Origin of the sequence: Sporolactobacillus shoreae, assembly GCF_004684935.1 — a bacterium.
In the GTDB taxonomy this organism is placed as follows: Bacteria; Bacillota; Bacilli; order Bacillales; family Sporolactobacillaceae; genus Sporolactobacillus; species Sporolactobacillus shoreae.
On record NZ_SRJD01000005.1, the window covers coordinates 1 to 57,671 of the forward strand.

Annotated in this window: 55 protein-coding genes and 1 riboswitch (1 of these 56 running past the window's edge); of the genes, 23 read left to right on the forward strand and 32 right to left on the reverse strand. The window is 44.9% G+C overall.

From position 1 onward, the window contains the following. Positions 1-354: 354 nt before the first annotated feature. Positions 355-1,566 carry an MFS transporter gene (locus tag E4665_RS05770; RefSeq protein WP_135347855.1) on the reverse strand — a complete coding sequence of 404 codons (1,212 nt, stop codon included), beginning with the start codon at positions 1,564-1,566 and terminating at the stop codon, positions 355-357. Positions 1,567-1,830: 264 nt separating this feature from the next. Here E4665_RS05770 and E4665_RS05775 point away from each other — a divergent pair, with 264 nt between their 5' ends. After that, positions 1,831-2,643, forward strand: coding sequence for an alpha/beta fold hydrolase (locus E4665_RS05775; protein ID WP_135347856.1), 813 nt, complete (start codon positions 1,831-1,833; stop codon positions 2,641-2,643). Positions 2,644-2,881: 238 nt separating this feature from the next. On the opposite strand, the gene E4665_RS05780 is transcribed toward E4665_RS05775, so the two are convergent. The 3 genes from E4665_RS05780 to E4665_RS05790 all read right to left on the reverse strand — a co-directional run bounded on the left by E4665_RS05780 (position 2,882) and on the right by E4665_RS05790 (position 5,714). Then, positions 2,882-3,727, reverse strand: coding sequence for an aldo/keto reductase (locus tag E4665_RS05780; RefSeq protein ID WP_135347857.1), 846 nt, complete (start codon positions 3,725-3,727; stop codon positions 2,882-2,884). A gap of 130 nt (positions 3,728-3,857) precedes the next feature. Continuing rightward, positions 3,858-4,283: a DUF1801 domain-containing protein gene (locus E4665_RS05785; protein ID WP_135347858.1), complete on the reverse strand. Its 426-nt coding sequence runs from the start codon at positions 4,281-4,283 to the stop codon at positions 3,858-3,860. Between the two features lie 270 nt (positions 4,284-4,553). Beyond that, positions 4,554-5,714: an RNA-guided endonuclease TnpB family protein gene (locus E4665_RS05790; protein WP_135347859.1), complete on the reverse strand. Its 1,161-nt coding sequence runs from the start codon at positions 5,712-5,714 to the stop codon at positions 4,554-4,556. Positions 5,715-5,975: 261 nt separating this feature from the next. Here E4665_RS05790 and E4665_RS05795 point away from each other — a divergent pair, with 261 nt between their 5' ends. After that, positions 5,976-8,906 (forward strand): insulinase family protein, encoded by a 2,931-nt coding sequence (locus E4665_RS05795; protein WP_135347860.1) that lies wholly within the window; start codon positions 5,976-5,978, stop codon positions 8,904-8,906. Between the two features lie 405 nt (positions 8,907-9,311). On the opposite strand, the gene E4665_RS05800 is transcribed toward E4665_RS05795, so the two are convergent. From E4665_RS05800 to E4665_RS05845, 10 genes are all read right to left on the reverse strand, one after another. After that, positions 9,312-14,030 (reverse strand): bifunctional glycosyltransferase/CDP-glycerol:glycerophosphate glycerophosphotransferase, encoded by a 4,719-nt coding sequence (locus E4665_RS05800; RefSeq protein ID WP_135347861.1) that lies wholly within the window; start codon positions 14,028-14,030, stop codon positions 9,312-9,314. A gap of 173 nt (positions 14,031-14,203) precedes the next feature. Then, positions 14,204-15,394 carry a D-alanyl-lipoteichoic acid biosynthesis protein DltD gene (dltD, locus tag E4665_RS05805; RefSeq protein ID WP_135347862.1) on the reverse strand — a complete coding sequence of 397 codons (1,191 nt, stop codon included), beginning with the start codon at positions 15,392-15,394 and terminating at the stop codon, positions 14,204-14,206. Next, positions 15,391-15,642 (reverse strand): D-alanine--poly(phosphoribitol) ligase subunit DltC, encoded by a 252-nt coding sequence (dltC, locus tag E4665_RS05810; RefSeq protein WP_135347863.1) that lies wholly within the window; start codon positions 15,640-15,642, stop codon positions 15,391-15,393. Before dltC ends, dltD begins: the two co-directional genes overlap by 4 nt. A 22-nt stretch (positions 15,643-15,664) precedes the next feature. Continuing rightward, positions 15,665-16,834: a D-alanyl-lipoteichoic acid biosynthesis protein DltB gene (gene dltB / locus E4665_RS05815; protein WP_135347864.1), complete on the reverse strand. Its 1,170-nt coding sequence runs from the start codon at positions 16,832-16,834 to the stop codon at positions 15,665-15,667. Beyond that, on the reverse strand, positions 16,831-18,345 hold the full coding sequence (gene dltA / locus E4665_RS05820; protein ID WP_135348056.1) for a D-alanine--poly(phosphoribitol) ligase subunit DltA: 1,515 nt from the start codon (positions 18,343-18,345) through the stop codon (positions 16,831-16,833). The genes dltB and dltA overlap by 4 nt, the downstream gene beginning before the upstream one ends. 14 nt (positions 18,346-18,359) lie before the next feature. Continuing rightward, a complete protein-coding gene (locus tag E4665_RS05825) occupies positions 18,360-18,506 on the reverse strand; it encodes a teichoic acid D-Ala incorporation-associated protein DltX (protein WP_135347865.1) in 147 nt (48 codons plus the stop codon). 41 nt (positions 18,507-18,547) lie between these two features. Continuing rightward, positions 18,548-19,732 (reverse strand): serine hydrolase domain-containing protein, encoded by a 1,185-nt coding sequence (locus E4665_RS05830; protein ID WP_135347866.1) that lies wholly within the window; start codon positions 19,730-19,732, stop codon positions 18,548-18,550. Positions 19,733-20,423: 691 nt separating this feature from the next. Beyond that, entirely contained in the window at positions 20,424-21,314 is an 891-nt protein-coding gene (gene htpX, locus E4665_RS05835) for a zinc metalloprotease HtpX (RefSeq protein WP_135347867.1), read from the reverse strand. Between the two features lie 12 nt (positions 21,315-21,326). Beyond that, entirely contained in the window at positions 21,327-21,872 is a 546-nt protein-coding gene (locus E4665_RS05840; RefSeq protein ID WP_135347868.1) for a LemA family protein, read from the reverse strand. Between the two features lie 184 nt (positions 21,873-22,056). Further along, positions 22,057-23,403, reverse strand: coding sequence for a DUF2252 domain-containing protein (locus E4665_RS05845; RefSeq protein ID WP_135347869.1), 1,347 nt, complete (start codon positions 23,401-23,403; stop codon positions 22,057-22,059). Positions 23,404-23,509: 106 nt separating this feature from the next. Here E4665_RS05845 and E4665_RS05850 point away from each other — a divergent pair, with 106 nt between their 5' ends. Then, entirely contained in the window at positions 23,510-24,361 is an 852-nt protein-coding gene (locus E4665_RS05850; protein ID WP_135347870.1) for a hypothetical protein, read from the forward strand. Positions 24,362-24,381: 20 nt separating this feature from the next. On the opposite strand, the gene E4665_RS05855 is transcribed toward E4665_RS05850, so the two are convergent. Further along, complete coding sequence (locus E4665_RS05855; protein ID WP_167815124.1) at positions 24,382-24,792, reverse strand: PIN domain-containing protein; 411 nt, start codon at positions 24,790-24,792, stop codon at positions 24,382-24,384. Continuing rightward, entirely contained in the window at positions 24,782-25,033 is a 252-nt protein-coding gene (locus E4665_RS05860) for a ribbon-helix-helix domain-containing protein (RefSeq protein ID WP_167815125.1), read from the reverse strand. Before E4665_RS05860 ends, E4665_RS05855 begins: the two co-directional genes overlap by 11 nt. Positions 25,034-25,194: 161 nt before the next feature. Between E4665_RS05860 and E4665_RS05865 the strand changes: the two genes are divergently transcribed. Continuing rightward, positions 25,195-26,583 carry an SGNH/GDSL hydrolase family protein gene (locus tag E4665_RS05865; RefSeq protein ID WP_167815126.1) on the forward strand — a complete coding sequence of 463 codons (1,389 nt, stop codon included), beginning with the start codon at positions 25,195-25,197 and terminating at the stop codon, positions 26,581-26,583. 50 nt (positions 26,584-26,633) lie between these two features. Here E4665_RS05865 and E4665_RS05870 read toward each other — a convergent pair whose 3' ends face one another. Continuing rightward, positions 26,634-27,410, reverse strand: coding sequence for a tyrosine-protein phosphatase (locus tag E4665_RS05870; protein WP_135347874.1), 777 nt, complete (start codon positions 27,408-27,410; stop codon positions 26,634-26,636). Between the two features lie 418 nt (positions 27,411-27,828). Here E4665_RS05870 and E4665_RS05875 point away from each other — a divergent pair, with 418 nt between their 5' ends. Continuing rightward, the gene (locus E4665_RS05875; RefSeq protein WP_135347875.1) at positions 27,829-28,524 is read left to right on the forward strand and encodes a tyrosine-protein phosphatase; all 696 of its coding nucleotides are present in this window, start codon (positions 27,829-27,831) and stop codon (positions 28,522-28,524) included. 35 nt (positions 28,525-28,559) lie between these two features. Then, positions 28,560-29,315, forward strand: a complete 756-nt coding sequence (locus E4665_RS05880) for a class I SAM-dependent methyltransferase (protein ID WP_135347876.1) — start codon at positions 28,560-28,562, stop codon at positions 29,313-29,315. A gap of 9 nt (positions 29,316-29,324) precedes the next feature. On the opposite strand, the gene E4665_RS05885 is transcribed toward E4665_RS05880, so the two are convergent. Both E4665_RS05885 and E4665_RS05890 read right to left on the reverse strand, forming a co-directional pair. After that, complete coding sequence (locus tag E4665_RS05885) at positions 29,325-30,572, reverse strand: MFS transporter (RefSeq protein ID WP_135347877.1); 1,248 nt, start codon at positions 30,570-30,572, stop codon at positions 29,325-29,327. 62 nt (positions 30,573-30,634) lie between these two features. Then, the gene (locus E4665_RS05890; protein WP_135347878.1) at positions 30,635-31,243 is read right to left on the reverse strand and encodes an ArsR/SmtB family transcription factor; all 609 of its coding nucleotides are present in this window, start codon (positions 31,241-31,243) and stop codon (positions 30,635-30,637) included. A gap of 752 nt (positions 31,244-31,995) precedes the next feature. On the opposite strand from E4665_RS05890, the gene E4665_RS05900 reads away from it, so the two are divergent. Then, positions 31,996-32,634: an alpha/beta hydrolase gene (locus E4665_RS05900; protein WP_135347880.1), complete on the forward strand. Its 639-nt coding sequence runs from the start codon at positions 31,996-31,998 to the stop codon at positions 32,632-32,634. An 83-nt stretch (positions 32,635-32,717) separates the two neighbouring features. On the opposite strand, the gene E4665_RS05905 is transcribed toward E4665_RS05900, so the two are convergent. The 3 genes from E4665_RS05905 to tnpA form a co-directional block, all read right to left on the reverse strand. Continuing rightward, positions 32,718-33,263, reverse strand: a complete 546-nt coding sequence (locus tag E4665_RS05905; RefSeq protein ID WP_135347881.1) for an SRPBCC family protein — start codon at positions 33,261-33,263, stop codon at positions 32,718-32,720. 243 nt (positions 33,264-33,506) lie between these two features. Continuing rightward, positions 33,507-34,292 (reverse strand): glucose-1-dehydrogenase, encoded by a 786-nt coding sequence (locus E4665_RS05910; protein ID WP_135347882.1) that lies wholly within the window; start codon positions 34,290-34,292, stop codon positions 33,507-33,509. Between the two features lie 170 nt (positions 34,293-34,462). Next, positions 34,463-34,936: an IS200/IS605 family transposase gene (gene tnpA / locus E4665_RS05915; protein ID WP_135347883.1), complete on the reverse strand. Its 474-nt coding sequence runs from the start codon at positions 34,934-34,936 to the stop codon at positions 34,463-34,465. Between the two features lie 101 nt (positions 34,937-35,037). Here tnpA and E4665_RS05920 point away from each other — a divergent pair, with 101 nt between their 5' ends. Next, complete coding sequence (locus E4665_RS05920; RefSeq protein ID WP_206663554.1) at positions 35,038-36,261, forward strand: RNA-guided endonuclease InsQ/TnpB family protein; 1,224 nt, start codon at positions 35,038-35,040, stop codon at positions 36,259-36,261. Between the two features lie 257 nt (positions 36,262-36,518). Here E4665_RS05920 and trpB read toward each other — a convergent pair whose 3' ends face one another. After that, the gene (gene trpB, locus E4665_RS05925; RefSeq protein WP_135347884.1) at positions 36,519-37,694 is read right to left on the reverse strand and encodes a tryptophan synthase subunit beta; all 1,176 of its coding nucleotides are present in this window, start codon (positions 37,692-37,694) and stop codon (positions 36,519-36,521) included. 265 nt (positions 37,695-37,959) lie between these two features. On the opposite strand from trpB, the gene E4665_RS05930 reads away from it, so the two are divergent. Together E4665_RS05930 and E4665_RS05935 are read left to right on the forward strand one after the other, a co-directional pair. After that, positions 37,960-38,280 carry a YbjQ family protein gene (locus E4665_RS05930; RefSeq protein ID WP_135347885.1) on the forward strand — a complete coding sequence of 107 codons (321 nt, stop codon included), beginning with the start codon at positions 37,960-37,962 and terminating at the stop codon, positions 38,278-38,280. A gap of 410 nt (positions 38,281-38,690) precedes the next feature. Beyond that, positions 38,691-39,536 (forward strand): oxidoreductase, encoded by an 846-nt coding sequence (locus E4665_RS05935; RefSeq protein ID WP_135347886.1) that lies wholly within the window; start codon positions 38,691-38,693, stop codon positions 39,534-39,536. A gap of 184 nt (positions 39,537-39,720) precedes the next feature. Here E4665_RS05935 and E4665_RS05940 read toward each other — a convergent pair whose 3' ends face one another. Then, entirely contained in the window at positions 39,721-40,278 is a 558-nt protein-coding gene (locus E4665_RS05940) for a sugar O-acetyltransferase (RefSeq protein ID WP_135347887.1), read from the reverse strand. A 107-nt stretch (positions 40,279-40,385) separates the two neighbouring features. Between E4665_RS05940 and E4665_RS05945 the strand changes: the two genes are divergently transcribed. Beyond that, complete coding sequence (locus E4665_RS05945; RefSeq protein WP_135347888.1) at positions 40,386-41,294, forward strand: DNA-3-methyladenine glycosylase family protein; 909 nt, start codon at positions 40,386-40,388, stop codon at positions 41,292-41,294. A gap of 533 nt (positions 41,295-41,827) precedes the next feature. Here E4665_RS05945 and E4665_RS05950 read toward each other — a convergent pair. From E4665_RS05950 to E4665_RS05960, 3 genes are all read right to left on the reverse strand, one after another. Further along, entirely contained in the window at positions 41,828-42,457 is a 630-nt protein-coding gene (locus E4665_RS05950; protein WP_135347889.1) for a DUF4811 domain-containing protein, read from the reverse strand. 52 nt (positions 42,458-42,509) lie between these two features. Further along, complete coding sequence (locus E4665_RS05955) at positions 42,510-43,982, reverse strand: MDR family MFS transporter (protein ID WP_135347890.1); 1,473 nt, start codon at positions 43,980-43,982, stop codon at positions 42,510-42,512. A 196-nt stretch (positions 43,983-44,178) separates the two neighbouring features. Then, complete coding sequence (locus E4665_RS05960) at positions 44,179-45,093, reverse strand: ketopantoate reductase family protein (RefSeq protein WP_135347891.1); 915 nt, start codon at positions 45,091-45,093, stop codon at positions 44,179-44,181. A gap of 196 nt (positions 45,094-45,289) precedes the next feature. On the opposite strand from E4665_RS05960, the gene E4665_RS05965 reads away from it, so the two are divergent. From E4665_RS05965 to hemH, 8 genes are all read left to right on the forward strand, one after another. Next, entirely contained in the window at positions 45,290-45,679 is a 390-nt protein-coding gene (locus E4665_RS05965; protein ID WP_135347892.1) for a GntR family transcriptional regulator, read from the forward strand. Then, entirely contained in the window at positions 45,676-46,722 is a 1,047-nt protein-coding gene (locus tag E4665_RS05970) for a DUF5808 domain-containing protein (RefSeq protein ID WP_135347893.1), read from the forward strand. The genes E4665_RS05965 and E4665_RS05970 overlap by 4 nt, the downstream gene beginning before the upstream one ends. 19 nt (positions 46,723-46,741) lie before the next feature. Next, a complete protein-coding gene (locus E4665_RS05975) occupies positions 46,742-46,942 on the forward strand; it encodes a PLDc N-terminal domain-containing protein (protein WP_135347894.1) in 201 nt (66 codons plus the stop codon). Next, entirely contained in the window at positions 46,942-47,859 is a 918-nt protein-coding gene (locus E4665_RS05980) for an ABC transporter ATP-binding protein (protein WP_135347895.1), read from the forward strand. The genes E4665_RS05975 and E4665_RS05980 overlap by 1 nt, the downstream gene beginning before the upstream one ends. Next, the gene (locus tag E4665_RS05985) at positions 47,856-48,620 is read left to right on the forward strand and encodes an ABC transporter permease (RefSeq protein ID WP_135347896.1); all 765 of its coding nucleotides are present in this window, start codon (positions 47,856-47,858) and stop codon (positions 48,618-48,620) included. Before E4665_RS05980 ends, E4665_RS05985 begins: the two co-directional genes overlap by 4 nt. Before the next feature lie 74 nt (positions 48,621-48,694). Next, a riboswitch (Fluoride riboswitch) is annotated at positions 48,695-48,761 on the forward strand. 57 nt (positions 48,762-48,818) lie between these two features. Then, the gene (locus E4665_RS05990) at positions 48,819-49,214 is read left to right on the forward strand and encodes a fluoride efflux transporter FluC (RefSeq protein ID WP_174845457.1); all 396 of its coding nucleotides are present in this window, start codon (positions 48,819-48,821) and stop codon (positions 49,212-49,214) included. Next, on the forward strand, positions 49,204-49,566 hold the full coding sequence (locus tag E4665_RS05995; protein WP_135347898.1) for a fluoride efflux transporter FluC: 363 nt from the start codon (positions 49,204-49,206) through the stop codon (positions 49,564-49,566). Before E4665_RS05990 ends, E4665_RS05995 begins: the two co-directional genes overlap by 11 nt. 157 nt (positions 49,567-49,723) lie before the next feature. Next, the gene (gene hemH, locus E4665_RS06000) at positions 49,724-50,728 is read left to right on the forward strand and encodes a ferrochelatase (protein ID WP_135347899.1); all 1,005 of its coding nucleotides are present in this window, start codon (positions 49,724-49,726) and stop codon (positions 50,726-50,728) included. 140 nt (positions 50,729-50,868) lie between these two features. Here hemH and E4665_RS06005 read toward each other — a convergent pair whose 3' ends face one another. Beyond that, the gene (locus E4665_RS06005) at positions 50,869-51,969 is read right to left on the reverse strand and encodes a TIGR04053 family radical SAM/SPASM domain-containing protein (RefSeq protein WP_135347900.1); all 1,101 of its coding nucleotides are present in this window, start codon (positions 51,967-51,969) and stop codon (positions 50,869-50,871) included. 334 nt (positions 51,970-52,303) lie between these two features. Here E4665_RS06005 and E4665_RS06010 point away from each other — a divergent pair, with 334 nt between their 5' ends. Next, the gene (locus tag E4665_RS06010; protein ID WP_135347901.1) at positions 52,304-53,194 is read left to right on the forward strand and encodes a DMT family transporter; all 891 of its coding nucleotides are present in this window, start codon (positions 52,304-52,306) and stop codon (positions 53,192-53,194) included. A gap of 40 nt (positions 53,195-53,234) precedes the next feature. On the opposite strand, the gene E4665_RS06015 is transcribed toward E4665_RS06010, so the two are convergent. Beyond that, a complete protein-coding gene (locus E4665_RS06015; protein WP_135347902.1) occupies positions 53,235-53,807 on the reverse strand; it encodes an LOG family protein in 573 nt (190 codons plus the stop codon). Positions 53,808-54,022: 215 nt separating this feature from the next. Between E4665_RS06015 and E4665_RS06020 the strand changes: the two genes are divergently transcribed. Next, entirely contained in the window at positions 54,023-54,640 is a 618-nt protein-coding gene (locus E4665_RS06020) for a TetR/AcrR family transcriptional regulator (protein WP_206663555.1), read from the forward strand. Continuing rightward, a complete protein-coding gene (locus E4665_RS06025; RefSeq protein ID WP_135347904.1) occupies positions 54,621-55,088 on the forward strand; it encodes a hypothetical protein in 468 nt (155 codons plus the stop codon). Before E4665_RS06020 ends, E4665_RS06025 begins: the two co-directional genes overlap by 20 nt. Before the next feature lie 71 nt (positions 55,089-55,159). Here the strand turns inward: E4665_RS06025 and E4665_RS06030 are convergent, their stop codons facing one another. Further along, positions 55,160-55,552 (reverse strand): winged helix-turn-helix transcriptional regulator, encoded by a 393-nt coding sequence (locus E4665_RS06030; RefSeq protein ID WP_135347905.1) that lies wholly within the window; start codon positions 55,550-55,552, stop codon positions 55,160-55,162. 128 nt (positions 55,553-55,680) lie between these two features. Between E4665_RS06030 and E4665_RS06035 the strand changes: the two genes are divergently transcribed. Then, on the forward strand, positions 55,681-56,703 hold the full coding sequence (locus E4665_RS06035) for a zinc-binding alcohol dehydrogenase family protein (RefSeq protein ID WP_135347906.1): 1,023 nt from the start codon (positions 55,681-55,683) through the stop codon (positions 56,701-56,703). Between the two features lie 190 nt (positions 56,704-56,893). Here the strand turns inward: E4665_RS06035 and E4665_RS18090 are convergent, their stop codons facing one another. Together E4665_RS18090 and E4665_RS06040 are read right to left on the reverse strand one after the other, a co-directional pair. Beyond that, entirely contained in the window at positions 56,894-57,070 is a 177-nt protein-coding gene (locus E4665_RS18090; protein WP_167815127.1) for a hypothetical protein, read from the reverse strand. A gap of 202 nt (positions 57,071-57,272) precedes the next feature. Further along, positions 57,273-57,671, reverse strand: the 3' portion of a protein-coding gene (locus E4665_RS06040) for an ABC transporter permease (RefSeq protein WP_167815128.1). 300 nt of this gene lie beyond the right edge of the window; only the last 399 of its 699 coding nucleotides appear in the window; the start codon falls outside the window, past its right edge; the stop codon is at positions 57,273-57,275.

The following is a 57,671-nucleotide window of genomic DNA, read 5'->3' on the forward strand; positions in this document are numbered from 1 at the left end:
GAAGACTATTTTGACTGGAAGGCCAAACAGCCCAAAACGACTCCTTCTAGTAAAGTGACAGCTATTTATCCAAGCTAATCACTCTATCCTTCCTGAGATGAATTTACACACAAAAAAGGACTTGACCGAACTGCGCTTTCTTGTTTTTCTGCTCGTAATGAGATTGTTAGAAAGATAGGCCATAGGACAGGCATGATACAAATAATTAATTGGAAAGATTTACATAGGTTTTAAATCAAAAAACTGCCCAAAGTGCTCAATGTGTGAGCTCTTCAGGCAGATAAAAGACCAGACAACGATTTTTCTCATGTCGATAACCAAAACTTCACCAAGTACCCGGCCAAAAACCGCCTTTCAACCATTTAAACGTTCATCGCGATGAATCTTAAGCGGCCGGATCGGAAGCAGTACTCCCGCCAATACAATAAAAGCACCTCCGAGAAAAATCACATGCAACGAATTGCCGGATGCCACGAGCGACAGAATCAGAAAAACGAAAAGATCACAACAGGAATCCACTATCGACAGAAGCGATATCGTCGTCGCCCGCACAGATGAAGGAATATAATCGTTGCTGATCTTCGAGTAGATCGGATATCGGATCACTTGGACAATACGCAGCAGGAAAAAGATGCCTACGGCCGCCCAGATCTCTGACTGGATCAATGCCGCCAGAACCAGTCCTGAAACCGACAGAAATCCCGTCGCGTACATCAGTGCGATTCTTGAAAAGCGATGTGTCAGCCAGCCAATTGAATGGGAGGCACCAAACCCCAAAACTGCAGCAGCTGCATAAAGAACGCCGATAGATGCAACCGGTACCCCGGCATGCGTCAGATAGGGCTGGTCGAAATTCTTGAAAACCGCGCCAACCGGAATGAATACCAAGGTAACATTCAGAAACATAATAAGCAGCCGCGGTTCACGCCGAATCACCTTGAAACCCTCCTTCACCTGTCGGAAGGGATTATTTACCTGACGGACCGTGTCGGATACCGGCTTTCTCAGGAAAAAGATGAGCATGAGTTCAACCAACTGAAAAGCGATGGTCAGCACAATCAGTACCAGAAATTGCTGATTGGACAGATCCCGCGCCAGAAAAGCGCCGATCAGGACGGAAACAATCATTGCAATAAAATCGGCCGACTGAATGTGTCCCATTGCCTGATCCATTTTGTTTTCCTCATGGCTTTCTTTCAGCGATTCATAAATAAACGCCTCGTCCGCACCCGAGTAGAAGGTTACGGAAAATCCGTTCAGAAAGCTGTACAGATAAAACATCCACGGTCCGGAAGCGAAAAAAAGCAATGAAAAACTGACCAGTCTCAGCATGCAACCGGTGATAAAAGAGACCTTGGGTCCGAAGCGGTCTGCATAGACACCTGTTGGAATCTCGCCGATCAGCACCGCCAGGCTCCAGCAGAACAACACCATAAAGATATCACGCGTGTCCAGTCCGCGCTGCAGATAGAAAAGCGTCAGAACCGGCTGCAGAAAATTCATCGTTCCGAAAATTCCCGACCAGAAGAGCAACCGGATGTTATGTGAAGCAATCGTATTATTCATATTTGTATTTCCTGCTTTCCCTTTAAAATGTAAATTCCGATCAGAGGAAGCAGGGAAACCTACAAGTGGTTAGCGCGTGCAGCCTCCCGCTTCCCGGCATATAAAGAACAGTAGTTGTTTTTGCACGATGATGAGTCCTCCCTATTTTTATTGATTTTAGTATATCACAGGCACTGCTCAGCAGTTTCCGTTTCTCTTTCACACATAAACCCGCGATTTTCTTCATATAAAAGACGAAGAGTGATGATTTATGGAGGTCGGACGATGTATGTAGAAGTTGAGAACGGCGTTCCTATTTATGTCCACGACATCAATCCCGGAACGGGCAGCGGAACGATTGTTTTTATCCACGGATGGCCGCTGAACCATAAAATGTTCGAATACCAGTTCAATGTGCTGCCTCAGCACGGGTTCCGCTGTATCGGCATTGATCTTCGCGGCTTTGGACAATCGGGTAAACCCTGGGGCAGTTATGCGTATGATCGCCTGGCGGATGACCTTTTTGCCGTGCTGCAAGCGCTCCAACTGGAGAACGTCATCCTCCTTGGATTTTCAGTCGGAGGTGCCGTTTCGATCCGTTATATGGCCCGCTATAATGGCCGCCATGTCGCAAAACTTGTCCTCGTTGACGCGGCTTCACCCTCTTTGTCCAGGCAGGCGGATTCGCCCTATGGAACACCAATTGAGCAGGTAAACGCAATGCTCGGCCAGCTTTATGTCAACCGTCCGAGATTTCTGCACGATCTCTCGCTGATGTTTTTTAACCGCAATCTAGGGCCTGACATGCTTGATTGGTTTGTGTCACTGTCCCTTGAAGCCGCTCCATATGCCACAATCAAGATTCTGGAGGAACTGGGCAAAGAGAACGTCACAAAAGATCTGAGTACAATCAAGGTTCCAACCGCTGTTTTTCATGGCATCCACGATCAGGTCATCCCTTTTAAAAGCGGCGGGCTGACTCAGCAGCAAATTGCCGGATCGACACTCTATCCGCTTAACAACAGCGGTCACGGATCACCAATCGAGCAGGCTGATGAGTTCAATCACGCACTGATTCAATTTCTTTCCCAAAGCTGAAAATCTGCCGCACTATGTCATTATCTTCCCCAAGCAATAGAAAAACCGGCCCAGTGGGACCGGCTTTTCTTACACTATAGGAAAGTATAAATTTGGCCAATAAAACAGGGCCTTGGATGAGATTCAAAGCGGAGGTGCGAGACGCCTGCGGCAAGCGAAGAGCCGAAGCAGCGATCCAACCCCTCAATAACGCAGGGTCAATATTAGGGACAGGGCTTGCCCGGTTTTTCTTATAACCTCAGAAATCAAAGTTGTCCGGATCAGGGCCGGTGCGGTGATCCTGATTCAGCGCTTGAATTGCATTCATCTCATCTTCCGACAACTCAAAATCAAAAAGATTGCCGTTTTCAATAATTCGGTGTTCCTTCGTCGATTTAGGAATCGACACGACACCATCCTGAATGTGCCAACGCAAAATAATCTGCGCCGGTGTTTTCTGATGTTTTTCAGCGATCCGGACAATCGTTTCATTTTCGAAAAGCCCACCGACCATCAATGGCGCCCAGGCTTCCAGGCGGATACCGTGACTTTCGCTGAAAATCTTCAGCGGCTGCTGCGTCAGGCGCGGATGGCGTTCCACCTGATTGATGACCGGAGTCACCTCAGCATCCTTAAGCAGATCTTCAAGATGATGGATTTGAAAGTTGCTGACACCAATGGCACGGATTTTTCCTTCATTATATAAATGTTCCATGGCTTTCCAGGAGTCTTTATATTTGCCTTTCACCGGCCAGTGAATGAGATAGAGATCCAGATAGTCCAGGCCCAGTTTATCCAAACTTGTCTGGTAAGCCTTCAAAGCGGAATCATAGCCCTGGTCTGCATTCCACAATTTGGAGGTGATAAAGAGATCCTCCCGCTTCAAACCGGTTTCTTTCAGAGCTTCTCTAATCCCCTGGCCGACACCCTCTTCATTCTGATAAATCGCCGCCGTGTCAATGCTTCGGTAGCCCGCCTTAATCGCGGCCTTGACCGAATTTGCCGCTTCGATCTGATCCTCAACTCTGAATACACCAAGTCCGAGCCAGGGCATTTTCACACCATTATTTAACGTTACTGTATCTGCGATGCTTGTGAGTGTCATGTCATGTCCTCCCTTTTCTTTGATTGAGCCGTATGCAGTCTAAGTGTAAGGGATGGACTACTTTTTCGGAAGTACGCACATTTAAGTGCAATAGGCACAAAAATGTTCCTGTGATCACATGTTCTGATGATTATTTGTCAGGATACGTCTCCCGAAGAAATTGGACGGATTGGATGATGAGCTTCTTTAAAATGTCCGGATCAATATCGGACAGCTGATTGATATACACACAGGCTTTACCGGCGCTGTGCTTACCGAATTGTTCCAGCAATGCCGCACGTTTAGGATCGCCTGTCGCAAAATACAGGCTGAATTTTGCCTTGCGTGGTGAGAACCCGACAAGCGGCGCGTCACCCTCGTGCCCGGACGCATACTTATAATGATAGGAACCAAACCCGATGATACCTGGCCCCCACATTCGGGCAGGATAGCCCGTCGTCTCTGAAAAAATATCGAGCAACCGGAAAGTGTCCTCGCGCTTTTTAGGATTCTCCAGAGTATCAATGAATTTAATAACACTGTGATCGTTTTCTTTTGTTTTCAAAACATAACCCATCCGGTCACACCTCCGTATACCGTTTGTCTGCTGACACACCCTGCTCTTATTATTCCCTTAATTCCATTAAATCTTATTCACCCGCGAAATACCAGCTTCAGCCGTACACCCCGTTTTTTCGGAATGGTCCTGGCTCATTCTGCACATTTTGTGAACTACTCAGCTATGAATAGCCGAGCTTCTGGGAACACAGCTCACTTGCTTCGAAAATGCTGAAGTAGAGGCGACTGCTTTTTACCAGGGCTCGTCCCGAACCCGCCGGCTCTCTGCTTAACGGCCAAAAGCGAGCTGCTTGATATTGATCGCTGCGTTGACGTCCCGGTCGTGGTGTGTACCACATTGCGGGCACGTCCATTCCCGGATAGCCAGGGCTTTCTTTCCATCGTCATGCCCGCACGTGGAACAGAGCTGTGACGTTTTGTACGGATTCACAAGCTTGAGTTCTTTGCCGTACCACGCACACTTATAGGTGAGCAGCCGTCGGAGCTCGCCCCACGCCTGGTTGGCGATCGCCCGGGCGAGGGTATGATTTCGAAGCAGATTTTTGGTTTTTAAGTTCTCTAGGGCGATTCGGTCATACGTCTTCACGAGTTGGGTCGTCAGTTTATGGAGCTTGTCCGCCCGCTGGTTCGCTATTTTTTCATGAATCAAAGCCACTTGAAGGCGGGCTTTGGCTACGTTTTTAAAGTCCGCCAAGGTGCGGGGTACGGGCAGCTTTTGGTGGTGGTCCCAGGCAATAGCCTTTTTCGCCAGCCGTTGCCGCCGGGCTAATGTTCGCTGCCACAGGCGGAGCTTACGGGCTAAGCCCTGATCAAAACGAGTGGTGGGCCATCGGAGATCCTCCACGGAACCCACGAGCAGGTCTTTTACACCTAAATCATAGCCGATGGTTTTGCCGGTTTTTGGGAAGGCTTGGTTTTCGCCTTCCACGGTTAAGACGGCAAAGTATTTCCCTGTCGGCGTGCGGCTCAGGGAGACTTGTTTGATCGTTTCCGGGATCCGTTGTCCGGCTTTAAAGCGAAGGATCCCCAGTTTCGGCAGGCGAATCCCATGACGGCCGACGGGTTGGATGTTGCCATTCACGCACTTGGAGGTATAACTCTGCCGAAAGAATCGTTTGGTTTTGAACTTAGGATGCTTCTTCTCCGTCTTAAAGAAAGCAATAAAAGCATCCGCTAAATATTTGTTGACCATCTGGAGACTGGTACTCTCCGCGTCTTTTAGAAACGGGTGCTCTTTTTTCAGTTGAGGGAGCAAGTTGTTCAGCTCATAGACATGTAAAAAAGAAGCCTTGGGATTATTTTCTTGTCGCTCATTGAGCATCGCCAGCATCTGATTCCAGACAAAGCGGGTGCAGCCAAAGTTTTGAGCCAATTGCTGGCGTTGCTGTTGGTTGGGATAGATTCTCAATTTTAAGCCCTTCGTGACCATGGGATTCACCTCCTTCTGAGATGATTATAGCACAAATGTTCGTATTTTAACTTGAGGAAGTACGGTGATCTTATCTCTATGGGGTTGCCCAAGATGCAGATGCATCTCGTCATTAAAATGGACGAGTTTTCTCCGCTGGTAACCCATAAATAAAATGTCACGGTTTGCAATGGTCAATAAAAGCATGATTTGCCAGTATTGCTGTATAATAATCGTTAATGGCTCTAATCGTGTAAACGCTATGACTGGGAGGTCGTATGGATGGAAAACTATCAGCTAAACAGCATTTATCATGGATTCAGGTTGATACATACGGAGGAAGTGGCAGACGTTGGTTCCACAGCCTTCCTCTATGAGCATGTAAAAAGCGGCGCGCGGCTTCTATTCCTCAAAAACGAGGACGATAACAAAGTCTTCTCGATCAGTTTCAGGACACCGCCTGAAGACAATACAGGGGTTTTTCATATTCTTGAACACTCGGTGCTTTGCGGTTCCGATAAGTATCCGGTCAAAGAACCTTTTGTTGAGCTTCTTAAAGGATCACTGAGTACTTTTCTCAATGCGTTCACGTTCAGCGACAAGACGATGTATCCGCTTGCCAGTAAAAATGACAAGGATTTTCAGAATCTGATCGACGTCTATCTCGATGCAGTTTTTCATCCGAATATCTACAAACACAAAGAAATTCTTGAGCAGGAAGGCTGGCACTTTGAGCTGAATGACACCAAGGATGAGATCAATCTTAAAGGGGTCGTCTATAACGAAATGAAGGGCGCGTTCTCCTCGCCTGAAGGGCTGCTGATGCGTGCCAACCAAAATTCACTTTTTCCGGACACAGCTTATGGTTTCGAATCCGGCGGAGATCCACTCTATATTCCTGATCTGACTTACGAACACTTCATCGATTCACATAAAAAATATTATAGCCCGGCAAACAGCTACATTTATCTGTATGGAAATCTCGATATCGACGAGAAACTGGCTTATCTGGATAAAGATTATTTAAGCAGCTATGACAGAATTGATGTGGATTCAGCCATCTCCCCGCAGGCTCCGATCGGCAGGCAGGAAACGGTCAGATCTTACCCGATCCTTCCCGGCGAAGATGACAAAGATAAAACCTACCTGAGCCTGAATTATGCCGTGTCTGAATCAACCAACCCGGAAACTTATCTTGCCTTTGACATTCTGGATTATCTGCTTCTGGACAGTCCGGCCGCTCCGCTGAAAAAAGCGATTCTCGATGCCGGTATTGGAAACGATGTATTTGGTTCGTATGACAACAGCATCCGGCAGCCTTACTTTTCCGTCAATGTGAAAAACGCGAACGAAAGCCAGAAGGAAGCCTTAAAAAAAGTAGTGAACGACACTCTGAGCCAGCTGGTAAAAAAGGGGATCGACAAGAAACAGATTGAGGCCGCAATCAACGTCAAAGAGTTCCAGCTCCGCGAAGCCGATTACGGCTCGATGCCGAAAGGGCTTATTTACAGCATCACCGTTATGGACAGCTGGCTGTATGACGGTGATCCGCTGACCCATCTGGGTTTTGAAAAAACACTGGCAACCATTAAACAGGCGCTCACTGGTAACTATTTTGAAGCCCTGATTGAAAAATATCTTCTGAACAGCAATCACGAATCGCTAGTGATCGTTAAGCCGTCTAAAACGCTCGCTGAGGAAGAAACGAATGCTTTGAAGGACAAACTTGCGGCATTCAAACAGAGCCTTGATCCGGAAACACTGGATCAGCTGGTCGATCAGACGAAGAAGCTTCAGGAGCGTCAGACGAGCGAAGACCGTCCTGAAGATCTGCGCAAGATTCCGCTTCTCTCACTTGATGACATTGATAAAAAAACAGAAGCACTTCCTTTATCCGAGACGAATCTTGACGGCATCAAAACACTGTATCATGAACTCCCAACGAATAAAATTGCTTACCTGAGCCTCTATTTTGATACGGCGTCTGTTTCGGAAGAGCAGCTCCCATGGCTCGCTCTGCTGAAAGAATTGTTCGGTAAGATTGATACTGAGAAATACGGCTATGAGGCTTTGGTCAACGAGGTCAATATCCAGACTGGTGATATCCATTTCGAAACGAACGTGATTTCTGATAAAGACAGCGACGACATCTCCGCAACGAAATTTTCTGTCAAAGCGAAAATTCTTCAGGATAAACTTTCGGGCGCCTTTGACCTGATCCATGAGATCCTTTACAACAGCAAATTTAACAATAAAGAACGGATTAAAGCGATCGTCAAAGAAATCAAATCCAGAATAGAGATTGCCTTTAACCAGAATGGACAGTCCGTTGCAGTCCGGCGTGTCGGCTCTTATTTTTCTGAATCCGCTGCCTACAAAGAACGGCTCAGAGGCTTGACATTCTATCACTTTATCCGCGATCTGGATCAGAATTTTGAGCAACGCTACAACGCGGCAGTTGAAGCACTGCAGACCCTTGCCAAAGGGCTGTTCAGCAAAGACAGGCTGATTATCAGCCTGACAGGCGACCAGGATCTCTTCAATGCCGCACGCGCGCAGTTTGAAAAATTTGGTATAGGATTGGATGCCCGTGCCACAGCACCCGCTCAGCCGGTTTCTTTTATTCCAACGCACAATGAAGGCCTGATGACCTCAAGCAAAATTCAGTATGCGGCCAAGGGGGCAAATTTTAAAAAGCTCGGCTTCGACTATACCGGACAGCTGCTCGTGCTAAAGCAGGTTCTGACGCTCGACTATCTGTGGAACAAAGTCCGGGTCATGGGCGGTGCCTATGGGTGCGGTGTCTCCGCAGAATCATCCGGCAACTTTATTTTCTGGTCCTACCGCGATCCGAACCTGCGCGAAACGCTGAAGATTTATGATGAAGCATCCCGCTTTGCCGCGTCATTCAAAGCGGATCCCTTCACGATGACCAAATATATTATTGGAACCATATCTAATCTCGACTCGCCGCTGACACCAAGCTCCAAGGGTGAGCTTTCGGACGAACGGTACTTCGCCCATGTTGCCGAAAAAGATGTGCAGCGGATTCGTGAAGAAGTGCTCGCCACCAAGCCTGCAGACATTCAGAAGTTCGCCGAATTGTTGAAGGCCGTAACGGATCAGAACCATGTCTGCGTCTTTGGCAGTGAATCCAAAATTAAGGAAAACAAAGATTTGTTCGATGAAATCTTTAGTGCCTTTGATAAATGAATCAGCATTAAAAGGGAGCCTCTAAGGTCATTTATCTGACGGCTCCCCTTTAATTTTTACATATTCCTTCATCTTAATCGCTTATTTATTCCAGATGTATGATTTGAAGATGGTTTATATCATTTTTAGTAAAAGTCACATGAACTATCAACAGTATCAGAAGATTTTTGTTATTTTACTTGATTTTACTCTTTGGGGGGAAAGATAAATGAGAAAAAGTTACTGCTACTGGTGCACTTAAAGGTACTTAAATCGTGCATACAAATCAAAAAGACGTCTTACATGATTTAGAATCGTCGCTCCAATTCAATGCCCGGAATGGATACAATTGATTATTAAGAAATCACAACCTGAAAACCGAAAAGCATTGATCCATCATTCAAAAGATAGTATCTAACGTAGTTTTTATTCGTGGTTTCCCGACAAAAATGCCTCAACTGCTCTTTGCGTTGAATGTCCATCTTCCCAACCGCAGAACCTTGTATAAAATTCCGGGTAGGGATTATTACCCGTAAAGTTCAATGCATCACGTATGGCAGGAAGCAAATGATCTATGTCGCTCACTATTGGCCCAGGTGCTTCCTTCTCAAGATCCAAATAAAACCCACGAATTACATTTGCATATTGGCATAAATCGTAGGCATAAAATATAATTGGTCGCTTTAAATTTGCATAATCGAAAAAAGCAGATGAATAGTCTGTGATCAGACAGTCCGATATTAAATATAGTTCTCTGCAGTCTTCATATTCGGAAACATCCTTGACAAAGTCTCCATAACCGCCTAGATCTAACTGATCGTCAATTAAATAATGAAGCCTTAAAAGTAAAACAGCGTCGCCATTAAATTCATCTTTCATTCTATCCAGATCAAGCTTTAAATCAAAAGTATAATGATTGATTTGACTATATTCATTATCACGCCAAGTAGGCATATACAAAATTATTTTTTTATCCCTGTCAATACCCAATTTTTTCTTTATTTTCATGATGTCCGGAATCGTATTTTTCTGAAAGAGCAAATCATTTCTCGGATAGCCGGATTGAATCATCGATCCCTGCAATTCAAAGGCTCTTTGAAAGATTTTCGACGAGTAGCTATTTGGAGCGATACAATAATCCCATCTTCTTGATTCCTCTGTGAATTCCTTTTTGTACCTTTCAAGGGACATTCCCGGCATAGTCATATGATCAATATCCGTGCCTAAAGTCTTCAAAGGGGTTCCATGCCATGTCTGTACATATATTGTATGTTTGGGCTTAGGAAGCCAAAGTGGCCATCGACTGTTTGTAACCCAATATTTTGCCCGAGCCCATTTCCAGATTCCCTTAAAAGAATATTTGATCACGAACGGTATTTTTTCTCTTTTGAATACTTCTTCATGGCCTTTGCTTACATTCCAGACCAGTTGATAGTTGGGATGATGTACTTTCATGTATTCATAGATGGCTCTTGGATTGTCTGAAAACTGTCGCCCGAAGAAGCTTTCAAACAATACAATGTTTTTTCTAGGCATATTGCCAATATATTTGAACAGCCTGATATACCATTCATTTATTTTTTTCTTCCATAGATTTCTATAGTAATGCTCACCTGACTGCCATACAATCTCAGGATCTAACAATTGTATGACCGCTTTTTCTGAGGAATCTCCACGCCCATAGGAACAGAATTTATCATAAAACATCTGATATTTTTGCTGATAGCCCATTGAGTTTGGAAGTTCAATAATATTTTTTATGAGTTCTTCCGTAGTTGTAACAATGGGCCCAGGAACTGTTTCTTCATAATCTAAATAGATTCCGCGTAAACTCTTTCGATAGTAATCCAAATCGTAAGCAAAAAACATCATTGGTTTTTTCAAATGGGCATAATCAAACATGACAGAAGAATAGTCCGTTACCAGCATATCCGATACTAAATAGAGATCCTGTATATCAGGATAAGCAGAAACATTATAAACAAATCCTGCATATTCATCTATATCATTGTACTTATACACAAAATAGTGAAGGCGCAGCATCAGAACATACTCAGATGACAAGCATTGCTGAAGTTTTGCCAAATCTATTCTCATTTCAAATGTGTACCGATTACGGAAAGTTGGTGCATACAGAATTATTTTTTTATTCAGAGGCAAATTTAGTCGTTCTTTAACAGAACGAATATAGTCCTCATAATTATTTTGATACAGTTTATCATTTTTGGGAAATCCGCTAGAAACGATCTGACGATTAAACAAAAAGGCACGCTTTGCGATTTTTGTCATGTAATCATTGGGGGATAGCATATAGTCCCACCGACCCGATCGCTTTAACAGAGCAGTCTGTTTGTAATTTGTGTTAAATGTAACTGTTTCGTCCAGTCCCATCTTTTTCATAAATGTGCCGTGCAGTGTCTGCATTTCAATTTGCCCATACCGTTTGACATAGAGATCAGGAAGGGTCGTATTTTCAACAAAATATTTTGCCCTTGACAAATAATAGAAATAAAGCAAGCTATATCTTCTAACAGTCTTCGCATAGCCTGTCACCGGGGTATATTCATTATCCAGAAACCATATATAACGGAAACGATCTCCATAAGTTTTTCCCATATATTCGTATATGGCTTTTGGGTTATCGTTAAAGGACTTCCCCCACAAGCTTTCAAAGACAATCACATTTTTCTTTAGTGGTAGTAAACGCATAAGTGGATAGAGGTACCATTGTATCAATTTTCTGCGTCTTGCCGTACGATCCATAAAACATCTTAAGACATCCGTCTTAAAATTTAATGCACGATGACTTCCGGAAATAGAACTGAATCGAATGCTTTGGTATCGATAATTCTGGTGAACATTGACCGATTTCAGCAGTTCTTCTGACCAAATAATTGGTATTTTTTTGATTTTAGATGAGCCTTCAGGAGCATTTTCATGCACTATTTTTATAAATACGCGCCATCTTCCAGCTGTGTACCATTTGAAATCGCCATTTTCATCAAAACAATTAAGTCGGATCGTATAGTTCTTTTCGTTAGATGAAGACAGAGTAGAAGAGAGATCAAACGTAACGGAAGGCGCGTTCTTCTCGGATTCAAACACAAGTTGCTGCTTTCCAGTTCCTAAGTTTAATGTCTCTGGAAAGGTCAGTCCTAAATTCATAAAATGATGTGTAAATTCAAGGTGATTCAGCACTGGATGGCGGTATTTCGCAGCATAAATTGAAATTCTGGGTTTGAAATTTTCAATCCACAAGTCGTGCTTTCCAATTTGGAAAAATTTTATTTTCTCTCTCAACAGACCCTCGACAGTTCTGGGAACAGAACAGCCTGGAAGACGGTATCCGATCACCCAGTTGATTTCATCAAGCACGCGATCGTATAACAACTGATAAGGAATCATGAACGAAAACCGGTTTTTGTCAAAATAAGAAATCCGGGGCATAAGTGAACGGGTCTCCCCATTGCCTTGATTGTAAGTAGTCAGACAAATATCCGAAATTTTCCGGGTTATCCGGCCGCTAATAGAGAACCCATCCGGATTTCCTTCCACGTTCTCGATCACAACATCTGGCTTATAGACATCAATGGCAAGCTGCCATTTTCCGTTGTATTTGACTTTGAAAGCTGTCTGGTGACGAAATTGATAGCCGGCTTTATTGCTCCCCTTCAACGGTGCTCCCAGACGCACTTTTTTTCTAACGTTCTGGACAGTCAGATCTAAAAATACGGACCATCGGCCGTAATAGATTCTGTCTAATGCCTGCTCAGGATCAATTTTTATATTAAAAAATGACCAGTTATAGTTATAGACCCGTGAAAGCGGATTAAATCCTCTGATCCTTCTGATGCCCCACCTTTTTGTTATTGACGGGTTTCTAAACAAATGAACAGAAATCTCAATTTGCTGCTGATTATCCAAGTTCGTGAGATAAGCTTTCATTTGAACATCGGCTTGTCTGCCTGAATCAAGTCCCTGGATATATGCGTGACCGGTAATTTCAAGCTTACCTTTTTCATCCCAACAAATCCTGTGAATTCTTGCTTCAGCATTCAGTGACTCATCGACACAAACAGGCTGTACTCTGGTAATTTCAGAAACACTGAACTTTTGATACCAATGTCCCTCTTTCAAATAAGGTTTGAAGTTAAGACTTCTTTCTTTGCTCATCTCCGTTATTTTTATAACGTCATCCATTTTGTCTTGCTGAATCAACCGATAAACCAATGCCAATTTTGCAGGAATTTGCTGAAATAGTTGTGGATTCATCTTGATAAGTTCAGAGGACAAAAGTTTTTGAAACTGGCTGACATACGCCGAATCAGCAAATCTTAAAGTATCAATAAAAACGGCAAAGTCGGTCGTTAAATATTTTAACTGGTTTGCTTCAACCATTGGTTTAGAAACTTTGTGCTGGATTAAAAAAAGGTCAAGCATGCGGAGAGCTTTCAGCCGATCTTTGAAATTCTGAATATCCGTTCTTTGCTGAGTAATTGAGTGGTCAATACCCTCCCTAATTCTCCAAAAATAAACTGGATCTTCGAGTATGTCCACCGACGCTGCTAAAAAATGTGCAGGAATCGTTAAAGGAATATCCTCATACAACATATTTTCAGGGAATGAAAGATTCTGATGGTCCCAAAAAGATTTTTTGTAGAGCTTGTTCCATGCCGTTGTATCATAAAGCAATTCCGGATGTTCCGTAATATGCGTATTTCTGCACGTGTCGATTATCGCCATTCTATGAAGATAAGAATCTCGGGCTGCTTGTGAATGAAAGCGGCGTACTCCTCCTGAAATAATGTCAGAATGTGTTTGTTCAGCCATCGCATACATTCTTTCATATGCCTGATCGGCAACATAGTCATCCCCATCAACAAAGGTAATATACTGTCCCAGTGCGTGGCTCACTCCGACATTTCTTGCCGCACCAAGTCCCATGTTTGCTTGATGAATAACTTCGAAATTTTCATATATGGCGGCATATTCATCCATTATCTGTCCGGTTTGATCAGAAGAACCATCATCAATCATGATAACCTGTATTTCTTTAAAACTTTGACGAACAAGAGCGTTTAAGCATAGTCTGATGTATGGAGACACATTATATCCTGGGACAATCACGCTTATTTTAACATTCATTTAATTTCTCCTAACGGTAAAAAGCTTCAAAATTCTGAGAAGTAATCGTTTCTTATAGAGTTTGCCAAATCCAAATTTATTGGTTAAAAATAAGGACCTTGAAACTGCCTCCTGAATTTTGAATACAGCAGCAATAAAAATGTGGCAGTCAGATATAAATACTAGCTGACGCTTCACGACTTCTCGTTATAAAAATTTCTGATTGCGCGATCAATATAAACCCAACCCTCAGGACCAACATGCATCGTATCCTCGAGAAAATAGGGCTTGTTGTCAAACTGAGTAAAATCTGCCAGTTGAAAACCGCCCTTGTGAACCTCAGAGACAATTTTGTGATAGCACGTTTCTCTTTTTTGTTGAGAAACTCCCGCATAATCGTACCAGCTTCCATTAAAAGGGAGGGAAATAAACAGAACCTTCGCATGCTCTTCCTTTAGCAAGTCAATAACAAGCTGCAGATCTCCGTATTCCGGAGAATGACCAAATTTTTGATGTACATCATAATTTTTAAAATGTTCAAGCCTGTTTTTGATCTGTTTGATATAGAAAGCATTATTGATATGAAAACGATTTGAGTTACTTGTAGCTTTCATATCTTTCACAGCCATTTCCTCCAGCTGGCTCCAGCTTTTCCCTTTTAATTTTTTGTTGGGGCTCTGATATTGACTTGGGTAATAATTAGGCGTGACCTTTTGCATTTTTATTGCATCGTATAACTGCAATACCTTACTTGTGAAATGACCTTGCAGTGAGGCTGAGAACAGAGTAAAGTTGGAAATATGAGCTGATTTTGCAATTTTTTCTAGAAGCGGAGCAATTGTTCCATTGTGTCTGACAAAATTGAATTGAAGCAGTCTTTTCGCAACCTTCTGCTTCAGTCCTGGATTAATATCATGGCTGAAAATGAACTGATAGACTTGTTCTTCTGAAAAGTTGCCTGCAAAGTAGGACTCACTGAGCCCTGTGTTCGAAAACCATTCCGGCGAAATAATAAACACGATTTTCCGATTCTTAAGCAAATCAGCATTAGATGCCAGATTTAAAAATTGTACAAGTGAATACATACCTGCTCTTCCGATCAAAAATGGAGTAAAACCATCCGGATTAATTTGAAAATAATTTGTCGGATGATACATGTCCAGCCTGTGCAATTCTGATGATCCATATATGGGTAAGTATTGCTTATTCTCAAGCATTTTCCTTTGCATGAGAATTCCTTGAAAAATGTTGGGATCGAGAGTTGATGATGCCTTATAAACTTCACTTTGACTTATGGTCATGCTTTCTACGCTTAACGGCATAAAGATTAGCGAACTGACAATAATGACAGCCAAAATCATTGGACCAATTTTTGGAGTTTTCATTTTCGATCAGCCAACTGTTGAATAATCATGTTCGGTGTCGCCCATTGATTTCGATTAAAATCGGAAATCGGGACATCTATACCCATCCGCTCGCCAACTTCTACCAATAGAGCAATCGTAGCAAATGAATCCATCAGACCCTCCTCAAACAAGCGGATATCAGGTTCATTCTTCACTTCATCAGATTCACATACTTCAGCTAGGATATCCAATACTTGATTTTCAAATGCTGGTGTAATTTCTGTCATTGTAAGCACTCCTTTTTATTAGTTACCAAAGAAAATTAAGTCTCCCTGAAAAAATCAAGAAACTAAAACAAATCACATGAAAAGTAATGAGCACCGATAGTGCATGCACCCACCTGTTGTCTTTTGACCAAATGGAGTGCTTTTTATTGAATTGTTCAAAACGATTAAATGAAATAAAAACCACCGCATGATAGATACCGTAGATGATGTATTGCAGCAAAAAACCGTGCCAGAAACCCATAATCATAAAATTGAGTGCCAAACCAAGATCAGAAATTAAATACCGATTTTTGAGTCTTTTCTTCTTGATCATGGTATAGACGAAGCGCATGTAGATGAAATCTCGGAACCAAAACGACAGAGACATATGCCACCGATTCCAGAAGTCCTTAATATTCCGGCTGAGAAAGGGTTTATTGAAATTTTCCGGTGTCCGGATGCCCATCAAGTAGCTGAGTCCGATCGCAAACTGGCTGTACCCCGCAAAATCAAAAAACAGATACATACTGTATGCATACATGTACATCCAAATACTGAAAAGGCTATTACCATTCATCATAGATGATCCCATCCAGTATTCATGGACCAAATAACCAATAATGTATTTATAGAGGAAGCCAAGAAAGATTTTATTTAATCCCAGATACAGAAGTTCTTTGTACTCTTTTCTCGTTGGCACGACAGCCTGATCTTTCTTAAATCGGCTATAGCGATCAATTGGCCCAGAAGAGATTGTAGGGAAGAACAGGACAAACCTTAGGAATTCAGCAACAGAAACGGACTTTATGAGTCCATCCCGTATGTCCATAATCATCTCAATGGTTCGGAAGGATACATAAGAGATCCCAAGAAAACCGAAAAAGTTCAGCGCTGGCACATCAGCCGAAAGTTTAACGATAAACAGCGGAAATACAGCCAATGCAGTAGCAACATAAAAATAAACCGATCGGTTATTCCGCTTTCTCAGTTCTAGATAACCCTTCACTAATCCTGTTTGCCAAAGCACAAATATAATGATGGAAACAAACTGTGCCGGCTGCCCATAAAAGATAAGAAAGATCATGACGACGGTAACGAAATCATTGTATAAACGCATTCGTTTTCCAATAAGTCCTGACACAATAATCGGGATCATCAAGATTCCTGCTACTATAAAGAAGCGGAATGAAGCATAAGGAACAAAAGAGATCATCGGACAGCCTCTTTCAGTAAAGCTTTTCTATCGACCTTTCCATTTGTCGTCATCGGAAGAGACGCATGGTACACAAATTTCCTTGGTAACATATAGGAAGGAAGATAACGGCTCATTTCTTTTCGAATGGCTGACGAAAGCTGGTATGACTTTTCAAAGGAGTGCGTCCCGGCAACGACAACACCCAACAAATGGTCATAAGTTTCCCCTTTCTTTATGGGAAGAACTGCCGCTTGTTTAACATAACTGCAGGAAGAAAGGACATGCTCGATTTCTTCCAGCTCCATTCTGAATCCGTGGATTTTAATTTGTCTGTCCATACGGCCATGATAATAAAGCAATCCGTTTCTGAGCGACCCAAGATCCTTTGTATGATAGGAACGCTGACCGTCAACTTTGCCAAACGCCGCATTCGTTTTTTCCGGATCGTTCAGATAGCCCTTTCCAACACTCGGTCCGCAAATCACGATTTCGCCCTTTTCGCCCTCCGGCACGGAATGTCCATCTGAGTCCAAAATCAATATCCTGCAGTCAGATTTACAGCGTCCGACCGGAAGCGCAAGATGATTAACAAGCATATCTTTCTTGATCTGTATACTCGTCACTGCTACTGTGGATTCGGTTGGTCCGTAAGTATTGACAATCGCAGCATTCGGAAAGTGATTCTGCAGGTTTTCAGCCACTTGAACAGGAAGTGTCTCCCCACAAAATAAAAACGTATGCAAATCAGGAAGAATCTCTTGTGAAAAAGAAGGCAGCATCAGGCATATTTCCGCAAATGACGGGGTTGACACCCAGATATTTATATCCGATTTTTTTAATGACTCCACGAGTTCGGCTGGCTGGGCAATCATATCCTTATCGATAGCCCACAAAGTCCCACCCATGGTAAGAGATGGGTAAAGGGACATGACTGAAAGGTCAAACGAATAAGGCGCTTGATTCATAAAAGTCTGCCGGTTTTCCAATCCAAAATCCTGATTCATCCATGAAACAAAGCTTTCAAGAGATTCATGGGGAATCTGTACACCCTTTGGTCTTCCTGTACTTCCTGATGTGTAGATGATATAAAGGACGTCCTCACCGTTGACAGCACGATCATCACTGACTCTTTGATTCGGGTACTTTGCAATCATATTGTTCAGCTGATCAAACCCGACGACTTTTTGCGTACATTCAGGAAAGAGCATCGGCCGTTCACTGAAAACCAACTGTGTTGCCGAATCTTCTAAAATCATTGAAATTCGGTCGGCTGGCACAGAAAGGTCAACAGGAATATAAGCATGCCCTGATTTAATGCAGGCGAGAAAAAGAACAATCATATTAGGATGCATATGACCATGGATAAGGATAGGTGCCCTGTCACTGCCGAAGACTTCGTCAATCCAACATGACAGGGCATCGGATTTTTGTTTTAACTCACCATAAGTCAAACGTTCCTGTCTCCACACATAGCACACCTGATCCGGAGTTTGATCCGCCCAACGTTCGATTTGTCTCAAAATGTTCAACATAATATCGCCCCTCAGAACTCGTTATAAATAAAACTGCCAGTATGTGCAGCAGCAAATCCATAGATGATAATCAAACCGAGAAGGATAGCTGTGTAATAAAATGTCCTGACGATCCACTGGACTACAGGATGATACCACCAAGTTTTTAGGTGATTCATGAATATCTTCCTCCTTATATCTGGTGTAACTTATGCTCTTATCATTTCGATAGCATATCAAAAGTCATATAGTTGGCATGAGCAAAGATACCGGATGTACGAGATGAATTACTGAGTAACACAACAAAATTCTGCCGGTCCATGGAAAATGCATTACTTCCGTTCCATCCGCCTAGTACGCCATGACTCGAATAGGTTCGGTTTCCCCAACCCGCTCGATTTAGATACCAGCCCAGCGTGTAGTCGCTCACATTGAAATGTTTTTGGAAAATGGTGTGATAACTTGCATCCGATAAGAGCGTTCCATCAGCAAGTGCTTGATCAAACAGATAGAGATCCCATGCGGACATATAAACATCGCCGCAGCCAAAGAGCTGAGTAAAAGAAGGTATCGGTTTAGAAATGATCCCTGTGTATGGAAATGATCGATACGAAGATTGCAGCATGGCATTCTTGAATCCAGCATGCGTCATATGGGCTTTATCGAAAATATTTTTCTGAATGAACTGATGCAAAGTCTCTCCATAGGCTTTCAAACTGACCTTATCTAAGATCGAGGCAACCAGCGTATAATTATCATCCTGATAGCTCCATCGCGATCCTGGTCGATAGGAAAGCCGAAGATTCCAATCTGCAATTCTTTGAACCTGTTCGTCTCTAGTCACATACTGGGATGTTTCTGGAATGCCCCGTAGTCCCGAAACGTGACACAAGAGATCAAGCATCGAGATTGATCTTCCATTTGGGAAATCCGGATAAAATTGTGATACGTGCGTATTAAATGAAATAAGTCCCTGCTGTCTCATTTGCATAAATGCAACGGCTGTAACCGATTTTGTTATTGAGCCAATATAATATTCAGTTGAAGGCTTATTGGGCAAGTGAAGGCGAACATTTCTATACCCATAGCCTTTATCTAGTACAACGTGTCCATGACTGACAAGTACTGCCGTTCCTGAGAAGTGCACATCATCCAAATATAGGTTAAATGCGGATCTTACTCTGGCAATGCTTTTTGTTAAGGATGTGTCCTCCGCATGAAGGGGCTTTGTTTCTAAAGATGTGCCGGGATGGACGAATGTTTTATTCACGTTTTTATGGAATGGCACCGCTATATTTCTATTACCGCTATATTTTAAGAAAATTAATGCGGCTACACTAAAGCACAGAATCAGTACTACGACCCCGACAAGACGATGTTTTCGAGCGTGGATCCTCTTTTTCATCACTTTATTATCCTTTCCAGCATTCTTATTAGGGAGATGAGATTTGGCACCTGTTTCAAATATCTTTAGATATAAAAATTTCGATTTTGGTGAAAAAGTCACTTTAAAACGCTGTAGCCTTTAAAACAGCACATGAATTTTAAGATATATTTCTATATTGCGCCTTGTGCCCCCACTGAGAAACAAATTATAGGTTAGAATTTAATGAGAAATTAATAAAAAATTAAGAAAGGCATGGTATCTTAAGATTATGGTTGACTTATCGTTAAAATTGGGGGAGATTTGCCTTTCCTAAAAAAATAAGAAAATCTCATACTGTAAACGTGTAACAACACTCAGAGCCGTTGCAGCTAGAGTCTCTTAAAACAGGCATATACACATTCAGCTCGTTTCATGACATCTGAGAAGCTCGTCTTTTTAGTAATTCGTTTTATACTCAGAAAAACTGGGCAAAAAGAGCTGGAGAGAAAAATTTATTAAATTTCTCTCCAGCTCTTTATTTCATGAAATGAAAACGCAGGGCTATGCCTAGCGTTCAGGAAAGCTTCAAACGATGTATCAAAAAAAGCCTCTCTTCATGCCAGAATAAATTTTGGTTCACCAACCAAATTATCAGGCGAGGGAGACTTTTTTATGCCATCTGATGTTAACAGTTAAGTTCATTCAAAGTGGAAGTGTAAGTTACTTGAGGTCACATCGCCCTGAGCCGTTCAATTCGGCTTTCGATCGGGGGATGGGTCGCAAACCAGCTTGACTGCTTCTTCTTTCGCCCGAAAGGACTAGCGATATACATCGAAGCAGTAGCCTGTTTCGCGTTTTTCATGCCCTCGGAATCACTACTGATCTTGGTCAGGGCATTGATCAGTCCCTGCGGATCTCGGGTAATTTCTACAGCCGAAGCATCGGCAAGATACTCGCGGTTCCGGGAAACAGCCAGTTGGACAAACTGAGCGGCAAGCGGCGCGAGAATAATCAGAACCAGTGCGGCAATCATCAGCACCGGATTAGACTTATCATTATTGCGTTTATTACTGCGGCCGCCGCCCCAGAAAAACATCCGCTGTCCCATGTTGGCAATGATAACAATGACACCGACCAGAGCGATACAAAGCGTCATCAGTCGTATATCATAGTTCCGGATGTGCGAAAATTCATGGGCGGCGACAGCCGCGATTTCCTCGCGGTTCAGCCGTTCCAAGAGTCCGCTCGTAAAAGCGATGACACTCGAGTCCGGTTTCATCCCAGTAGCAAACGCGTTGGGCGAAGGATCATTCATGATATAAATTTTCGGCATCGGCACATTGGCGGCTAGGGACAGTTCTTCAACAATGTTGAATAGCATCGGATTGTCACTTTTCTGAATTTCCCGCGCGCCGGACATACTGAGCACCTGAGCTTTTGCGCTGGCAAACGTAATCGGAACGTAAAAAGCCAGAACCACCGCGGCAATCACAATTCCCGAAATGGAGTCGCTTCCGACAAAATAACCAACCGCCCATCCGATCGCCAGGACAAGCAGGCAGAAAAACGCGACCAGCACAAAAGTTTTCCGCTTATTCTGCGCAATTTGTTGGTATAGCATGGTTCTCCTCCGTTAAAAAGTGACCTTAGGCACTTCGCGGTCGGCTTCGGGAATCGAGAGCAGCTCCTCCCGCCTAAAGCCAAATATACCGGCGATCAGATTGGTCGGGAATGATTCCCGCCTAATGTTATAATCTTTAACCGTTTTATTATAGAGCTGGCGAGAGTAAGCGACTTTATTTTCCGTGGTTGCCAATTCCTCCTGCAGGCTCAGAAAATTCTGGTTGGCTTTCAGATCGGGATACGATTCAGCCAGGGCAAAGATTGACTTCAGCGCCCCCTCGATCTGATTATCCGCTTCAATTCTTTGCTGCGGCGTCCCGCTGATGAGGCCATTCCGCGCCTGAATCACCTGAGCTAATGTTTCTTTTTCATGTTTTGCATAGCCTTTGACCGTCTCGACCAGGTTCGGGATCAGGTCGTGGCGCCGTTGCAGCTGAACATCAATCTGGCTGAACGACTCCTGCACCCAGTTGCGGTATTTCACCAGGCCGTTGTATGAAAAGATAAAGAAAAGCACAATAATCGCAATTACAGCAATAATAATGATTGTTGTCATTTTGCAACACACCCCTTCAGATGAGATAGCGTCCCACAATTTAAGTATACCATGTAAGGCGCGAAATTAATGGTTCATTTTATGGCGTAGCTGAGGCCTTTCTCTACTGCACCCGCCCTCCAAAAAATATCTATAAATCTGTCATTTTCACACGGAACATTTTTATTCAATCTGTATTTATCAACTATTTGGTGAACGCTTCGAAATCTTTCTCAACCTGCTTGCTGTAGGCCTTTGACCATTCCACCATGCTTCGGTCAAATTGATCAGACTTTCCCATATAGCCCTTGATCCAGGTGGCATTCGGACTCTGGGCATGCGCGCGGGCAAGCAACAGACCGCATCCGGCAACATATTTGTCAAATTGGGTCGCGGACAGGTCATCAAGGTCGACAGAACCCTTCATATCACGGTACTGACGGACATAAAAATCACGCCCATGAGCATGAAAATAGCCAAGGAAAGGATCCGATACAGCCTGAAGGATTTCCTGGCAGGCCACGACTCGATAGCCTTCCGAGGCATTTTGTGGAAAAAATTCCGAAACATCGCTCTCAGGCTTGTAATAGTGTGAAACAGCGGAGCACCCAGCTTCCTTAATCTGCAGCACAAGATGGCTTCCGTCGGTGCATGTCAGCACCATCAGATAGCATCTCGTGCCGACGCTCCCCACCCCGACGGCGCGACGAGCGACATCAGTGACGACATGCTGGGACAGGAACATGGATATGTCGGGTGCCACATTTCTTCTATAATGGTCAAAATATTCATGAACCTGCGACACAAGCTCTGAACCCGCATGCGTCAGAAGCGGCGGGTCCTCAATGAAGTGGATCCGCCCCGCTTTATCCGTCTCCGTCATTTTTTTGATGACTTGTCCGGAAGTTCGCCGCCTGGCTTTGCGCGCCGCTTTTTCAAATGCCTCGCGGATCGACTTTGTCAAGATTTTCTGTATTTCCCCATCGTCAATACTCAGATAAAAACGGTCCAGCGCATCCAGATCCAGCACCCGTCTCAAACCACTGCGATAACTGTATGCGGCCTGCATCGCGGCCTCATCAATCTGGTCAGCCCGAAAACCCAGCGACTGGCCACACAAGATCACGCTCGTCACGAGACGCCTGACATCCCATTCCCACGGTCCGGGAGCAGATTCGTCAAAATCGTTAAGGTCAAAAATCAGCCTCCGTTCCGGAGAGGCATAAAAGCCGAAATTGCCAATGTGCGCATCACCGCAGATGATCACCTGTTTTTCCGTCGCTGCCTGAGCAGTCAGATCGTGTGCCATAAGCGCTGCGGTTCCCCGGTAAAAAGCGAACGGCGAAGCAGACATCCGCTCTCTTTGGAGTTCCAGCAGCTCAGGAAGACGTTCTTTGTTCAGTGCGTCAACAAGAGCCACAGGATCACGATCTACAGGCATAAACACCGCCTGATCCGAAAACGGCACTTTTTCCCTCGCTGACTTACCTGCCTTCTTAAGAACACTCATTTGTTCCAGCTTTATTTTTCCGTCCAGTCCGTGCAGGCTCATCTGTACCCCCTCTTTTCAGACCATAGATTCGTCCAATTCTGCTATTATTATGTATGGAAACCGTTCGAACCGCAAATTTGCAATGATGAGATAACAGGAGGAAACAATGGATCAACCACAGGCTTTCGGAACGTTTGTTAAGCGTTATGGGAAAATATTCAGGACGTCGTCGTACATTCAGTGGGGAGAAAGCCGCCAGTCACTCGGAGCCGTTCTGATGCTGAACCCCGGGTCCGCGGAATTTGGAAAAATGAATCCGAAAATGGGCCTCAGGCTGGATCAATTCGGCGCGGCAATGGGCAAAATTCATCCTGATCAGACCATGGATCAACTGATCCGGCTGGTGGATCAGTTTTATGAAGGCCGGCCATCAGGAAAACTCCAAATCTACAATCTCTTCAACTTGAGAGGCGCCTATGCGGAAAAGGCGATCGAAGACTTTGAGGAACTCGTCGCGCATGATCGAATCACTCTGGAAGAAGCTTTGGCTTCAATCGGAGAACTTCAAAACCATCCATGGATTCTTATCGGATGGGGACTCCACCGAAAAAACAAATGGAAATTCCTTCAGAAAACAAAGGATCTGTGGCTTGAGCAGATCAGAACCGCCGGAATTCCGTTTTTCGGCAGTCAGAATGATAGCGGAGATTATTATCATCTCGCGCCGCTCCTCAAAATGAAAAAAGATGATCTGGTATCCGAACTAACCAAGCAGTTCAATACTGAGATAAAACCGGTTATCCCTTTTGAACAGCTGACCCGGCACCGCTACATGATCCTGAAATGGAATGGAAGAAGCGGCACAGAGGCGCAGTACATTGTGAGAGACAACCTGAAAGGAACTCAAGGGCTGGTGTCTGTTGGACAAAAACCGGTCTGGTTTCATCTGGAACTTGCTGGGGATCCCGCAGTGGCTAACTGGATTGATGATTGCGAAAAAACCCCGGATTGGCTGTGAACGCTCACCGGTCCCGTTCCTCATGCCAGCGGATTAACATATGTGACGCCCTCAATCGTTTCCCCGACCGGCCCATCCTCAGTAAAGAGAACCGGAATATCATTCGACCGCGCAACAGCCCAAATCTGGGCGTCCCAATAGTGCATGTGATACTGCTTGACCCCTCGCAGAGCTTCAGAAACATCTGATGATTTCAGCGGAAGGACAGTCATCACCCTTGTCATGCGGCTGACAGTCCCGCGCAGCCATTCCGGATCACACCCATACTTCAGCATGACGGACGTAAACTCAGAAAGATTTTGTACAGAAATCCGCAGTTGGTCTTTGAATCTCTCCAGAGTCTCAATCGCTTTTTTTTGCTTCGCCTCGTTTTGGTGATCAAAGGCATAGATTAGAATATCAGTATCAATAAAGACTTTTTTATTTTTCATCGCTAAATCCCCGAGATCTTTCAGCGTACACATCGTCCCTGCTCCAATTCAGACCGTTAAGCGTTGAACGCTTCATCTCAACCATCAGGTCTCTCCAATTTTTATCCTTTTCATCAAAGCTTTGCAAATAAACCTCAAGCCCTTCGCGAATGACTTCCGCCTGAGGTACTCCCTGGGACCTGGCCAGTTCATTTAATTGGTTATCCAACTCCTCAGTCAGATAAATCTGTTTTCGCTTCACGATCTCATCTCCTCTCTTATACATTATAATCATACATTATACATTATAAAATTTCAACATGGCCCAATAACTCACGGCTGGACATTATTGTGTCCGTTTTTCATAATCTTCCGGTTCTTTATCCATAATAAACATTAATTTAATCAAGAAGGCATATGACTTTGAAAAGACATACTCAAAAGGCCATCCCGATCATATTTACAGCGACACTGTTACTGATTTTGCTCCATATCAAGGATCCGGACGTAGTAAAAGCTTCCGCTCAATTAACTGCTTTTGCGTACCGTAAAACAGTAAATATCTACAGTAATCCGCACTACCGCCATACCGGACGCACTTTGAAAAAGTTATCCGGCGGCCAGGAAATAAGTATTACGCCAATTAACAAAAGCTGGAACAGAGTAAATTTTCTGATCAACGGACACTATGGTTATGTCCACAGCAATGATATCCTCAAAGATGAAAGTACCGGATCGTACCACATTTACAGTCTGAGAAAACATACCAATATTTATAACACACCTTATCCGTATGGAAAAAAGAACACAGTTTTTTATTCGATTCGCGGATCACAATCGCTAACTGTTGTCAGGATGGATAGGAACTGGTATAAGACAGTCGTGACTGTCAAGGGAAAGCATGACACCGGATATGTTCACCATAATGATCTCAATTTGGCCGTCACTCAAAAGAATAATCATTATTATGCTTCAAAGTCTGCGTCAAACGTCTATGCCGATGCATACAGCGGCGTTCGTTCGATCATCGCCCGGATTCCCCGCGGTCATGTACTATACGGTCACAGCTTTAGCGGGAATTGGAATATCGTAACCATTAATGGCCGGACAGGCTTTATACATAATGCGGATTTCTATAAAAACAATTCATTTCATCGCAACTTTCTGATCGCATTTGGTGACAGTGTTACAAGAGGTTCTTCAGCCGACATCGATAACGGAACTACCCAATATTCCTGGGTACACTATCTGCCGTCCGAACTCGGTCTGTCCCGAGTTGAGAATTATGGTGTCAGCGGATCCGCCGTCGCTGTCCGAAGCGACCGAAAAGACTCATTTCAGGAGCGGGAGAGCTGGATCAACAGCCATGGAAAACATCCTGATACGATTCTCGTCATTGTAAGCATCAATGATTTTCGTCACGATGTCCCGCTGGGGAGCTTCGATGTACGGAGCCGCTACACTTTTTTTGGCGGGTTGAGAAATTTCTCAGAGTATCTGCAGCGCAATAATCCGAAAGCGAAAATTATTTATATGACACCGCTGACGCAAAATGCTGTCCCGACTTACAGCACCTACGAAAAGAACGGGCTGGGGCTTTCGCAGGATCAATATGCTGCCGCTATCAAGCGGACTGCCAGTTACTACGGCCTTGAATTAATCGATATGCAGCACGACCGCTTCGTCAATACACAAATGAATCCATTTGATCCAGCTATTAAGAAGCAGTATTATACGGACGGTCTTCACATGAACAAAGCGGGCTATTTCCTGCTTTCGAAGGAAATAGCCCGCCGATTATTAAATAATTAATGAATGAAATTATCCGTGCAGTGGGGAACGAGCCACCGTACCGATTTTATCTATTCCAGACAGAAGTCCTGTATTTTCTCACGCGTCTTATCTGTCATGCCAAACTCTGCCGACAGATAGTGTTCAAATGTGCCATAGGTTTCGGAGATCGATTGCATCGCGGCTTCAAGAAATTCTTCATGGAGCAGAAAACCGTCTTCAAAGCGTTTTAAAGCCGTTCCGGAAATATAGTGTGAAGCCTCTTCAAACATTTCCTCGTGAAAGACGAAAAGTGTCTGATTTGAAAGCATATAGTCTTCCATAATGGTATCCGTCGGCACGCCCAGTGTTTTTAAAATTAGCATTGCCCCGACCCCGGTCCGATCCCGTCCTCCCGTGCAATGGTGGACCAACGGCAAATTCTGTTCCGGCCGAGCGACCAGGCTCATCATCCTTTGGTAAGAGGCATTGCGGATCGGCATCTGTGCATACACCTGTGTAAATTTCTCGCGGGTAAATGTTTTATAAAAAGTTTCCGGATCCCACTCCGAATGGGCGGTTGACTTATCCTCGCCGTTGACGGCAACTCGTTCATGTTTCTCGCGCCCAATCTGCGGATCCGGTTTTAAATCGGCTTCTTCCTTATCCCGATAGTCATAGATATACTTGATTTCCAAATCTTTCAGATAATCAATATCTCCCGCAGTAAGACCGGTCAGCTCAGCTGCCCGGAAGATCAGCCCTTTTTTGATCCGCCTGCCGTCTTGAGCTTTAATCCCGCCCATATCACGGAAATTGAAGACACCTTCCAAAGGGAGCAACCGCTCCGGCAAAACTTTTTCTTCCATCCGCATCCTCTCCCCCCTATAAACAATCACCGGACAATCATCCGGGCAAAAATGATTCACTGTTGATTTATCATATCATACTTCTTTTAAGTCTGAATCGAATCTATCTTTCTTTACAAATTATTATTGAAAACGGATTATCCACTCTGGTAAAAGGTATCGTAACCCTTCTTGAATACAGTTTATAATGGAGGAGTACAGCCCTTCCCGCGACCAGGAGGTGATTAATCTTGAAAAATATGGGATGAATCTGTACTATGGTTGGACAGCAGAATAGAAGTCTTTTTAACAGAAGACACTGTCAATTAGAGAGCCGCCCGCCATTGTGTCATTCTTTTTCAGAATCAGGATATGATTGATGAAGGAAGGCAAACATGACAGAAGCACCACCAATTTTAACGCAAAAAAGGTGAAGTGAATGATTTCAAGACGCATTCCGCTTTCTTCGACGCTAAATACCCGGGATCTGGGCGGATATCCGACTGCAGACGGCAAAGCGACAAAGTTTCGCAGGATAATCCGCAGCGGTGCACCTTTGGTTCTAAGTGGAGAAGACATCGCCCTCCTAAAAGAATCAGGTGTGACAGCCGCCATTGATTTTCGTTCAAAAGCGGAAATTGTAAAAAAACCAAGCGCCTTTGAACAGTCTGCCGATTTTAATTATTTTCACTGTCCGTTTCTGATCGGAAATAAAGACCCTGGTTCAAAGGATGAGGTTCCGTCACTTTACGCGAGGATCCTATCTGATTTTTCAGCCTTGAAAAAGATCATGAAGATTATCGCCGAACAAGATGGAGCCATCCTGATTCATTGCGCTGCGGGGAAAGATCGGACCGGTGTGGTTTCCGCCCTGCTTCTGCTCATTGCAAGGGTGGACGTCAGCGATATTCTTGCGGATTATCAGATTTCCTACACTTACTTACGTTCAGACATCAGGGAAAAAATGAAACGGGATCCGAACCTGCCATCCTATTACGGCCGTTCCGACATGGAATACATGGAAAAAACACTCGAACAGTTTTTCAGAACTTATGGCAGCGTGCGTCATTATTTTCGGAAAATCGACTTAACGGCAGATGAAATTGCATCCGTGAAAAAGAAACTGATCGAATGAATCACGGTAGAAAAAATTATTTTGGAGGACATCACATGTCGAACACAGAAAAGTTTAGCGGTAAAGCCGAAATCTATGCCCGATTCAGACCTGATTATCCTGAAGCGATGATCCGTGATCTGATCAGTGAAAACAATCTCGATCAAGCTTCGGTTGTCGCTGATATCGGTTCGGGCACAGGTATCCTGACCGCCCAGCTTGTAGAACATGGTTTAACTGTAAAGGCTGTTGAACCAAACACAGATATGCGCCATGTAGCGGAATCTTCTCTCCGTATGAATCCGCTGTTCACATCGGTGGCCGGAACGGCTGAACAAACCACACTGCAGAATCAATCAACCGATCTGATTACGGTCGCTCAGGCCTTTCACTGGTTTGATCCCGTGACTTTCAAAAAAGAATGCGGGCGTATCTTGAAAAGCTGGGGCCAGGTCGTTCTGATCTGGAACAGCCGGGTCCCCGACGCGCCACTCATTCAGGAAAGTGAAACAATCTGTAAACAGTTCTGTCCCGATTTTAACGGTTTCTCAGGAGGGCTTGATTCTATTTCATCCCGTTTCAAAACCTTCTTTCAAGACGGAAAGTATCAATTCAAGACATATGATCACCCGCTTTATTACAACCTGGAGGACTTTATCGGTCGGCATCTTTCAGCTTCGTATGCTCCCAAAAAATCCGCCTCAAATTATCAGCCCTATATCGGGGCACTGACCGAACTCTTTCAAAAACACAGCCAAAACGGCATGGTTCCTTTCCCAAATGAAACCCGGTGCTATAGCGGACACGTCTAAGTTCTTCAATTATCTATCTGATTCGCCAAATCCAAAATTCTCTGGTCTGATTTTTACTGGAGCAGGAAGACGGCGCAAAACAGGAATAAGAAGAACGTATACTGATACAAACAGAAATCCGCTGCTTGCGATTATAAACACAAATCTGCTCCCTATAGCATTGCCGATCACTCCGCCGATTAGAGAACCCAAAGGCATCGTGCACGTAGCGACGCTGACCATGACCGACATCGAGCGGGCCAGTAATTTTTGTGGAAGCAGGTTTTGCATCAGAGTATAGCCAAGCACGTTGTTCAGCCCGAGTGGAATCATGCTTGCTGCAAAAAAGACAACTTTAAGAACAACAGATGGAACAAGCGCTGAAAGCAGCCAGAAACAAAAACCGAGAAAATAGCTACCGATCAGCAGACGTCCAATGAAAAAACGATTGAATAATGGAGCAGCCAGCGCGCCCGTCAGGCTTCCGGCTGCTGAACTTGCTAGCAGAATGCCGTAGCTTTTCGAGCCGCCTAGCGAATCCGCGTAAGCCGGGAGTACTGCGGTCAAAGCACCTAGCGTAAAATTGGTTACAGCGCCTGTCACAATAATTTTCCCCAAAACAGAATGCAGAACAACCTGAAATCCTGCTTTCAAATCGGCAAAGTAGTCATTTACCTGATGCTTGAAAGAAGCGCCGTGAATTGGCTCAGATGGAACACACAGCAGTTTGAAGAGCGCGGCAGCGGCAATAAAGGTTCCGATATCGGTCAAATAAAGGGAGATGGCTCCCACTGTAGCAAGGACCGCTCCGCCGATCGCGTTAAATGCGGCGTCAGTCCCCTGATAAGCCAGGGACATCAAGGAATTGGCCGTAACCCGGTCATCTCTCTCTAAAAAACGCGGAATAAGTGCATTTTCCGCCGGGAATGAGAACTGATCAAGAAAAGAAACGGCAGGCATGACAGCGAGTATCAGCCCGACAGAAAGCAATCCTGAAAAATAGGCTGCGGGAATCAGACAGAGCAATACAGCCTGACCTATTTGCGAAACGATAAGTAATTTTTGTATCGGGTACCTGTCAACAATGGGTCCAACTAGAAATTGCAGTGCCTGAGGCAGAAGGATCAGGAACCCGGCCAGCCCTGAATAAAAAGCCGATCCGCCCAGCTGATAGACCAGCCACATGGCACCGACATAATACATGCTGTCTCCCATGTTAGTCATCAGGCGAGCCGAGATCAAAAGACGGAAATTCCTATTACGAAATAATGATTTCATTTGGATCTCTCCTTAAATATATTTACTCGGTAAAATAAATTTGACCGTTCAACAAAAAATTATTACTCCTGATCCATATGCTGATCAAAAGCCTTTCGATCAACCTGAAATCCAAAGGCGGACATAAAGTAAGTTTTTGCATCCGATTGCTCCCCATCCCGGTTGCACAGTTTATCGTACTTATTAAACAACTCCGCCGCTTCTTTAGAAAATTCCTGAAAGTGCCGGTCATTCATCGTTATCTCCCAATAGGTAGCCAGTGCCTTCATATTTCCTGGCACTTGGCCACTGATCGAAAAGGCCTCATCCGGAGCGGTCAGTGCACGCATATGTGTCCTGTCGATCATGCTCAGCACGATCTGCCTGTAGGTTTCACTGACTTCCCTTTTTTGCGGAAGCAGGGACACATCGGGTAAAAAAGCCTGGGCCACCGATTGGTAAAATTTTTGCACAATCCCATTGATCTCTTCAGTGCGGATCAATTCAATCAGATGGTTTTTTTCAAGTTCCCGCAGGTGATAGTGAATCCGCGCGCGGGATAAGTTGAATTGCTCGGCCAGCTGCTGGCCTGTATACGGTTTTTCAACGAGCAGCATCATCAATTTGGCCCGAAAAGGGTCACTTAAAACTTTCAGTTGATTCAAATCTCTAATGACGAGCGTTGGCTTCATTTTTGATCACCTGTTATATATTTTTAATCGGTTAAATTTATTTTACCGTTGATAATAACTATTTGCAATAATTTGAAGGTAATAGAACATCGTTAATGTGATTGAATCTGCTCTCTGAAAACCATAGTATTAAGTAAAACTATCAAAAATCTGAAATTATTTTAAAATACCACTTCGCTTAAGATGATACCAAATTGAAATCAGAGACAAAATAAATAATATCAACGGTATCCATATGAGGCTTGAAGAAAAATAAGTATACGTATTATCCCCATTCAGCTGACCGCTGTCAATCAAAAGTAATCGAACCTCCGATAATACCTGAATGGCAAAAAACATCACTGCACTTATGGAAAACAATGTAATCCCTATTCTTAAATACATACAAACTCCCTCCAGTCCTGATTGTAGTTTTTAACTCGGCATTTAAAAAAAGAGACAAACATCAACTCGAACTGGAAGAGCAACTGGTTGATTTTAGATCAACAGAAACCATGATTTATTTCAATGATTTAAACCTTATGATAAAAGTCTTGTAAAATTTATGCAATGCCTGTAAAACGTTTTCAGTAAATTCGTCACTGCCAGATTATTTACTTAAGAAACCACCTTGTTTCAGATCAATAGTAAAGCCTGTGAGAGGCTGAATCTCTCTGGTTTTTTTGTTGCTGAAAAAACCCGGAGGAACAATTCTTTGACTGCCTGCCCGTAATCTCTAAAATAAGAAATATAAGAATGAAAGAGGTGGAATGATGACTTATTTATATAAAATCAGCAGACCCAAGACTGTTACAGACACAATGCCTGTTCTCGTCACTCTTCACGGGATGGGCTCGAATTATCATGACCTGACTTCAATCGCTGGTAGCGGAGAAAAGACATTCGTGCAGATCGACGTTCAGGGTGATAAGCCGTTCCGGTCAGGTTATACCTACTATATCCCCGAGTTTTCCAGGCAAACTGAGGAAGAAGTAATATCAGGGACACTTTCCCGGCTCAATCAATTCCTGAACGATACCTATAAAAAGGAAAAGCTTTCGGCGAATCAGCCGCTGTTCTTTCTTGGGTTCAGTCAGGGAGCCATTCTTAGCCTGTCCTATGCCCTGACCTATCCAGACAATGTAGCCGGCGCGGTCGTCCTGAACGGAAGGCTGCCCCAATATATCACGGACCGCAAAAAAGCACCGGTTGTTCAGAATCCGCCTGCTTTCTTTATCGCACAGGGACAGTTTGATCCGCTGTTTTCACTCGAAGTCGGGCGGTCAATCAATAATTATCTAACGGAAAAAGGATTCGAAACGGGTTATCATGAATATCCGGTTGCTCATGGTGTGATCGCTCCTGAGGTGCAAGACATCCGCAGGTGGCTGAATGATCATTTCAATGCCTGACAATAATCCCCGCCATTTATTTCTCAGGCGGGGATTATTGTGTATACATTTTGCTGCTCAGCTCAAGCCGCTTTTTGAAATCGTTAGTGATAATCAAGCAATTCCTCCTGACTTTTGTGCAAATAACCGGCCAAGCGATCAAATTGTGAAGTGAATCCTTCAATGACACCCATATCCAATACCTGCTGAAGTGCTTTATCCGACGTGAAATGGGAGCGAACCGTCACCCTTGTTTTGTTTTCTTCGTCAAGCAGCTTCACGGTCACGAGTATCTGCGGCATTCCGTCGACCGGCTGGCCTTCCTCATTCACAAACATGTCGGTATAGACAATCTTTTCCGGTGCACTGATTTTGTGATAGACTGCCTTACCCCAAGATTCCTGGCCATAAAATTCACCCTGCGCTTCATCCGTGCAGCGCATGCAATAGTGCCAGACACCATCCGGCATAAACTCAAATCTTCGGCTTTCGGTCCGCCATCCTTCAGGGCCCCACCATTCTGCCAAACGCTCCTGCTCAGAAAAAGCCTTGAATACCAAGTCTCTCGGTGCTGCGAAAACACGCTCCATCAAGAGATCCTGTCCTTCAACCTTTGTGTTCATACGGCTTGTTGTTTCTCCGTCATCCATCCGCATACCTCCAGAACGGGAAAAAAATTTTGTTTATTCTCGGCTAAAGGTTCCCTGTTTCATTTGGAACGAAACGGAAGCTGAACAGCAATAATGCATCTTGTGACAGAGTCTCCGGTAAGCTTCTGTCAGCTGCCAGAAGCTTACCGGTATTTTTATATCCGTCACACTCTATATATACCCCTGATCAAAAAAAGTTAAACACAATAAATGTGTCCAAAAGTATACTTTTCAGAAGAAGAATTAGCCCTTCCCTTCTTTAAATTCCGGATACAAAGACATGCCGCCATCAACAAAAATGGTCGCGCCGGTTACATAGCTTGACTCCTCCGATGCAAGCCATGCAGCAACCGCAGCCACTTCTTTTGGTTCACCGATATAACTGATCGGAATCAGCTCCACGGTGCTTTTCTTCTGGACCGGATCCGCAAACTTTTCTGCGTTAATCGGCGTATTGATTGTCCCGGGCGCAATGCTGTTCACACGAATCCCGCGTCCGGCGTATTCGAGTGCGATTGTCTCGCTGAACATCCGTACTCCTCCCTTACTCGCCGCATAATGGGCGAAAGTCGGCCAGGGGATCCTCTGATGGACGGATGACAAATTAATGATATTGCCCCTCTTTTTCTGATTCAGAAAATATCTGAGCGCTGTTCTTGAGCCAAGAAACACACCTGTCAAATTGACATTGATGACCTTGTTCCAGTCTTCAAGGCCCAGTTTATCTGTCGGCGACTGGTTTTCCATGCCGGCATTGTTAACCCAGACATCCACGCCGTCAAAGTGTTCGATGGCCGCATTGACCAGCGCGCGTGCCCCTTTTTCCGTCCCGATATCGGCACGGACAGCTACCGCTTTTCCGCCCGCCTTTCTCAAAAGTGCGACCGTTTCTTCAGCGCCGCGGTGATCACGATTATAGTTAATGACTACCGACATTTTCTCTTCAGACAAGCGTCGCGCAATCGCATTTCCGATACCTTTTGATCCTCCAGTGACGACCGCCACCTTCCCTGATAAATCCGGATACATATATTTTTTCCCTCCAAAAAAATGTTTCTTCAACATTTTGGGAAATTTATCCGAAAATTAATCATTTTCATGTCTAAAATAACGAAACCCCGCGCTTTCCTAAAGGAAAATGCGAGGTTTCATCGATGCGTTTTTTAAATTTACAGAAAACTGGCGTAATGCCACGGATTTCAATCCGTGGATGTAAGCCCTGATCTTCGTTTTTTGTTCAGGGCTTCTTTGCTGTACTGGTCTTCAATGTACTGTTCAACCGTCTCTTTAGACATGTTGCCCAGCGTGGACATATAATAGCTGCGCGTCCAAAGGTGCCCGCCCCACAGTTTGGCAGCTTTGATCTCTGGATAAGCATCGAAAAATAGCCGGGCAGAGCCGCCTTTCAGGGCTTTGACCGCGTCCGTTGCCGATAGTTTCGGTTTAAAACTGATCAGCAGATGGACATGGTCCGGCATCACCTCCATCGTTTCAATCCGGATTTCATTCAGGTCGGCAATACGCTGCAGAATCGCCTTCATTGCCTGAACGAGTGGCGGCGTGGTGAATACCTGACGGCGATATTTCGTGATCCATATCAGGTGGAAGTGAAAATTGTAAACATAGGTCTGCGTATAAATAGCCCCAGCTATTTTTGACTTTTTTGGTTTCATGTCTAGTCTCCTTAACCGTTGATTAACTAACGTTTATACTATTTATGATACACTCATATCATGGTATAATAAACATATCCAGAAGAAAGGAGGACGGATCCATGAAAGGCAAAATGTCAGAAGAACGGAAAAAACAAATCAAAAACCGCATGGCCGCAGTTAAAGCGGAATATGTCTACACGTTAGGCTTCGAGCTGAGAGTTTATCCCAGCGCGCAACAAGCGGCCATCATGCGGTTTAACGCAAACACGTCACGTTATATCTACAACGCCCACGTCTTCCGCGATTGGGCAACGAAAAGCCAAGCCAAATGGCTCCGGAAAAATCCATGGTTGGATACAAATATGCCCAGTATGGCGTCAGCGGCCTATCAAACCTCCTGGTCTATGTGGCGCAAAGTAAACGCCGCCGGAACGCCGAAGCCGAAACGCAAAGACAGCTGCCGGCTCAGTTATCAGACGAAAAATGCCTACACGGCCAAAGCGCGGACGGAAGGCTATGATATTTTCAACGGAGCCAAAGTGCGGATCACGGATGCCCACCATATCCGCATTCCGAAAGTAGGCGTCCTGCGCGCCGCCGCTCGAAACATCAGCCGCCTGCCGCATGAGAAGGGCATCCGTATTGGCGTGACAACGGTCAAGCAGGAGGCGAACGGAAACTGGTTTGTCTCTTTCCAGGTTAAATCGAATCACCCTTTCAAACAGACCCTGGCTCAGACGGGCCGTTCCATCGGCATTGATCTGAATGTCTCTAATTTCTTAACCGCCAGCGACGGGCAAACGGTTCCTAATCCGCGCTTTTATCAACGGATCAAAGGACGGCTAGCCAAACAGCAGCGCATCGTGAGCCGCCGCCAGCTCCGGGCCAAAAAGGAGCACCGCAAACTTAAAAACAGTAAAAATTATCAAACCGCACGGCTCCGGCTCGCTGAAATGCAAAACCGCGTGGCCAGAGCACGATTGGACTTTCTGCACCGCACTTCCACAACACTCATCAAGAACCACGATGTCATTGTGTCTGAAGAACTGCGCGGAAAGAACCTGCTTAAGAATCATGCGCTGGCCATGTCCATCAGCGATGTCGGCTGGCGGCTATTCCTGAATCAATTGGACTATAAAGCCAAACTCTATGGCCGCACTTATATCAAAGTGAATCCGGCCTATACGACCAAAATGTGCCACTGTTGCGGCGCGATCAATCGAGCCGTGACCCTTGGCATTGAACAATGGACCTGCCCGACCTGCGGCGCCTTTCACAGCCGCGATCATAACGCGGCCATCAACATTCTGCATAAAGGCTTGGCTGCTCTTCAATCGGCTTAGTGCTCTTTCCAGGTGCCGTAGCAACTTCGGATTCCTGCCGCGAGGCGAAATGGCTTTGGTCATTAGCGTGTAAGACCTCAGAGCCCCTGTGTTCTGAGGCTGTGCCGTATCTAAGCAAATTGCGGCGGTTAGGCAGAATCCTACAGATGGGGGATACGGAAGTCAAGCCTCGGCTCGGCTTTTGGTATGGCTCATTTGATACTGCCGCTGCCAATCCACCGATTTTAATCGGTGGTAGTTGAACTATCTATTCTATGTCACTTATTCTTCAGCATTTCATAGACTTGCCGCACATCCTTGTCTCCTCTGCCCGAAAGATTGACAATGATGCTTTCATCTTTCGGCAAAGTCGGTGCCAGTTTCATCGCATAGGCAACGGCGTGGGAGCTCTCGAGCGCGGGAATGATTCCTTCCACTTTGGAAAGCGTCTGGAAGGCTTCGAGCGCTTCGTGGCCGGTCACCGTCACGTTTTCTTCGCGTCCGATCGATTTCAGGTAGCTGTGTTCCGGACCGACACCCGGATAATCAAGACCGGCGGCAATGGAATAAGTCGGTTTCGGATTGTCATGCTCATCCACCAGCGCATAGCACTTGAATCCATGAATAACTGCCGGAACGCCTTCCGCGAGGCTGGCCGCCTCAGCCGGTTCCACGCCGATCAGGCGGACATTTTTTTCATCAATATAATGTGCGAATGCGCCGATCGCGTTGCTTCCACCGCCGACACATGCGAGAACGGCGGCCGGAAGCTTGCCTTCTTTTTCAAGAATCTGGCGTTTTGATTCCTCACTGATCACCGACTGAAAATACTTGACCATGGTCGGATAAGGATGCGGGCCTACCGCTGATCCCAGAAGATAATAAGTATTTGCATGGTTCTCCACCAGATCCTGCAGTGCCACGTCAACGGCATCTTTCAAGCGGCCCTGGCCTTTTTCAACAGGAACAACAGTCGCACCAAGCAGTTCCATGCGGAAAACATTCAGTGACTGGCGCTCGGTATCATATTTTCCCATATAAATGGTGCATGGCAACCCAAACAGCGCCGCAACGGTTGCCGTCGCGACACCATGCTGTCCTGCCCCGGTCTCGGCAATAATCCTCTTGGCACCCATTCGCTTTGCCAGAAGGATCTGACCAATCGTATTGTTAATTTTGTGAGCTCCCGTGTGATTCAGATCTTCTCTTTTCAAATAGATCTTAGCCCCGCCGCACCTTTCAGTCAGGTTCTTTGCGAACGTCAGCGGATTCTCACGGCCCACGTATTCTTTCAGATAATACCGGAATTCCTTCTCAAACTCGGGATCTTTTCTACACTTCTCAAATTCACTTGCAATATTGGAAAGCACGGCCAGCAGTTCCTCTGGAACATAGCTGCCTCCGAAATCCCCGAATTTACCTTCTGCTGCTACTACACTGCTCTGAATACTCATCTCTGCTCAACTCCGCTTTTTAAAGTAGCCTGCGAGACTGGAAAACTCGTTCTTTCCAGGCGGCCGGCCCTCACGCTGGAAAAGCGTGCATTCCCATCTTTGACCAAAAGCAGTACGAAGTCAATAGATATATTATAAAATTATGAAATAAGTAAAACGTTCTCACAATTTTATGTTTTTTTGAAAAGTTGATACAACAATAGGATCACACATGGTACTATTTTTATGAAATGGAAAATTCCAGATAAACAGGAGGTTTTTTCACATGCTCGTAGTGACAACTGAAAATATCACCGGATACAAAGTGAAAGAAGTCAAAGGCGAGGTTTTTGGACTGATTGTCAGGAGCCGTGGCCTGGGAGGGAACATTATGGCCAGCCTTAGAAGCCTGGCTGGAGGAGAAATCCACGAGTATACAAAAATGCTTGAAGATGCCCGCCAACAAGCCATTGACCGGCTCATTGCAAACGCTGAAGACAGGGGAGCTAATGCGATTGTAATGATGCGGTTTGATTCGAGTGAGATCGGGCAAAACATGAGTGAAGTTCTGGCTTTTGGTACCGCCGTTGTGGTTGAAAAAGAATAAGAGTTCGCGAAGACGGCGCCCGCATTGTAGACGGCGTCTTTTTTAAAAGGTAAGAAAGTATAAGACTCAATCTGCCGGACAAACGTTCAGATTAAGACGCGGAGGGGCGAGACTCCTGCGAGATCAGCGAGCCAAGTGAGACCCCGCAGCGAGGGTACCGAGCGAGGAGGTTCACGGATCGCCCGCGGAAAGTGAGCGCCCGAAGCGTCACCGGAAGAAGGCAAAACCAACGTGCATCACGGTTTTTCTTAATGACTGATCCTTTTCATCAAAACACAAGGTATCTGCGCTCAATTTGTTTAATTTGAAAAGCCGGATGAACAAGCCAAAAATAGCTCCACACCTATCATTTGACATGGAGTGCACTCCAGCACCTATACTAAATTATATCAAATCATGGGGATGATACTTTGAAGAAAGTTTGGTTAATCACCGGAACTTCGACCGGCTTTGGATGTGCGCTTGCCAAGGAGCTGATCAGTCAGGGCTACCCCGTCGCCATAACTGCAAGGCACTTGGATCAAATCGCCGGATTGGTAGAAGATCATGATCAGGCCGTTGCCCTAACTCTGGATGTAACGAAGAAAGATCAGGTCAGGAATGCGGTAGACCAGGTCCTTGATCAATTTGGACGCATTGATGTACTGGTGAACAATGCCGGTTACGGTTACTTCGGCGCCGTTGAAGAAAGTGACGAAGAAGCGGTTCGCAAACTATTTGAAACGAATTTCTGGGGCCTGAGTGATCTGACCCGAAACGTCCTGCCAACCATGCGTAAACAACGCCGCGGCCATATTGTCAACGTTTCATCCATCGGCGGCCTGACCGCATTCCCCGCTTTCGGCTATTATCATGCGACGAAATTTGCTGTTGAAGGATTATCGCAGTCATTGGCGAAAGAAGTTAAGCCGTTGGGCATCCATGTCACTTTAGTGGAACCTGGCGCCTTCCGGACGGACTGGTCCGGACGTTCCGCTGTGGATCGGACGCAAGTCATCAGCGACTATCTCGAAACGGCCGGAAAGCGATTAAAAGCCTCCCACGCCAACTCCGGAAAACAGGCTGGAAGTCCGGAACTCGCAGCCAAAGCAATCATCAAAGCCGTAGAATCCGAAAACAGCCCCATCCATCTGTTGCTTGGCAAGGATGCCGTTAAAAATGAGCGGATTCAGCTGGAAAGTGTAAAAGAAGATCTGGAAAACTGGGAAGATGTGTCCACGCATGTGGATTACGGGAATGAAGATTTCTGGAAATAACGCATGGCAAAATTTAATAAGTAAGCATCAAATCTGTAGTGGTGCGTATCTAAAGGAGCTTTTCACAATAGTCTGGTGAAGAGTTCCATTTTGTTTCTGATGTACTAGTCTTCAAATTTTTTGCCCGGATGCCCGCAGCATCCCTCCATTTAAAAATCGCATGGAAGAACACTATAGATGTTTTTTATCCAATTCGTTTAATGATCCGCGCCGGATTGCCGGCAACAGCCACGTTGTCGGGCACGTCTTTCGTGACAACGGACCCGGAGCCGATAACGACATTATTTCCGATTCGGACCCCCGGGTTGATGACCGTTCTCCCGCCGATCCAGACATTATCACCGATCGTCACCGGTTTGCCGTATTCCGCCCCTGAAATCCGCTCTGCTGCGTTCAGCGGATGCGTTGCCGTATAGATATTGACACATGGAGCGATGAAGCAGTTGTCCCCGATTTCCACTTTGCAGACATCTAAAATAACACAGTCAAAATTGGCATAGAAATTTTCACCGACATGTATGTTATAGCCGTAGTCACAACGGAATGTCGGTTCAATATACAGGCTTTTTCCTGTTGAACCGAAAAGTGTCTTCAGGAGATCCGTACGTTGATCCATTTCAGTTTCAGACGTTTGATTAAACAGTCTTGTTAATCGCCGCGCATTTCTGCGCTCTTTCACCAGTTCAGGATCGTTTGCGTGATAAATTTCTCCATCGAGCATTTTTTCTTTCTCTGTTTTCATAGCCAACCCCTCCTTATAATAGCTCATCCGATTTCTTGCAACCCTATTCTTCTATTATAATTGGATTTAAAGAATTAACGAAGTCTGAGACGGGGAATGTGATTGCCATGAATGGGATCGATCACGAGTCATCAATTTCAATTAAAACACCTGAGCCGTTCAGTTTTTCAGAATGCCTGATTTTTCTCGGCCGCTCGGATCAGGAGGTGCTGCACCAGATACATGACGATTATCTATTTAAGCTTTTGAAGATGGACGGCTCTCTGATACTGATTAAAGTCAGCGCAGATCCGAATTTCATCCTTATTGAATTTCCGGATGGTGTTCCGAATCCGGCCGTTCGCAGCAAGATTGCTGCTTATGTAAAGGATTGGTTTGACCTCGGCCGAGATTTAAGTCCTTTTTATGCCATGGCCAGTCAGGACAAAATTCTGAAGCAGCTTATTCAAAAATATTACGGACTACGGATGATCTGCATTCCGGATCTATTCGAAGCTCTGGCGTGGGGAATCACCGGCCAGCAAATCAATCTGACCTTCGCCTATACATTAAAAAAACGCATGATTCAACAATTCGGAGAACACTTGACTTACAAAGGAAACACCTTCTGGCTTTTTCCTTCGGCCGAAAAAATCGCCGGATTACACATAGAAGATTTGAAAATTCTCCAATTTTCTTCCAGAAAAGCGGAGTACATCCTTGAAATCGCCAAGGCCATTAGAGACGGGATATTAACTAAAGAAAGCCTTCTGCAGGCTGGAAGTCCGGATCAAATTCAGGAATCATTAACAGTAATCAGGGGAATCGGCAAATGGACGTCCAGTCTGGCCATGATGCGCTGTCTGCGCATCCCTACAGCATTCCCGATCGCCGATGTCGGCCTGCACCTCGCACTGAAAAAACAGCTAAGCATGGACCGCAAACCGTTCATTGAGGAAATAGAAGGCATGGCATCATACTGGGAAGGCTGGCAGGCTTATGCCACCTTTTATCTGTGGCGATCACGCTACGAATAGGGATCAACACAAAACCATTATTTTTGCAGATAAGATATGTCGTTACGTAGTAGAATAAATGTTGTGAAGCAACTCAATTCCTGTTGCTCAAGATGTGATTTACCCAAAAATAGTTTGACTGATAGACTGAGGGACACGCTCACTCTGTCCGAAAAGTGGGAAATCCGATCGTGAATGGGCCTTTGTGTTCTGAACGTTTAGTTTTATTGATACTCCCCTCATTTTTATTGATAAAATGTTTCTTTTTATCGATAGATGATGGATTTCTATTGATGACACCCAATTTTTATTGATAATGATTCCGAGTTCGTTGATATGGTTCTCTGAACGGACAGAACGGTAGTTCCAGCCGATCCGTTTCCCTGGTTAGACCCATCTCTGGCTTCTAAAGACGTAATGTTGGTATTTTTTTGCTGCGCATTATCCGTCACTGTCCCCCCTCCACGCCGGTCATACCTATAAAAATAACCACCGGAAGACGAGCCCCGAGTGGTTATCACGGCTTATGAAATTTGAAAGTAGTTTATTTCTGATTATTTTTTGCTGTTTGTTGCTCCCTGTTGCTCTTTAGCCGCATTTTTCATCATTTCCTGTTTCTGTTTCATCGCTTTCTGCATCTTCTGTATCTCTTCAGTGGTCATTACCTGATGCTGTTCCGGAACAAAGAATACATTTCGTGTCGATACCTTCACATTTTCATCTCCGCTGAAGGCGAAGAGCCGACGATAAAATCCGTTTTGAAAGACGCGTCGCTGTATCTGAACTTCTAGATACGGAGCTTTGTCTGTTACTTTAAACTGGTTCTGGTCCGAGATCCCGGTGTGTTTCATTTTCGGTTTCCCCTGTTTGTTGACGTTGTAGATATACAGTGGGTCCCGACCGACATTCTGACGGAGAACGAGAAACGGGATGGCTGCAGGCTGCTTTGGATTTGATGCTACAGCCGAATAAATGCTGATTTTTTGGGTGCTTACGGCCGTCTTCATGCCATAATTGCCGTGCTCATTAAGGATCGTTAGCGTTTCACTGCCGAGGAAGAGAATCAGCGACAAGGCAACAAGCAAACCATTGATCCATTTATGCTGTGAAAACCACTTTGTGCCGCTTGTCAGAATAAATGCTACAAACAACGCGGCGCCGATGATTAAGGTAACGAGAATCATTTTTTCACTTCCTGATCTTTAATTAGTGCCTTCGGCAGAAGCGGCGTAATGGTTATGCCGCCTTGCTGCCTTCCTCGTGGACTTGTTTTCCTTTGACAAAAAAGGTCAGCAGCAGGGTCAGCAGACAGAAGCAGACAGCCACAAGAAATGTCATATTCATACCATTTAACGTCGCGTCCAGCGCTTTTTGCCCGTATTTAGCTGGATCAAGCGACATCAGGCCTTTATTCGGCATACCGTGCTTTGTTACATTAGTCAGAACACTGATGAGAATAGCCGTACCAATTGAACCGGCGACCGTACGGATTGTGTTGTTAACCGCAGTACCATGACTCATCAGACTGTTAGGCAGCGCGTTCATGCCCGCTGTAGTCATCGGCATCATGACCATGGATATGCCGAGAAAGCGGATTGCATATGAGATGACAATACTCGCAACACTCGTGTGATCCGTCAGGAACATGAACGGAACCGTTCCGGCGGTCAGAATAAAAATGCCTGTGATGGCCAGCTTACGCGCGCCAATCCGATCAAAAATAAGTCCGGTGACTGGGCTCATCAGCCCCATCATAATCGCCCCGGGCAGAAGCATCAGCCCGGAATGAAACGCGCTCTCACCGCGAACGTTCTGAATATATAGCGGCAGCACGAGCTCGGCTCCAATCATCGCCATCATGACAAAGCTGCTGATCGCGACAGACAGGCTGAAAATCGGTGACTTGAATACTTTCAGTTCCAGCATTGGCTCTTTCATCGCAAGCTGCCGCCAGACAAAGAGAATTACAAAAATGGCTCCGACGATCAGCCAGGATATGACTGTTCCGCTCTTCCATCCATTATTTCCAACCTCGCTGAATCCGTAAAGCAGTCCGCCAAATCCGACCGTTGACAGAACAATCGACAAGATGTCAATGCTCGGGTTAGTTAAGGGGATGACCTTTCTCATTGCCATAAAAGCAAGGACAATAACAATGACCGTGATTGGAATGATCATATAGAACAGGACCCGCCAGTTATAGCTGTCGACAATCCAGCCGGAGAGTGTCGGCCCAATGGCCGGGGCAAAAGCGATGACCAATCCGGCCAGCCCCATCGCAATCCCTCTTTTTTCCCTTGGGAAGATCAGCAGAAAAATTGTCTGCATCAGCGGCATCATAATACCCGCACCGGCCGCCTGAACGATACGTCCGGTCAGCAGGATGGAAAAATTCGGAGCCACCGCCGCCATCATCGTGCCGACTAAAAAAATGGTCATGGAAAGGATATATAATGTTTTCGAACTGATCTTGTTAATCATTAAGGCTGTAACAGGAATCATAATACCGTTCGTCAGCAGAAATGCCGTTGTCAGCCACTGTCCGGTTGCCGCGGTGATGTTAAAATCCTTCATAATATCAGGAAGCGCGGTGGCAAGTAGGGTCTGATTCAATATGGTACAAAAAGCACCGACCAGAAGCACAATAATTAAAAATGTCCGGTTATATGCTTTGCCGTCACTATCAACGGGTCGTGCGGTTGCATTCATGTGCAGAACTCCTTCATTAAAAAATTTCTGATCAATCGACCTGCCGACTATATTCCAGACTGAACCAGCAGGCCTGCACCAGTATTTTTGCGGTACAGAGTCCATCATATTCCTGCAATGTGAACAGTTTATGAACTGAAAAAAGGGCAGACATAATGCGAACTGTACGCCCGATTCATTCATTTTTCACCAATTTTTAATAGGATGCTTCAATTTCTTTGATTCTTCGGTAGAGAAAATCATTAATCGGTGTCTGAATCCCGTGTTTTTTGCCTAAAGCGATGATCGTTCCGGAGAAGAGTTCGACTTCCGTTTTGCGGTGTGCTTTTGTATCCTGGCGCATCGAAGGCATACCTTCAGGGTTTAGGGAATCATTAATTTCAAGCCAATGACTGATCTCATCCTCGCTCAGTCTGACACCCTCTTTATTCGCCACCCGGACCACTTCTCGCATGGCGGCAATCATAGTCTCCCGTGGTTTTCCCTCTTTCTGCACACCGCTATAATTCGTTTCGAATACAGCTACCGATTGATTGACTCCGGTATTAAGCATCAGTTTGCTCCACATATGATGCAGAATATCATCAGGAATGTCATAGGAAACCCCCGTGGCATCAAAAAAGCGGGCAAGTGTTTTCACCTTTTCACTTTCACTGTTTCCTGCCTCCCCGATGCTCAGCCAACCCATATTTTTATAAGTCAGCCGATTGTCCTGCTTCACAGCATCCATTCCCTGGGCAACACAGTAAAGCACCTTATCCGATCCGAAGGCTTCTCCGATTTTCTGCTCACTGGAAATGCCATTGAGCAGTGAAATGATCAGAGTATTTTCACCAACCTGATTTCTTGCACTTTCAATCGCATGTTCCAGACCGCCATATTTGACTGAAAAAATGAGCAGATCTGTCGGCGAGCAGGCGATATCTTTGTCTGTATACTGAAAATCACATTCTTCTCCATTGGAATAGACGCCTTCCGACTGATATCGGTCGATACGCCTTTTATTCGCTATAATCCTTACAGCTTTTTTGCCAAGCCGGTCCGTTAGGTGCTTGCCATACATGATGCCCAGCGCGCCCAGACCGATAATTGAAACGGTTTTTATCTCCATGATATCCTCCTTGAATGAGTCCAACATCTGCCTGATCTCACTTTATCATACACATCTGAAAAATGTTTCGCAGGACCCGAGTTTCTGTACGAGCTCGCAGACCGTGATCCAGGCGCATTTTTTAATTTCGTGGATAAAAAAGCAAATATGTGTTATATATAATATATAACAGTTAGAACAAAAAGGATTTGATCAGATGCTTTTATCCATTGATTTTGGCTCAGATCAGCCGATTTACATGCAAATCCGTAATGGAATTGTGGCCGGCATTGCTTCGGGCCAGCTTCAGGACGGCGATCCGCTCCCGTCTGTACGGACGCTTGGAACGGATATCGGAGTCAATCTTCATACGGTCAACAAGGCCTACAAACTGCTTCAGAGCGAAGGATTTATTGAAATTCAGCGGAGCCGCGGCACCTTCATCCATGCGGGGGACGCCGCTAAAAACGCCGCCGGTTTTCTCCAGGAATCCGGAAGCCTGATGCATACGATCATCTCTGAAGCGATCACTCGTAACGTTGACCGGGCAGTGATTCATCACATGATCGATCATCTCTATGATGAACTGGAAGGGGAAAAATCATGAATCTGAACGTCACGCCGCTTATAAGCACTTATCTGATTATCACCTGCTTTTTTATCCTGCAGCCCTGGTTTTCCCGTAAAAATGTAGTATTCGGTATTGTTTTTGCGGATGACCATATCTGGGAAAGCAGTCAGATAAAAAAGATACGGCGCCGATACATGATTGAATCCGCGGCCTCTGCTTTTCTTATCATAGTTGGTTTATATCTGCTGAAGGCTGCGGTCAGGATCACTGACGCGCAGATGATTAACGTGTCAGTGATCCTTCTGATTATTGTCGACAGCCTTGTTTTTGTGATCTCGAATCGAAGGACACGGGCATTCAAACGAACCATGCAGCCGGACGCCGCCCTGACATCCCGCAGCGTGATTGTGGAGATGAAAAAAAGTGATAGAGAGAGCCTGCTCCCACTCCGCTGGATGCTGCTTCTGGTACCTCTTTTTGTAGCAACACTTGCTATCGCCTGGTTCGGTTATCCGTATATGTCGGAAAGTATTCCTACACACTTCGGCCTGACGGGTCCCGATCGCTGGTCACATAAATCATGGCCGACCGTGCTTTCACCCGCGTACCTTCAAGTGATGCTGGCACTCATCATCCTCTTCATCCGCCGAGCGCCGGCTTCGGTGAGGGGCAATCCGGACGCCGCCCCGGATTATGACCGTTTCAGAAAAATAATGGGGATTCTGATGATCGCACTGGGTCTCATTGCAGAAGTAATCTTTTTAGTGCTCGAGATCAGTTTCATACACCCTGTTTCCCCCGCTTGGTTTTTTGCAGGTACCATTGCTGTATTCGCCGTGGTTCTGACAATGATTCTGCTCTTCATGCGACTAGCAAGAGCCAAACACGCTGCGGGACCCATTCTCGACGATGACGGCCGGTGGATTTGGGGCATGTTTTATTTCAATCCTTCCGATCCATCTATCTTTGTCGAAAAGAGAGTCGGAATCGGATATACCATTAACATGGCACGGCCAATGGCCTGGATTGTCCTGATCGGAATCATCGCTATTACTATTATTCTGTCGAACGTACATTAACTTGAAATGAGGGATTCACATGACTCAAATCTCTGATTTACTGCCTCTCCTAATTCCAATTATTGTCCTTGAACTCATCCTGGTCATTACCGCGCTTATTCACATCTTCCGGCACAAAACATACCGGTTCGGCAATCGGGTGCTCTGGGTGGTGCTTGTCCTCTGTTTCCAGCTGATCGGTCCTGTCGTCTATTTTATTTTCGGCAGAGGTGACGACTGATGGATATCCTGCGGGCCGAGCACATCAGAAAAAATTTTGGTAGTCAGCATGTGCTGACGGATTTGAATTTTTCTGTTTCCAAGCATTCCATTTTTGGCCTGATCGGAAAAAACGGATCGGGAAAAACAACCACGATGAAAATGATCCTCGGCCTGATCAAGCCGACCAGCGGTTCAATCTATGTCTGCGGAGAAAAGGTGGCTTACGGAGATACTCCGACGAACAGACATATCGGTTATCTCCCGGATGTGCCTGAATTTTACGGTTACATGACAGCACGAGAATATCTTAAACTGTGTGGGGAAATCACAGGCGTACGGCGATCCGAGATTCACAAAAGGACGGATGAATTGCTGTGCCTTGTCGGTCTGAACGGTGTTAATCGGAAAATTCATTCCTACTCTAGGGGCATGAAGCAAAGGCTGGGCATCGCGCAGGCGCTGCTGAATGAGCCGGAACTTTTGATCTGTGATGAAGTAACCTCCGCGCTTGACCCCGTCGGCAGGAAAGAAATTCTCGATCTCCTTTCCGCCGCGGGAAAGCGGGCAACCGTAATCTTCTCCACACATATTCTGTCGGATGTCGAGAGAATATGCGATCAGATTGGAGTGCTGAATAACGGGCAGCTCGAATTGCAGGGACCTTTAAATGAAATCAAGCAAGATTACCGTCAGGAAGCCCTGCAGATTGAAACGCTGACACCGGATCAGGCTCCGGTTCTTGCCGCCCACTTAAAGGCACTGCCATTTATCAGCAAAGCAGAAGTGTCGGGTCGGACGGTTAATGTTCAGCTGAATCATTATGAAGAAAACAGTCTGGACATTATCAGACTTCTGGCCAGCGAAAGTATACCGATTTTGAAGTATGAGCGGCTTGAACCGACGCTGGAAAATGTTTTTATGGATGTGATCAGATGAGCGGATTCACTGCATTTTTCAAAAAAGAAATAGTCGAATATCTTCGCAGTTACAAAGCACTGATTCTGCTGTGCGTCTTTATTATCTTTGGCATGATGAGCCCGCTTCTAGCTAAGATGATGCCGGATATTCTATCGCATCAAGCGATTAACGGGATCACCCTGAACATTCCGAAACCGACTTTTTACGATTCTTTTGGTCAATTTTTCAAGAATCTTTCACAGATGGGCATGGCTGTGCTCCTCTTGATCTTTGGAGGCGTGCTCTCGCAGGATTTGTCGAAAGGCACTCTGATTATGCTGCTGGCTAAGGGTCTGTCCCGTCATGCCGTCATTCTGGCTAAATTTGCCGCAGCACTCATTTTGTGGACAGCAAGCTACGCTTTTGCCGTGATGATACAGTGGGGCTATACGTTGTACCTGTTCGACAAGCTGCCCGTTCCACACCTGTTTTTCTCGCTCTTTTGCCTTTGGCTTTTCGGCATTTTTATTCTTACGATTCTTCTGATGTCCAGCACACTTGTTGGCGGAGCTTACAGCGGGCTGTTTCTCACGACCGCTGCATTGGGCGCACTGATCGTGTGTCAATTTATTCCGGGGACAGACCGATTCAGTCCGCTGGCACTCGCATCGGATAATGCGGGACTGATGACCGGAGCCGCGAACTTACATCACGCCGTCACGGCGGTGTGGATCACTGTTATCCTGATCGTCAGTGCCCTCGCTGTATCCCTGGTTGTTTTTAAGAAAAAAAGCATATGATCCGTAGCCGTTTCACTAGGGATTAACGCCTGCCATTGCGCGTCTTTTTCAAATATGTTATTTTAATAACATCGAATTTCACAGGCGATGACGTTCGCCATTAAACACTGCTTTGATTCAGTTGATAACGTCTGCCTTATAACCTTAAGTAAAGGTTTTTTAAGGCAGGCGTTTTTATTTACAAGAGGAGGAAGAAATTTGTATTATGTACTACTGATCTTTTTCGGCATCCTGGGTGCCCTCGCACGGTATTCTATAGAATTGACGCTTCCCACAACGCCCTTTCCGCTGGCCACGCTCTTCATTAATCTTCTCGGCTGTTTTTTGCTGGCCTTTGTGGTCCGATTTCTCATCTGGCTGCCCCGTCTGTCTTCTAAAATGGTGACAGCAATCGGGACTGGGTTTGTCGGTTCTTTTACAACCTTTTCAACCTTTGCCCTTGAATCATCCCTTTTAAGCCGAACCGATTTTCTTATCGCTACCAGCTACATGATAGCCAGTCTGATCGGCGGATTGTTAGCGTGCGTGCTTGGCTACCGCCTGAGCAAAATGCTTCTGATCCGATTCAAGGAGGTCCTCCGCCATGATCATTAATTATCTGCTCGTTGGCGTGGGCGCCGGGTTTGGTGTACTTGCCAGGGTGCTGACAACCCAATGGATCATGCAAAAGTGGTCCTCTCCTTTTCCGCTGGCTACATTCCTGATCAATATGTCGGGATCTCTGCTGCTTGGACTTTTAACAGGACTAAGCATCGGGGCTCACTTTTCTCTCCTACTGGGTACAGGATTTCTTGGCGCATATACCACTTTCTCAACCTTCAATGTGGAAAACGTCGAACTGCTCCGACGGAAAAAGTATAGGACCCTGATCAGCTACGCGGGCGGTTCTTACCTTTTCGGCATCCTGGCCGCTTCAGCGGGTCTGGCACTGGGAAGCATCCTGTAAGGAATCGTCAATCAACCAGTCGAACTGCCTGTGAATGAAACACTAATAGATGAACAGATTTAGTCGTTACATAGAACAAAGGGTTACTTTCTGAAACATTCCGCCAGCCTTATAATAAACATTATGAATCTGCTAAAGCAGGAAAGGGATTGATGAAATGGCTGAAAAAACAGCTGTTCTGCTTGTTAACCTTGGCACGCCCGATGCTCCAGATCCGGCATCTGTCCGCCGATATTTAGGGGAATTTCTCAGCGATCCCAGAGTTATTGATCTTCCGCGATGGAAGTGGCTTCCGATTCTTCATGGTATTATTTTACGCGTCCGTCCGAAAAAATCAGCCGCTCTCTATCAATCAATCTGGACAGACAATGGTTCGCCGTTACTCGTTTACAGTCTGAAGCAAAAAGAATCTCTTGGGAAACGATTGGCTAATGATGACGTCAGGGTCGAACTAGCCATGAATTACGGAAATCCCTCTCTGCCATCCGTGCTTGAAGAACTGCACCAGTGGGGTATGAAAAAGCTGATTGTCCTGCCGCTGTTTCCTCAGTATTCATCAACAACAACGGCCTCTGCCTGGGACGGAGTTGTCCGGGCCGTATCAAAATGGCGGAATCTTCCCGAATTGGAGCTGATCCGCGACTACCCGGACCATCCCCGCCTTATTGAGGCTCTGACGGGCCGTGTCCAAACTGCAATTTCGGATTACGGACAGCCGGATACCCTGATTCTTTCCTATCATGGAATACCTGTCCGTTACGCCGAGACCGGGGATGACTATCCGGAACGCTGTCGGAAAACCACCGACGCACTGAGGGACAAGTTCCCTGATCTGGACATTATTGAAAGCTTCCAATCAAAATTCGGCAATGAACAATGGCTTGAACCCTCAACAAGCGATATTCTTGAAGAATTGCCGGCCAGGGGAAAGAAAAATGTCTTTGTAGCTGCTCCTTCATTTACTTCGGACTGCCTTGAAACGCTGGAGGAACTGAAAAATGAAAATGCCGCCGTGTTTCATCAGGCCGGCGGAATCAGCTTTCACTATCTTCCTGCTGTTAATGACAGCCCGCAGTTTATGGACTGCCTTGAGGATCTGGTACGCAGATATCTTGGGACAGAGAAGTCCGCGAAAAAAGATGAGGGTGTTCTTCAGAAGTAACACGAACGCATTGTTTTCAGAAATGAAAGAGCACAAAAAAGGAACAGCACATGCTTTTTTCGTGTGCTGTTCCTTTTTTAAAATAACGCGCTGCATATTCTTTTGAGGTAGTTCAGTCACTTTGATTTACACTAATTATCTTATCGGGAATTTACGGCTTTTTTCTCCCGAAGTCTCTGCGGAATATAGGTGCAATAGGGATCAGATGCCTGGTAATCGCCGGTAACCGCATAGGCACGTGCCCGCGAGCCACTGCACATATAACGGAATTCACAGACACCACATTTACCTTTTAAGCTGTCCGGATCACGCAATGTCCGAAGTATCGGGCTTTTTCGATAGATTTCAGGCAGAGGTGTTTCCTTAACATTGCCGCATGTTAACGGAAGAAATCCTGAAGGTTCGACCTCGCCGGTATGTCCGACAAAAATAAATCCGTTTCCGTCATTCGTCCCGCGGGGAGCCTTAGCCAGATCATCCGCAAAATGCCCGATCACCGGAAGACCCTGAGCGCGTCTTTTCTCATTTTCCTGATACATGACACGTCGATAAAACTGGCCTTCAGTCGTCGTAATAATAAAAGGGGCGTGTTCCTGTAACTCAAAAGCCCAGTGCATCACTTCATCATGCCTCTCAGGGCTGATCGGCTGCAATAATTCGCCGCGTCCTGTCGGTACCAGGAAGAAGAGCGTCCAGACGACGGCACCGTGTTGAGCCATTAATTCGGCGATCTCAGGTAATTTGTCTACATTGTACTGAGTAACTGTTGTGTTCACCTGGAAAGGAATTTTTTCTTCATTTAAAATGTCTATTGTTTTCATTGTCCGATCAAAAGTGCCTGAAAATCCCCGAAAATAGTCGTGGGTTTCAGCATCAGGCCCGTCCAGTGAAAGCGCCCAGCGCGCGATACCTGCTTCTTTAGCCCGAAGTATATTTTTGCGTGTCAGACGGGGTGTTGCCGAAGGCGTAATTGAGACGCGCATCCCCTTATTGTTCGCATACTCGATCAATTCATAAATATCATCACGCATTAAAGGATCCCCGCCCGAGAAGACAAACAATGGATTATCCATTGAGTAAACCTGATCGATCAGCTGTTTTCCCTGATCGGTCGTAAGTTCCCCCGGATAGGGATGTAATTGTGCTGCTGCCCGGCAATGCATACAATGAAGCGGGCACATGCGTGTCGCTTCCCAGATCACAATAAACGGATTCTGATCATAATCACGAATCTTCGCCATAAATAACGCCTCTTTTTCTGAATCTTATCAATTTAAGTACATTTTCTACTGCTCGTAAAAGATTTCTACGGGTCAATTAAAAAAGCTTTCTGCAGCTTACATATTTATAGTGGCAAACTTCTCTTTCATTCTATATATCTTGTAAATCATGTCAATTGCTTTCAGACAATTGACACCGGATTGTTGAAAAGAGAGGGCTACGGACTCATTACCCAACTCTGAATCCTATCAAAACACGGTAGCGTTTTTGCAGGATAGCTGCAATTTGAGAAGGGCTTGCACGGAGGAGTATTCTGTAATTAGAAGCATTGAAGAGAGAGGAGGTACATCATCTGTGAAAAAATCCGCTTTTATTAAACTGAGCGTCGCTATGACAATCTTCGGGTCGATCGGTTTCTTCTCGCGGCTGACAGGCCTGCCGTCATTGGAACTTGTCTTTGTCCGCTGCATCAGCGCAACTGTATTTCTTAGTGCCTACTGGTTGATCAGTGGCCAATATAAGCACGAATCCTGGCAAAAAAAAGAAATGGCGACGATCATCATTGGCGGTGTTTTCCTTGTCCTGAACTGGATCTTTTTCTTTGCCGCCTTCGAAAAAACGGCAATCACGATCGCCATTTCCATCTATAATCTGGCTCCGATACTTGTTTTGGTGATCGGCTGGATCTTTTTCAGGGACCGGATTAGAATCCTTGGCATTCTGGCCGTTGTTCTTGCTTTTGTCGGCACTGTGCTGATCTCTGGTGTCAGCCTGGGCGATCTGACCTCGGGGAAGTCGGCGACCGGACCGCTTCTCGCATTGGCCGCCGCTTGCCTCTATGCGCTCGTGATCATCACCGGAAAATATATTAAAAAGGCCAGCCCCTACCTGGTGACAATTCTTCAGACTTTTATCGGCGTCCTCATGCTGATTCCTTTTGTTCACTACTCTTTATACATGCATCTGACCGCGGCGAACTGGTTCTACAGCATATTTACCGGTGTCGTTCACACAGGCATCGTTTATCTGCTGTTTTATGGAAGCATTCGCTCGCTTCCAACACCTGTCATTTCCGCACTGACCTATCTGGACCCGCTCGTCGCCATCCTGCTTGATATTTTTATCACGGGATTTGTGCCCTCTTACCTCCAGATTCTGGGCATTCTGCTGATTTTTATCGCAATCTCCTATACGCTGATCAAACACGAGCCCGCAACAAGCAAGAATAAAAGTGTTACAGGTTAATGCAAAGAAAGCAGCGCCCGATGAGGCACTGCTTTCTTTTTTACCTTGATTCATAGGTTTTAACTTTTGGAGGAATATAGCTTTCAAACTGCCGTTCGATCGATTCAATGAAATCGGCAATGATGATTTTGTTTCTGTTTTCACTGCTCAGAAACTGTGAATGGACCATTTGATCGAGAAATACGGTTAGTAAATCGTAGTAGCCTCCAATATTATAAAAAGCACACGGCTTCCGATGCAGCCCGATTTGTCCCCAGGTGATGGCTTCGAAAATCTCTTCCATCGTACCAGTACCGCCTGGCAAAGCGATAAATCCGTCCGCCAGTTCCATCATTTTCGCCTTTCTCTCATGCATCGATGACACGACATAGAGCTCCGATAAGTGAGAATGCGCAATCTCCCGCTGTTGCAGCAGTTCGGGAATGACCCCGATCACCTTTCCTCCCCTTTCAAGAACCGCATCCGCGCATGCGCCCATTAGTCCTACTGTAGCCCCACCATAGACTAACTCAATTTCACGATCAGCCAGCCAATAGCCCAGTTGTCTTGCCTTATCCAGATAGATAGCCTTGTCACCACTGCTTGAACCACAGAAAACAGCCACTCTTTTCATTATTGCACCTCTATTATTCAATATATAGTAATTAAACATTTAATAAACGCCATATATAGTATCATAATTTTTAAAGACAAACTACCCTTCTCTTTTCTTTGATCGCTGAAAAATAGAGTTTAAGTATTACAGTAGAAAATGCCGAGTGAGGTCCATTGATAACTAACTAACGTTAGTTTATAATTAAATCTGGAAGCAAGAAAAGGAGGATGATAATGAGTACAAAGCAAGACATTTTCGATTGCGCTCTCGCTCTTTTTTCGGAAAAAGGGTATAACGGTGTGTCCATGCGTGATATTGCACAGAAAGTCGGTATTAAAGGAAGCTCAATTTATAACCACTATCAGGGGAAAAAGGCGATCATGGATGATATTTGCCAAACCTTTGTGAACACACTAGCTTTTTCGCGGCCTCCTCTGGCTGAAATTGAAAAAAAGATGGAGACGATGACCGCCGGAGAAGTAATTAAATCCTTAATTATCGCTTATGGTACACGGATTAACGAGAAATGGACACAGATGGCCCGTGTCATTTTTTCAGAGCATTTCTACAACGATGCTGCGGGAAAAATTTTTCTTGAAGAACTGATTAACAATAACGTTTCTTATTATGTATCTATTCTGGCAGAGATGAAGCGTAAGGGAAAAATTAAAGAGATTGATAAATTGCTGGTCGCAACCCTTTTCAATAATGAACAAGTGATGCTGTCTATGCAGTACGCGCATTGCCGCACAAGCGAAGAGAGGAAAAAGCTTGCGGATCTGATGATGCAAAGCGCAGATTATTTTTTTAATCCATTGGAGGCGAAGAAAGATGCAAGCAGCAAGCAGTAAAAAAAACATATCCTGTTATGTCCTGATCGTTTTGCACTTCTTACTTGGTATCGGAGCATTCATCGGCGGTGGATTATTAATTCTTGCTCCGGACGGATCGCTTCTCAGCATGCCGCTTTCACTCCTGAAATACAGTTCGTTTCACTCTTTTTTAATCCCGGGAACCATCTTATTTCTCGTACTGGGCGTTTATCCCCTGCTTGTCGCCATTTTTTTGATCATTGAAAAGCCATTTTCTGCGGCGGATGTCTTTAATTTATATAAGGAGACGCATTGGGCCTGGAGCCACTCGCTTTATATCGGATTTATCCTGATTGTCTGGCTTACGGTGGAAATCTATATCCTGCAGGGGATTGGCATTGTTCATGTCATCTATATGTTTCTTGCACTGGCCATTCAGGCGGTTACCCTTCTGCCATCGGTAAAAGGACATTATACCTATTCGTAAATAAAATCAATGTTCAGTATTTTTGAAACATGAGCGGGAACTTATCTTAAGTGCCTGCCCATGTTCGTTTCTCATTCAATATTAAGTTGCCGCTCCTGCTCTTGTTTCTGCTGCCTGACCTGCGCAGAATACTTTTTCCCCCACGCTCTCATATTTATAATGATCGGCGACAATGTTAATCCAAATTCTGTTAAAGAATATTCTACTTTCGGCGGAACGACCGGATAGACTTCCCGATGAACGATTCCGTCATTCTCCAGTTCCCGGAGCTGCAGCGTCAGCATGCGTTGCGTGATTCCGGGAATTAGTCGTCTAAATTCATTGAACCGCCGTGTTTCATGAAGCAAATGAAAAAGAATCACCCCCTTCCACTTACCTCCGATGATATCCAATGTCACTTCAACCGGACAAGCATATTCGAGGCTGTCCGTACACCTGCCATAGCCTTCTTTTCGATTTCGCATGGTATGCCTCCTTTTGATCAGTATACATAGTGATACTATACCACATCATTGTGCGTACTTATATTTAATAGACTTATATCTTATATTAATACTGTAGAAAAAAAACGAAATCAAAAGGAGAAAACATCATGACCGAAATGAAAGCCGTTGGATTGTATCACTACCTCCCCATCAGTGACCCTGAAAGTCTGATTGACGTGACTCTGCCTAAGCCGAAAGCTGAGGGGCATGATCTTCTAGTTAAAGTAAAAGCGATCTCTGTTAATCCGGTTGATGTAAAAGTCAGAGCCCCAAAGGATAAGACAGAACAGACACCCAAAATATTGGGCTGGGATGTTGCAGGCGTTGTTGAAGAAGTCGGTGAGGCTGTCACTCTTTTTCAGCCGGGTGATGAAGTCTATTATGCCGGATCGATTAACCGTCAGGGATGCTATAGCGAGTACCATCTTGTAGAAGAAAGCATTGTCGCAAAAAAGCCCGCTTCACTTAGCTTCGCGGAAGCGGCTGCGCTGCCTCTGACAACGATTACAGCGTGGGAAGCCCTGTTTGACCGCCTCGGTGTTTCCAAATCAAAGGAAGATAACAAAGGAAAGTCCATTCTGATCATCAATGCGGCCGGTGGTGTGGGCTCAATTGCCACTCAGCTCGCAAACTATTTTGGATTAACGGTCATTGGCACAGCATCCAGGCCCGAGACTGAAGCATGGGCAAAGCAGCATGGCACTCACATCGTCATTAATCATCATGAAGCTTTTCCTCCGCAGCTTGAAAAGGAAGGAATCTCAGCCGTCGACTATATTTTATGTCTGCATTCAACCGACAAACATTGGGACAATATGGCTCAGGCTATTGCGCCTCAGGGACATATTGCATCAATCGTTGAAACGGAAGAGCCGCATGATCTGGGTCTATTAAAGAGTAAAAGTGTTTCGTTTGCATGGGAATTTATGTTTACGCGGGCGCTTTATCAGACAGAGGACCGTATCGAACAGCATCGGTTACTTGATGATGTAGCCAAACTGGTTGATCAGGGGATCATTAAGACCACAATCAATAAGCAGCTGCAAGGTATTAATGCGGAAACGCTTCGTGAAGCGCATCAAATCGTTGAATCGAATAAAATGATCGGGAAATTGGTCGTTATCGAGTAAAGTATAAAATCTCATATATACACGGATATAAAAAGCTTGACCAAAGCAGAGGTTCTCCTCTCTCCGATCAAGCTTTTTATTTACATAGATACGATGAAAATATGGTTATTCGTTGTCAGTGAACAAAAGGATCAACCATCACTTAATTTAAATCAATGCAGTCAATTTTCCGGTTATACAAATCAGCAATTTAAAGCAGAGCGAACGAGTTCACGATAGCTGTCATAATAGCAGAGCAGCCAAACAGGATCACCCACCATGCCCATTTATTTTCAGTGCTTTTAAATTTACCGATAAGCAGTGAAACAATACCTACAATTAACAATAATACACCTAATATCATTCCTAATATAGGACCTATTTCCATTTTTTAACCTGCTTTCTTTTACATCCATCTTGTCGATTTTCTGTATCAATTTCATCGTTATAAAAATACCGTTTAAGGTTTGATCAAAACGTTACTAAAAATGTTAATATACTGTTAATGAAAGAGCTTGTTTTAAATACTTTTCGACAATTTTAGAGTTATATTATTCCAATAAGCAATTAAACCACTAAACAACTATCACTTAATTTACATCAATACGATCGATCTTTCGAATTGCTGACGCAACAATACCAAACGCAATCAATGCTAAGCCAAGCGGAATATAAATGATGCTGGCGAGTGAGAAATTCGGTCCCACAGATGAACTCGTCACCATTACAATCAAAAGTGAGGATACAATCGTTGCCGGTGTGGAATATTTGATCATTCCAAAGTATAAGGGCACAAGTGCCGCCCCTGCCGTTGCCAAGTTAAATAGTATTAACTTTACTATTGCTGCAAGAAAATCTGCTGGCGTCAAATTCATCACAGAAGTCAAATGGACGATTTGATTCAGTCCGAAAAAACCGATGATCACTATAATATTTGAGATTGTCATCGCAATGAACGTCATACAAAAGATAAGAATCAACTTGGCACT

Coding starts and splice junctions, on each gene's coding strand:
- E4665_RS05770 (WP_135347855.1), bottom strand. CDS start 1,566: ATGAATAATACGATTGCTTCACATAACATCCGGTTGCTCTTCTGGTCG.
- E4665_RS05775 (WP_135347856.1), top strand. CDS start 1,831: ATGTATGTAGAAGTTGAGAACGGCGTTCCTATTTATGTCCACGACATC.
- E4665_RS05780 (WP_135347857.1), bottom strand. CDS start 3,727: ATGACACTCACAAGCATCGCAGATACAGTAACGTTAAATAATGGTGTG.
- E4665_RS05785 (WP_135347858.1), bottom strand. CDS start 4,283: ATGGGTTATGTTTTGAAAACAAAAGAAAACGATCACAGTGTTATTAAA.
- E4665_RS05790 (WP_135347859.1), bottom strand. CDS start 5,714: ATGGTCACGAAGGGCTTAAAATTGAGAATCTATCCCAACCAACAGCAA.
- E4665_RS05795 (WP_135347860.1), top strand. CDS start 5,976: ATGGAAAACTATCAGCTAAACAGCATTTATCATGGATTCAGGTTGATA.
- E4665_RS05800 (WP_135347861.1), bottom strand. CDS start 14,030: ATGAATGTTAAAATAAGCGTGATTGTCCCAGGATATAATGTGTCTCCA.
- dltD (WP_135347862.1), bottom strand. CDS start 15,394: ATGAAAACTCCAAAAATTGGTCCAATGATTTTGGCTGTCATTATTGTC.
- dltC (WP_135347863.1), bottom strand. CDS start 15,642: ATGACAGAAATTACACCAGCATTTGAAAATCAAGTATTGGATATCCTA.
- dltB (WP_135347864.1), bottom strand. CDS start 16,834: ATGATCTCTTTTGTTCCTTATGCTTCATTCCGCTTCTTTATAGTAGCA.
- E4665_RS05825 (WP_135347865.1), bottom strand. CDS start 18,506: ATGAATCACCTAAAAACTTGGTGGTATCATCCTGTAGTCCAGTGGATC.
- E4665_RS05830 (WP_135347866.1), bottom strand. CDS start 19,732: ATGAAAAAGAGGATCCACGCTCGAAAACATCGTCTTGTCGGGGTCGTA.
- htpX (WP_135347867.1), bottom strand. CDS start 21,314: ATGCTATACCAACAAATTGCGCAGAATAAGCGGAAAACTTTTGTGCTG.
- E4665_RS05840 (WP_135347868.1), bottom strand. CDS start 21,872: ATGACAACAATCATTATTATTGCTGTAATTGCGATTATTGTGCTTTTC.
- E4665_RS05845 (WP_135347869.1), bottom strand. CDS start 23,403: ATGAGCCTGCACGGACTGGACGGAAAAATAAAGCTGGAACAAATGAGT.
- E4665_RS05850 (WP_135347870.1), top strand. CDS start 23,510: ATGGATCAACCACAGGCTTTCGGAACGTTTGTTAAGCGTTATGGGAAA.
- E4665_RS05855 (WP_167815124.1), bottom strand. CDS start 24,792: ATGAAAAATAAAAAAGTCTTTATTGATACTGATATTCTAATCTATGCC.
- E4665_RS05870 (WP_135347874.1), bottom strand. CDS start 27,410: ATGGAAGAAAAAGTTTTGCCGGAGCGGTTGCTCCCTTTGGAAGGTGTC.
- E4665_RS05875 (WP_135347875.1), top strand. CDS start 27,829: ATGATTTCAAGACGCATTCCGCTTTCTTCGACGCTAAATACCCGGGAT.
- E4665_RS05880 (WP_135347876.1), top strand. CDS start 28,560: ATGTCGAACACAGAAAAGTTTAGCGGTAAAGCCGAAATCTATGCCCGA.
- E4665_RS05885 (WP_135347877.1), bottom strand. CDS start 30,572: ATGAAATCATTATTTCGTAATAGGAATTTCCGTCTTTTGATCTCGGCT.
- E4665_RS05890 (WP_135347878.1), bottom strand. CDS start 31,243: ATGAAGCCAACGCTCGTCATTAGAGATTTGAATCAACTGAAAGTTTTA.
- E4665_RS05900 (WP_135347880.1), top strand. CDS start 31,996: ATGACTTATTTATATAAAATCAGCAGACCCAAGACTGTTACAGACACA.
- E4665_RS05905 (WP_135347881.1), bottom strand. CDS start 33,263: ATGGATGACGGAGAAACAACAAGCCGTATGAACACAAAGGTTGAAGGA.
- E4665_RS05910 (WP_135347882.1), bottom strand. CDS start 34,292: ATGTATCCGGATTTATCAGGGAAGGTGGCGGTCGTCACTGGAGGATCA.
- tnpA (WP_135347883.1), bottom strand. CDS start 34,936: ATGAAACCAAAAAAGTCAAAAATAGCTGGGGCTATTTATACGCAGACC.
- E4665_RS05920 (WP_206663554.1), top strand. CDS start 35,038: ATGAAAGGCAAAATGTCAGAAGAACGGAAAAAACAAATCAAAAACCGC.
- trpB (WP_135347884.1), bottom strand. CDS start 37,694: ATGAGTATTCAGAGCAGTGTAGTAGCAGCAGAAGGTAAATTCGGGGAT.
- E4665_RS05930 (WP_135347885.1), top strand. CDS start 37,960: ATGCTCGTAGTGACAACTGAAAATATCACCGGATACAAAGTGAAAGAA.
- E4665_RS05940 (WP_135347887.1), bottom strand. CDS start 40,278: ATGAAAACAGAGAAAGAAAAAATGCTCGATGGAGAAATTTATCACGCA.
- E4665_RS05945 (WP_135347888.1), top strand. CDS start 40,386: ATGAATGGGATCGATCACGAGTCATCAATTTCAATTAAAACACCTGAG.
- E4665_RS05950 (WP_135347889.1), bottom strand. CDS start 42,457: ATGATTCTCGTTACCTTAATCATCGGCGCCGCGTTGTTTGTAGCATTT.
- E4665_RS05955 (WP_135347890.1), bottom strand. CDS start 43,982: ATGAATGCAACCGCACGACCCGTTGATAGTGACGGCAAAGCATATAAC.
- E4665_RS05960 (WP_135347891.1), bottom strand. CDS start 45,093: ATGGAGATAAAAACCGTTTCAATTATCGGTCTGGGCGCGCTGGGCATC.
- E4665_RS05965 (WP_135347892.1), top strand. CDS start 45,290: ATGCTTTTATCCATTGATTTTGGCTCAGATCAGCCGATTTACATGCAA.
- E4665_RS05970 (WP_135347893.1), top strand. CDS start 45,676: ATGAATCTGAACGTCACGCCGCTTATAAGCACTTATCTGATTATCACC.
- E4665_RS05975 (WP_135347894.1), top strand. CDS start 46,742: ATGACTCAAATCTCTGATTTACTGCCTCTCCTAATTCCAATTATTGTC.
- E4665_RS05980 (WP_135347895.1), top strand. CDS start 46,942: ATGGATATCCTGCGGGCCGAGCACATCAGAAAAAATTTTGGTAGTCAG.
- E4665_RS05985 (WP_135347896.1), top strand. CDS start 47,856: ATGAGCGGATTCACTGCATTTTTCAAAAAAGAAATAGTCGAATATCTT.
- E4665_RS05995 (WP_135347898.1), top strand. CDS start 49,204: ATGATCATTAATTATCTGCTCGTTGGCGTGGGCGCCGGGTTTGGTGTA.
- hemH (WP_135347899.1), top strand. CDS start 49,724: ATGGCTGAAAAAACAGCTGTTCTGCTTGTTAACCTTGGCACGCCCGAT.
- E4665_RS06005 (WP_135347900.1), bottom strand. CDS start 51,969: ATGGCGAAGATTCGTGATTATGATCAGAATCCGTTTATTGTGATCTGG.
- E4665_RS06015 (WP_135347902.1), bottom strand. CDS start 53,807: ATGAAAAGAGTGGCTGTTTTCTGTGGTTCAAGCAGTGGTGACAAGGCT.
- E4665_RS06020 (WP_206663555.1), top strand. CDS start 54,023: ATGAGTACAAAGCAAGACATTTTCGATTGCGCTCTCGCTCTTTTTTCG.
- E4665_RS06025 (WP_135347904.1), top strand. CDS start 54,621: ATGCAAGCAGCAAGCAGTAAAAAAAACATATCCTGTTATGTCCTGATC.
- E4665_RS06030 (WP_135347905.1), bottom strand. CDS start 55,552: ATGCGAAATCGAAAAGAAGGCTATGGCAGGTGTACGGACAGCCTCGAA.
- E4665_RS06035 (WP_135347906.1), top strand. CDS start 55,681: ATGACCGAAATGAAAGCCGTTGGATTGTATCACTACCTCCCCATCAGT.
- E4665_RS18090 (WP_167815127.1), bottom strand. CDS start 57,070: ATGGAAATAGGTCCTATATTAGGAATGATATTAGGTGTATTATTGTTA.